Annotated in this window: 61 protein-coding genes and 1 pseudogene (2 of these 62 cut by a window edge); 19 read left to right on the top strand and 43 right to left on the bottom strand. The window is 59.5% G+C overall.

Annotated features, from left to right (window positions below):
• The 4 genes from KHO07_RS07980 to KHO07_RS29365 all read right to left on the bottom strand — a co-directional run.
• Window positions 1-745, bottom strand: partial view of a cation acetate symporter gene (locus KHO07_RS07980; RefSeq protein WP_212626875.1) — the 5' portion only. It extends 914 nt beyond the left edge of the window; only the first 745 of its 1659 coding nucleotides appear in the window; its start codon is at window positions 743-745; its stop codon lies off the left edge, out of view.
• The gene (locus KHO07_RS07975; RefSeq protein ID WP_056721673.1) at window positions 742-1053 is read right to left on the bottom strand and encodes a DUF485 domain-containing protein; all 312 of its coding nucleotides are present in this window, start codon (window positions 1051-1053) and stop codon (window positions 742-744) included. The genes KHO07_RS07980 and KHO07_RS07975 overlap by 4 nt, the downstream gene beginning before the upstream one ends.
• 241 nt (window positions 1054-1294) lie before the next feature.
• A complete protein-coding gene (locus tag KHO07_RS07970) occupies window positions 1295-2146 on the bottom strand; it encodes a glycine betaine ABC transporter substrate-binding protein (RefSeq protein WP_150734842.1) in 852 nt (283 codons plus the stop codon).
• 77 nt (window positions 2147-2223) lie between these two features.
• Window positions 2224-2352 (bottom strand): hypothetical protein, encoded by a 129-nt coding sequence (locus KHO07_RS29365; RefSeq protein WP_263597131.1) that lies wholly within the window; start codon window positions 2350-2352, stop codon window positions 2224-2226.
• 94 nt (window positions 2353-2446) lie between these two features.
• Here KHO07_RS29365 and KHO07_RS07960 point away from each other — a divergent pair, with 94 nt between their 5' ends.
• Entirely contained in the window at window positions 2447-4042 is a 1596-nt protein-coding gene (locus KHO07_RS07960) for a beta (1-6) glucans synthase (RefSeq protein ID WP_212626873.1), read from the top strand.
• Between the two features lie 122 nt (window positions 4043-4164).
• Here the strand turns inward: KHO07_RS07960 and KHO07_RS07955 are convergent, their stop codons facing one another.
• Window positions 4165-4533, bottom strand: coding sequence for a hypothetical protein (locus KHO07_RS07955; protein ID WP_150734845.1), 369 nt, complete (start codon window positions 4531-4533; stop codon window positions 4165-4167).
• A gap of 223 nt (window positions 4534-4756) precedes the next feature.
• On the opposite strand from KHO07_RS07955, the gene KHO07_RS07950 reads away from it, so the two are divergent.
• Together KHO07_RS07950 and KHO07_RS07945 are read left to right on the top strand one after the other, a co-directional pair.
• On the top strand, window positions 4757-6055 hold the full coding sequence (locus KHO07_RS07950; RefSeq protein ID WP_075948478.1) for a serine/threonine protein kinase: 1299 nt from the start codon (window positions 4757-4759) through the stop codon (window positions 6053-6055).
• Window positions 6048-6836 carry a VacJ family lipoprotein gene (locus KHO07_RS07945; RefSeq protein WP_150734846.1) on the top strand — a complete coding sequence of 263 codons (789 nt, stop codon included), beginning with the start codon at window positions 6048-6050 and terminating at the stop codon, window positions 6834-6836. The genes KHO07_RS07950 and KHO07_RS07945 overlap by 8 nt, the downstream gene beginning before the upstream one ends.
• 125 nt (window positions 6837-6961) lie before the next feature.
• Here the strand turns inward: KHO07_RS07945 and KHO07_RS07940 are convergent, their stop codons facing one another.
• Window positions 6962-7876: a DUF808 domain-containing protein gene (locus KHO07_RS07940; protein WP_150734847.1), complete on the bottom strand. Its 915-nt coding sequence runs from the start codon at window positions 7874-7876 to the stop codon at window positions 6962-6964.
• Between the two features lie 134 nt (window positions 7877-8010).
• Here KHO07_RS07940 and KHO07_RS07935 point away from each other — a divergent pair, with 134 nt between their 5' ends.
• A complete protein-coding gene (locus KHO07_RS07935; protein ID WP_212626872.1) occupies window positions 8011-8616 on the top strand; it encodes a TetR/AcrR family transcriptional regulator in 606 nt (201 codons plus the stop codon).
• A gap of 127 nt (window positions 8617-8743) precedes the next feature.
• Here KHO07_RS07935 and KHO07_RS07930 read toward each other — a convergent pair whose 3' ends face one another.
• Entirely contained in the window at window positions 8744-9202 is a 459-nt protein-coding gene (locus tag KHO07_RS07930; RefSeq protein ID WP_212626871.1) for a transposase, read from the bottom strand.
• A gap of 209 nt (window positions 9203-9411) precedes the next feature.
• A complete protein-coding gene (locus KHO07_RS07925) occupies window positions 9412-9852 on the bottom strand; it encodes a heme-binding protein (protein ID WP_212626870.1) in 441 nt (146 codons plus the stop codon).
• 268 nt (window positions 9853-10120) lie between these two features.
• Here KHO07_RS07925 and gcl point away from each other — a divergent pair, with 268 nt between their 5' ends.
• From gcl to KHO07_RS07880, 9 genes are all read left to right on the top strand, one after another.
• Window positions 10121-11896 (top strand): glyoxylate carboligase, encoded by a 1776-nt coding sequence (gene gcl, locus KHO07_RS07920; protein WP_150734850.1) that lies wholly within the window; start codon window positions 10121-10123, stop codon window positions 11894-11896.
• 175 nt (window positions 11897-12071) lie between these two features.
• On the top strand, window positions 12072-12854 hold the full coding sequence (gene hyi, locus KHO07_RS07915) for a hydroxypyruvate isomerase (protein ID WP_150734851.1): 783 nt from the start codon (window positions 12072-12074) through the stop codon (window positions 12852-12854).
• Window positions 12855-13053: 199 nt separating this feature from the next.
• A complete protein-coding gene (locus KHO07_RS07910) occupies window positions 13054-13941 on the top strand; it encodes a 2-hydroxy-3-oxopropionate reductase (protein ID WP_150734852.1) in 888 nt (295 codons plus the stop codon).
• 178 nt (window positions 13942-14119) lie between these two features.
• On the top strand, window positions 14120-15394 hold the full coding sequence (locus KHO07_RS07905) for a glycerate kinase (protein ID WP_150734853.1): 1275 nt from the start codon (window positions 14120-14122) through the stop codon (window positions 15392-15394).
• On the top strand, window positions 15391-16806 hold the full coding sequence (pyk, locus tag KHO07_RS07900) for a pyruvate kinase (protein WP_212626869.1): 1416 nt from the start codon (window positions 15391-15393) through the stop codon (window positions 16804-16806). The genes KHO07_RS07905 and pyk overlap by 4 nt, the downstream gene beginning before the upstream one ends.
• 188 nt (window positions 16807-16994) lie before the next feature.
• Window positions 16995-17909, top strand: coding sequence for an urea transporter (locus tag KHO07_RS07895; RefSeq protein WP_212626868.1), 915 nt, complete (start codon window positions 16995-16997; stop codon window positions 17907-17909).
• 21 nt (window positions 17910-17930) lie between these two features.
• Window positions 17931-18755: an ion transporter gene (locus KHO07_RS07890; RefSeq protein WP_212626867.1), complete on the top strand. Its 825-nt coding sequence runs from the start codon at window positions 17931-17933 to the stop codon at window positions 18753-18755.
• Between the two features lie 93 nt (window positions 18756-18848).
• Window positions 18849-19844: a sulfate ABC transporter substrate-binding protein gene (locus tag KHO07_RS07885; protein WP_150734856.1), complete on the top strand. Its 996-nt coding sequence runs from the start codon at window positions 18849-18851 to the stop codon at window positions 19842-19844.
• 322 nt (window positions 19845-20166) lie between these two features.
• The gene (locus KHO07_RS07880) at window positions 20167-21372 is read left to right on the top strand and encodes an MFS transporter (protein ID WP_212626866.1); all 1206 of its coding nucleotides are present in this window, start codon (window positions 20167-20169) and stop codon (window positions 21370-21372) included.
• Window positions 21373-21463: 91 nt separating this feature from the next.
• Here the strand turns inward: KHO07_RS07880 and KHO07_RS07875 are convergent, their stop codons facing one another.
• Window positions 21464-21868 carry a type II toxin-antitoxin system HicB family antitoxin gene (locus tag KHO07_RS07875; RefSeq protein WP_075948492.1) on the bottom strand — a complete coding sequence of 135 codons (405 nt, stop codon included), beginning with the start codon at window positions 21866-21868 and terminating at the stop codon, window positions 21464-21466.
• Window positions 21868-22080: a type II toxin-antitoxin system HicA family toxin gene (locus tag KHO07_RS07870; RefSeq protein WP_212626865.1), complete on the bottom strand. Its 213-nt coding sequence runs from the start codon at window positions 22078-22080 to the stop codon at window positions 21868-21870. Before KHO07_RS07870 ends, KHO07_RS07875 begins: the two co-directional genes overlap by 1 nt.
• A 180-nt stretch (window positions 22081-22260) precedes the next feature.
• On the opposite strand from KHO07_RS07870, the gene KHO07_RS07865 reads away from it, so the two are divergent.
• The 3 genes from KHO07_RS07865 (at window position 22261) to KHO07_RS07855 (ending at window position 24271) form a co-directional block, all read left to right on the top strand.
• Window positions 22261-23148, top strand: a complete 888-nt coding sequence (locus tag KHO07_RS07865; RefSeq protein ID WP_212627596.1) for a LysR family transcriptional regulator — start codon at window positions 22261-22263, stop codon at window positions 23146-23148.
• Window positions 23149-23231: 83 nt separating this feature from the next.
• Complete coding sequence (locus KHO07_RS07860; RefSeq protein WP_150734860.1) at window positions 23232-23699, top strand: helix-turn-helix domain-containing protein; 468 nt, start codon at window positions 23232-23234, stop codon at window positions 23697-23699.
• Complete coding sequence (locus KHO07_RS07855) at window positions 23696-24271, top strand: PIN domain-containing protein (RefSeq protein ID WP_212626864.1); 576 nt, start codon at window positions 23696-23698, stop codon at window positions 24269-24271. Before KHO07_RS07860 ends, KHO07_RS07855 begins: the two co-directional genes overlap by 4 nt.
• An 18-nt stretch (window positions 24272-24289) precedes the next feature.
• Here KHO07_RS07855 and phnP read toward each other — a convergent pair whose 3' ends face one another.
• The 23 genes from phnP to ccmA form a co-directional block, all read right to left on the bottom strand.
• Window positions 24290-25039 carry a phosphonate metabolism protein PhnP gene (gene phnP / locus KHO07_RS07850; RefSeq protein WP_212626863.1) on the bottom strand — a complete coding sequence of 250 codons (750 nt, stop codon included), beginning with the start codon at window positions 25037-25039 and terminating at the stop codon, window positions 24290-24292.
• Complete coding sequence (phnN, locus tag KHO07_RS07845; RefSeq protein WP_212626862.1) at window positions 25030-25599, bottom strand: phosphonate metabolism protein/1,5-bisphosphokinase (PRPP-forming) PhnN; 570 nt, start codon at window positions 25597-25599, stop codon at window positions 25030-25032. Before phnN ends, phnP begins: the two co-directional genes overlap by 10 nt.
• On the bottom strand, window positions 25599-26744 hold the full coding sequence (locus tag KHO07_RS07840; RefSeq protein ID WP_212626861.1) for an alpha-D-ribose 1-methylphosphonate 5-triphosphate diphosphatase: 1146 nt from the start codon (window positions 26742-26744) through the stop codon (window positions 25599-25601). The genes phnN and KHO07_RS07840 overlap by 1 nt, the downstream gene beginning before the upstream one ends.
• A complete protein-coding gene (gene phnL, locus KHO07_RS07835) occupies window positions 26734-27453 on the bottom strand; it encodes a phosphonate C-P lyase system protein PhnL (protein ID WP_212626860.1) in 720 nt (239 codons plus the stop codon). Before phnL ends, KHO07_RS07840 begins: the two co-directional genes overlap by 11 nt.
• Window positions 27454-27481: 28 nt before the next feature.
• Window positions 27482-28288: a phosphonate C-P lyase system protein PhnK gene (gene phnK / locus KHO07_RS07830; RefSeq protein WP_212626859.1), complete on the bottom strand. Its 807-nt coding sequence runs from the start codon at window positions 28286-28288 to the stop codon at window positions 27482-27484.
• Window positions 28285-29154 carry an alpha-D-ribose 1-methylphosphonate 5-phosphate C-P-lyase PhnJ gene (locus tag KHO07_RS07825; protein ID WP_212626858.1) on the bottom strand — a complete coding sequence of 290 codons (870 nt, stop codon included), beginning with the start codon at window positions 29152-29154 and terminating at the stop codon, window positions 28285-28287. The genes phnK and KHO07_RS07825 overlap by 4 nt, the downstream gene beginning before the upstream one ends.
• On the bottom strand, window positions 29147-30223 hold the full coding sequence (locus tag KHO07_RS07820; RefSeq protein ID WP_212626857.1) for a carbon-phosphorus lyase complex subunit PhnI: 1077 nt from the start codon (window positions 30221-30223) through the stop codon (window positions 29147-29149). The genes KHO07_RS07825 and KHO07_RS07820 overlap by 8 nt, the downstream gene beginning before the upstream one ends.
• Complete coding sequence (gene phnH, locus KHO07_RS07815) at window positions 30223-30813, bottom strand: phosphonate C-P lyase system protein PhnH (RefSeq protein WP_212626856.1); 591 nt, start codon at window positions 30811-30813, stop codon at window positions 30223-30225. The genes KHO07_RS07820 and phnH overlap by 1 nt, the downstream gene beginning before the upstream one ends.
• Window positions 30813-31262 (bottom strand): phosphonate C-P lyase system protein PhnG, encoded by a 450-nt coding sequence (phnG, locus tag KHO07_RS07810; RefSeq protein ID WP_212626855.1) that lies wholly within the window; start codon window positions 31260-31262, stop codon window positions 30813-30815. The genes phnH and phnG overlap by 1 nt, the downstream gene beginning before the upstream one ends.
• A gap of 11 nt (window positions 31263-31273) precedes the next feature.
• Window positions 31274-31978, bottom strand: coding sequence for a phosphonate metabolism transcriptional regulator PhnF (phnF, locus tag KHO07_RS07805; protein WP_212626854.1), 705 nt, complete (start codon window positions 31976-31978; stop codon window positions 31274-31276).
• A 36-nt stretch (window positions 31979-32014) separates the two neighbouring features.
• Window positions 32015-32797, bottom strand: a complete 783-nt coding sequence (phnE, locus tag KHO07_RS07800; protein ID WP_212626853.1) for a phosphonate ABC transporter, permease protein PhnE — start codon at window positions 32795-32797, stop codon at window positions 32015-32017.
• Between the two features lie 102 nt (window positions 32798-32899).
• Window positions 32900-33910, bottom strand: coding sequence for a phosphonate ABC transporter substrate-binding protein (gene phnD / locus KHO07_RS07795; RefSeq protein ID WP_212626852.1), 1011 nt, complete (start codon window positions 33908-33910; stop codon window positions 32900-32902).
• A 43-nt stretch (window positions 33911-33953) separates the two neighbouring features.
• Window positions 33954-34787, bottom strand: coding sequence for a phosphonate ABC transporter ATP-binding protein (gene phnC, locus KHO07_RS07790; RefSeq protein ID WP_212626851.1), 834 nt, complete (start codon window positions 34785-34787; stop codon window positions 33954-33956).
• Window positions 34788-34983: 196 nt separating this feature from the next.
• Window positions 34984-35394: a hypothetical protein gene (locus KHO07_RS07785; RefSeq protein WP_075948508.1), complete on the bottom strand. Its 411-nt coding sequence runs from the start codon at window positions 35392-35394 to the stop codon at window positions 34984-34986.
• A 13-nt stretch (window positions 35395-35407) separates the two neighbouring features.
• On the bottom strand, window positions 35408-36610 hold the full coding sequence (ccmI, locus tag KHO07_RS07780) for a c-type cytochrome biogenesis protein CcmI (protein ID WP_212626850.1): 1203 nt from the start codon (window positions 36608-36610) through the stop codon (window positions 35408-35410).
• Window positions 36607-37077 carry a cytochrome c-type biogenesis protein gene (locus KHO07_RS07775; RefSeq protein WP_075948510.1) on the bottom strand — a complete coding sequence of 157 codons (471 nt, stop codon included), beginning with the start codon at window positions 37075-37077 and terminating at the stop codon, window positions 36607-36609. Before KHO07_RS07775 ends, ccmI begins: the two co-directional genes overlap by 4 nt.
• Entirely contained in the window at window positions 37074-37610 is a 537-nt protein-coding gene (locus KHO07_RS07770; RefSeq protein ID WP_150734876.1) for a DsbE family thiol:disulfide interchange protein, read from the bottom strand. Before KHO07_RS07770 ends, KHO07_RS07775 begins: the two co-directional genes overlap by 4 nt.
• The gene (locus tag KHO07_RS07765; protein ID WP_212626849.1) at window positions 37607-39595 is read right to left on the bottom strand and encodes a heme lyase CcmF/NrfE family subunit; all 1989 of its coding nucleotides are present in this window, start codon (window positions 39593-39595) and stop codon (window positions 37607-37609) included. The genes KHO07_RS07770 and KHO07_RS07765 overlap by 4 nt, the downstream gene beginning before the upstream one ends.
• Window positions 39596-39598: 3 nt before the next feature.
• Window positions 39599-40054, bottom strand: a complete 456-nt coding sequence (ccmE, locus tag KHO07_RS07760) for a cytochrome c maturation protein CcmE (protein ID WP_212626848.1) — start codon at window positions 40052-40054, stop codon at window positions 39599-39601.
• Complete coding sequence (gene ccmD, locus KHO07_RS07755; protein WP_008055370.1) at window positions 40051-40227, bottom strand: heme exporter protein CcmD; 177 nt, start codon at window positions 40225-40227, stop codon at window positions 40051-40053. Before ccmD ends, ccmE begins: the two co-directional genes overlap by 4 nt.
• Window positions 40224-40979, bottom strand: a complete 756-nt coding sequence (locus KHO07_RS07750) for a heme ABC transporter permease (RefSeq protein ID WP_212626847.1) — start codon at window positions 40977-40979, stop codon at window positions 40224-40226. Before KHO07_RS07750 ends, ccmD begins: the two co-directional genes overlap by 4 nt.
• Before the next feature lie 78 nt (window positions 40980-41057).
• A complete protein-coding gene (gene ccmB, locus KHO07_RS07745; RefSeq protein ID WP_150734880.1) occupies window positions 41058-41726 on the bottom strand; it encodes a heme exporter protein CcmB in 669 nt (222 codons plus the stop codon).
• Window positions 41723-42358, bottom strand: a complete 636-nt coding sequence (ccmA, locus tag KHO07_RS07740; RefSeq protein WP_212626846.1) for a cytochrome c biogenesis heme-transporting ATPase CcmA — start codon at window positions 42356-42358, stop codon at window positions 41723-41725. Before ccmA ends, ccmB begins: the two co-directional genes overlap by 4 nt.
• Before the next feature lie 198 nt (window positions 42359-42556).
• Between ccmA and KHO07_RS07735 the strand changes: the two genes are divergently transcribed.
• Complete coding sequence (locus KHO07_RS07735) at window positions 42557-44131, top strand: flagellar hook-length control protein FliK (protein ID WP_212626845.1); 1575 nt, start codon at window positions 42557-42559, stop codon at window positions 44129-44131.
• Entirely contained in the window at window positions 44128-44457 is a 330-nt protein-coding gene (locus KHO07_RS07730; protein ID WP_212626844.1) for an EscU/YscU/HrcU family type III secretion system export apparatus switch protein, read from the top strand. The genes KHO07_RS07735 and KHO07_RS07730 overlap by 4 nt, the downstream gene beginning before the upstream one ends.
• A gap of 44 nt (window positions 44458-44501) precedes the next feature.
• Here KHO07_RS07730 and KHO07_RS07725 read toward each other — a convergent pair whose 3' ends face one another.
• The 7 genes from KHO07_RS07725 to KHO07_RS07695 form a co-directional block, all read right to left on the bottom strand.
• Window positions 44502-45581, bottom strand: a complete 1080-nt coding sequence (locus KHO07_RS07725; protein ID WP_244858270.1) for a sel1 repeat family protein — start codon at window positions 45579-45581, stop codon at window positions 44502-44504.
• Between the two features lie 61 nt (window positions 45582-45642).
• Window positions 45643-46722, bottom strand: a complete 1080-nt coding sequence (locus tag KHO07_RS07720) for a sel1 repeat family protein (protein WP_244858269.1) — start codon at window positions 46720-46722, stop codon at window positions 45643-45645.
• A gap of 61 nt (window positions 46723-46783) precedes the next feature.
• Window positions 46784-47812, bottom strand: coding sequence for a sel1 repeat family protein (locus KHO07_RS07715; RefSeq protein ID WP_244858268.1), 1029 nt, complete (start codon window positions 47810-47812; stop codon window positions 46784-46786).
• Window positions 47813-47815: 3 nt separating this feature from the next.
• Window positions 47816-49777 carry a phosphatidylserine/phosphatidylglycerophosphate/cardiolipin synthase family protein gene (locus KHO07_RS07710; RefSeq protein WP_212626842.1) on the bottom strand — a complete coding sequence of 654 codons (1962 nt, stop codon included), beginning with the start codon at window positions 49775-49777 and terminating at the stop codon, window positions 47816-47818.
• A 2-nt stretch (window positions 49778-49779) separates the two neighbouring features.
• Complete coding sequence (locus KHO07_RS07705; protein ID WP_212626841.1) at window positions 49780-52656, bottom strand: type VI secretion system Vgr family protein; 2877 nt, start codon at window positions 52654-52656, stop codon at window positions 49780-49782.
• Window positions 52657-52691: 35 nt separating this feature from the next.
• Window positions 52692-53771, bottom strand: coding sequence for a hypothetical protein (locus KHO07_RS07700; RefSeq protein WP_212626840.1), 1080 nt, complete (start codon window positions 53769-53771; stop codon window positions 52692-52694).
• 9 nt (window positions 53772-53780) lie between these two features.
• Window positions 53781-54068, bottom strand: coding sequence for a PAAR domain-containing protein (locus KHO07_RS07695; RefSeq protein ID WP_244858267.1), 288 nt, complete (start codon window positions 54066-54068; stop codon window positions 53781-53783).
• A 292-nt stretch (window positions 54069-54360) separates the two neighbouring features.
• On the opposite strand from KHO07_RS07695, the pseudogene KHO07_RS07690 reads away from it, so the two are divergent.
• Window positions 54361-54477, top strand: a pseudogene (locus KHO07_RS07690) (flagellar biosynthesis protein FlhB); the annotation flags it as partial.
• A gap of 133 nt (window positions 54478-54610) precedes the next feature.
• Here KHO07_RS07690 and KHO07_RS07685 read toward each other — a convergent pair.
• The 3 genes in view from KHO07_RS07685 to KHO07_RS07675 are tightly spaced (at most 41 nt apart) and all read right to left on the bottom strand, a layout consistent with a single transcriptional unit that may run on beyond the window.
• On the bottom strand, window positions 54611-55003 hold the full coding sequence (locus KHO07_RS07685; protein WP_150704834.1) for a DUF2802 domain-containing protein: 393 nt from the start codon (window positions 55001-55003) through the stop codon (window positions 54611-54613).
• The gene (locus KHO07_RS07680; RefSeq protein ID WP_007980742.1) at window positions 55004-55489 is read right to left on the bottom strand and encodes a chemotaxis protein CheW; all 486 of its coding nucleotides are present in this window, start codon (window positions 55487-55489) and stop codon (window positions 55004-55006) included.
• Window positions 55490-55530: 41 nt separating this feature from the next.
• A protein-coding gene (locus KHO07_RS07675; protein WP_212626839.1) for a CheW domain-containing protein crosses the window boundary here: on the bottom strand, window positions 55531-55901 show its final stretch. The gene runs 580 nt beyond the window's last position; 371 of the gene's 951 nt are visible here — the last part of the coding sequence; its start codon lies off the right edge, out of view — the gene reads right to left on this strand; its stop codon occupies window positions 55531-55533.

Here is a 55901-nt window from a genome sequence, read left to right as displayed (position 1 = left end):
TCGGGTGAACCTTGATCGCCTCGGAGAACAGCATGTTGAAGTCGAAGTTGACGTGTTTCATCACCATCAGCGCCATGAAGGAAGCGCCAGACAGCAGCAGGACAGCCTTGATGATCTGCACCCAGGTGGTCGCCAGCATGCCGCCGAACAACACGTAGGCGCACATCAGGATACCGACCAGGATCACCGCGACGTGGTAATCGAGACCGAACAGCAGCTGGATCAGCTTGCCGGCACCGACCATTTGCGCGATCAGGTAAAACGCCACCACCACCAGCGAACCGCAAGCGGACAGCGAGCGAATCTGGGTTTGCCCGAGGCGATAGGACGCCACGTCGGCAAAGGTGTATTTACCCAGGTTACGCAGGCGCTCGGCGATCAGGAACAGAATGATCGGCCAGCCCACCAGGAAGCCGATCGAGTAGATCAGACCATCGTAGCCGGAGGTGAACACCAGCGCGGAAATACCCAGGAAGGACGCCGCGGACATGTAGTCACCGGCAATCGCCAGACCATTCTGGAAACCGGTGATCTTGCCACCCGCCGCATAATAGTCGGAGGCCGAGTTGTTTTTCTTGGACGCCCAGTAAGTGATGTACAACGTTGCGCCGACAAACGCCACGAACATGAGGATCGCGGCGACGTTCAGCGGTTGCTTTTGTACGGCACCGGTCAGGGCGTCAGCCGCCCAGGCGCCCGGTGCGAAGGCTGCGATGCTCAAAAGAGCCATTAGACGCCGGATCATTGCTGAGCCTCCTTGAGAATCGCATTGTTCAGGTCGTCGAATTCGCCGTTGGCGCGTCGCACATAAATGCCGGTCAGGATAAAGGCCGAAAGAATCAGCCCGACCCCGATCGGTATGCCCCAGGTAATCGATGACTCAGGACTGATTTTCGCCCCCAGTACATGCGGCCCGTAAGCAATCAAAAGGATGAATCCGGAGTAAAGCCCTAGCATGATCGCCGATAGAATCCAGGCGAATCGTTCCCTCTTGCTAACCAGCTCCTTGAAGCGCGGGCTGTTTTGAATCGAGAGGTAAATGCTGTCGTTCATTGTTTTTATCCTCGCAGCACAGATTTAGTTGGAACGGTATCCACTCTATGCGGCTGCGGGGCAGGTTCCAGACGACCTTAGTATTAGAACGACATGACGTAGTTGCCAAAATCCAGCAAGAATAAATAAATGTGGGAGCGAGCCTGCTCGCGAAGGCGTCAGGTCAGTCGACATCTTGGTCAACTGACAGACCGCTTCGCGAGCAGGCACGCTCCCACAGGGTCAGGCGTGCTCTAGGTAATTACTTGATCCAGTCAGCCACGCGGTCCGGGTGCTTGGCTACCCAATCCTTAGCTGCTGCGTCAGGCTTGGCGCCTTCCTGGATGGCCAGCATGACTTCGCCGATTTCGTCTTTCGAAGCCCACTGGAAGTTCTTCAAGAACTTGGCCACTTCCGGTGCCTTGGTTGCCAGCTCTTTGCTGCCGATGCTGTTTACAGTCTCAGCCGCGCCATACACGCCTTTCGGGTCTTCGAGGAAACGCAACTTCCACTTGGCGAACATCCAGTGCGGCACCCAACCGGTCACGGCAATGGATTCGTTCTTTTTCTCGGCACGGGTCAGCTCGGCAATCATGCCGGCGCCGGAACTGGCCTTGAGCTGGTAACCGGTCAGGTCGTAATCCTTGATGGCCTGCTCGGTCTTGAGCATCACGCCTGAACCGGCGTCGATGCCGACGATGCGTTTTTTGAAACTGTCATCGGTCTTCAGGTCTTCAAGCGATTTGGCCTTGACGTAATCCGGCACGATCAAGCCAATTTTTGCGTCTTTGAAGTTCGGACCGTAGTCGACAACCTGATCCTTGTTCTTGGTCCAGTAATCGCCGTGGGTCACTGGCAGCCAGGCCGACAGCATGGCGTCGAGTTTGCCGGTGGCCACGCCCTGCCACATGATCCCGGTCGCGACGGCTTGCAGCTTCACGTCGTATCCGAGCTTCTGCTTGATTACTTCAGCCGCGACGTGAGTCGTCGCGACGCTGTCGGACCAGCCGTCAACGTAACCGATGCTCAGGGTCTTGCTCTCGGCATTGGCGAATGTAGAGCCAATCGCGAGTACCAGTGCGGCACCGGCGCCTAAAAGTCGTCGCATCTTCATCGTTACTTCCCCGAAAGTGCTGCGCTCGACGGATGCCGAGTCGCGTCAACGTATTGTTATGGTGCACAGCGTCCCCATCACGTCTCACTGCAAACCCGATCGATCATCAGCGCGATATCAACGAGGATACTGACGCCTTCGATAATCAACCTGACGCTATCAGCGACCTGCTCTGCCAGCGACCTCAAGGCATCGAGAAACGACATCAGAACGCCATTAACCCGGAGGGCGACAAACGCACCGGACAATCCGCCCGAACTTTGCATGTCAAAATTATGCGAGCCACCAAGCACGGGACAAATGCAGGTAACATGCGCCGCTTTGCTCCCAGACGGCCTGACCATGCCCGCGACATCCCGCTTTCCTTTTTTTGCCTATCTGTTCGCTTGCCTGCTGGGGCTGTTTGCCCTCGGCGGCTTCTGGTACGGGCTGGGCAAACCGGTGATCCTGCCGGATGCCGCCAGCGCGACGCACAAGCTGCAATGCGCTTCCTACACCCCGTTCGACAAAGACCAGTCACCGTTCGATGTGCCGTTCAAACTGCGCCCCGAGCGCATGGACGCCGACCTCGCGCTGCTGGCCAAAAGTTTCCAATGCATCCGCACCTATTCGATGACCGGCCTCGAAGCCCTGCCCGATCTAGCGCGCAAGCATGGGTTGAAGCTGATGATCGGCGCCTGGATCAACAGCAATCCGGTGGACACTGAAAAAGAAGTGGACCTGCTTATCGCCTCGGCCAATGCCAACGCGGATGTGGTCAGCGCGGTGATCGTCGGCAACGAAACCCTGCTGCGCAAGGAAGTCACCGGCACCCAGCTGGTGAGACTGATCAACAAGGTCAAGCGCCAGGTCAAGCAACCCGTCACCTATGCCGATGTCTGGGAGTTCTGGCTCAAGCACCCGGAAGTCGCGCCAGCCGTGGATTTCCTGACCATCCACTTGCTGCCGTACTGGGAAGATGATCCTTCGAACATCGACGCTGCTCTGCAGCATGTAGCCGAGGTCCGCCAGGTATTCGGCAACAAATTCGCGCCCAAGGACGTGATGATCGGCGAAACAGGCTGGCCGAGCGAAGGCCGCCAACGCGAAACCGCATTGCCGAGCCGGGTCAACGAAGCCAAGTTCATTCGCGGTTTTGTCACCATGGCCGAGCAACAAGGCTGGCATTACAACCTCATCGAAGCTTTCGACCAGCCGTGGAAGCGCGCCAGCGAAGGTGCGGTCGGCGGTTACTGGGGACTGTTTGACGCTGATCGACAGGACAAGGGCGTGCTGGCCGGTCCGGTGACAAACGTGCCGTACTGGTCGCAGTGGCTGGCGGTTGGCGGCCTGATCTTCCTCGGTACGCTTATGCTGGGCGGCCGCGTTCGCAGCACCCGCGCCGCGCTGGTTCTACCGTTGTTTGCCGCAGTGGCGGCGTGCTCCATCGGCGTGTGGGGCGACCTTGCCCGCGTCACCACGCGCTTCACCAGTGAATGGTTGTGGGTGGCATTGCTGACGGTGCTGAACCTGTTGGTGCTGGTGCACGCCGCGCTGACATTGAGCCCTCGCACGGGATGGCGCGCGCAGGCTTTCAATGCATTGGAGCGCCGAGCAGGCTGGCTGGTGGCCGTGATCGGGTTCGCTGCGGCGGTGAGCATGTTGGAACTGGTATTCGATCCACGCTATCGCAGCTTCCCGAGCGTCGCCTTTGTTGTGCCAGCCCTGGTGTATCTGTGCCGCCCCGTGAGCGTGCCACGCCGGGAAATCGCGCTGCTGACCTTCATCATCGGCGCGGGCATTGCGCCGCAGTTGTTCCAGGAAGGGTTGCAGAACCAGCAGGCCTGGGGTTGGGCGTTGGTGAGTGTGTTGATGGTTGTTGCGTTGTGGCGCTGCCTGCGAATTCGCAAGGCTTAACCGTTCAGCGAAGCTAATGGCCTCATCGCGAGCAGGCTCGCTCACAGTAGATCTTCAGTGAACGCAATTCCTGTGCGACGAAGATCCAATGTGGGAGTTAGCCTGCTCGCGAAAGCTGACTATCAGGCGCTACGTGGCGCCCTGACCAAACGCAACCCCGCAATCACCACCGCAAAAACAGCCAGCGTCGTGTTGTACAACGCCAGCGCCGGGAACCCGAGCGCCAGCGCCAGCACCGCCAGCCACCACCCTGCCCGCCCCGGTACAACAAAACCGATGATGGCAGCGGCCAGTGCGCCATAGCCGAGAATCTTGAAGTGAATCATCAGACCCAGGTTCGAACGAACCTGGCATTCCCAGCGGCTTGCCTCATCCACGCAGATACCGACCCACTGCGCATCTTCCATGAAGCCATAACGCGCGCCATAACTGGCGGCCAGCCACAGAGGCAGCAAAACGAGCAGCAGAATCACAGGCAGACGGCGGGACATGAAGCACTCCAATAAACGAAAAACGGCGGCCAGCTTAATCCCCCGCCAGTCTTACGCAAGCGATAACAACTGTTAACTGGTCATTCAATCGCTGCAAAGTGTATCGTCCAGCTACTATTACTTCGAATTAAGCCTGTTTGGTGCCGTTGCGTGGCACTTTGGCGCAAATCCAGTGGTCATAGCCTGCGAACTTCATTCGGCACCTTATCTAAGGGATCTAGTCATGCTCCGTTCCTTGCGCTTCGCCGCCCTGTTTGGCGGCCTTATATTGAGTGCGTCCGCACTGGCGGTCGACATCGACGCCGCCAGTTATGGCTATCCCTTGACCAACCCGTTCGAGGCAACCATTGCCACGACGCCACCGGATTTGCGCCCGGAACTGCCTCTGGACGACGACATCAATCAGTCGGATCGCAGCATCACCTTGCGCCCGGAGCGGGCTTTCGAACTGCCTGACAATTTTTGGGCGGTAAAGAAACTCACCTATCGCATCGCCACTCAGGACAAAGCGGCGCCGCTGATTTTCCTGATCGCGGGCACGGGCGCACGCTATGACAGCAGCCTCAACGAATACCTGAAAAAGCTCTACTACAAAGCCGGCTACCACGTAGTGCAGTTGTCGTCGCCCACCAGCTTCGACTTCATCAGCGCCGCCTCACGTTTTGCGACGCCGGGCATCACCAAGGAAGATGCCGAAGACATGTACCGGGTGATGCAATCCGTGCGGGCACAGAACCCGAACGTGCCGGTCACCGATTACTACCTGACCGGTTACAGCCTCGGCGCACTGGATGCCGCTTTCGTCGCGCACCTGGACGAAACCCGCCGCAGCTTCAACTTCAAGAAAGTGTTGCTGCTCAACCCGCCGGTGAATCTCTACACCTCGATCACCAACCTCGACAAGCTGGTACAAACCGAGGTCAAGGGCATCAACAACTCCACTACGTTCTATGAGCTGGTGCTGAACAAGCTGACGCGCTACTTCCAGCAGAAAGGCTACATCGACCTCAACGATGCACTGCTTTATGACTTCCAGCAGTCCAAGCAGCACCTGACCAACGAACAGATGGCCATGCTGATCGGCACCTCGTTCCGCTTCTCGGCGGCCGACATCGCCTTCACGTCTGATTTGATCAACCGTCGCGGCCTCATTACTCCACCGAAAACCCCGATCACCGAGGGCACCAGCCTCACGCCGTATCTCAAGCGTGCGCTGCAGTGCGATTTCGACTGCTACATCACTGAACAAGTGATCCCGATGTGGCGCGCCCGCACCGACGGCGGCAGCCTGCTGCAACTGATCGACCAGGTAAGTTTGTACGCCCTGAAGGATTATCTGCGCGACAGTCCGAAAATTGCCGTCATGCACAACGCCGACGACGTGATCCTCGGCCCCGGCGACCTCGGTTTCCTGCGCCAGACCTTCGGCGATCGCTTGACCGTTTACCCGCTGGGCGGCCATTGCGGCAACCTTAACTACCGCGTCAACAGCGACGCCATGCTGGAGTTCTTCCGTGGCTAAATACCTCCTGCTTATCGCTGCGTTACTCTGTGCAGGCGTTGCCAATGCCGACAACAGCAAAGCCAACGCCCCGGTGATCGTCGATGATGACGGCTTCAAGGAACCGTTGAGCAAGCTCAAATTCAACCCGGGGCTGGATCAGCGCGAGTTCGAACGCTCAACGCTCAGCGCGCTGAACGTCTATGACCCGCTGGAGGAGTGGAACCGTCGCGTTTATCACTTCAACTACCGGTTCGACCAATGGGTGTTCCTGCCGGTGGTCGATGGCTATCGCTACATCACGCCGAGCTTCTTGCGCACCGGCGTCAGCAACTTTTTCAACAACCTGGGTGACGTGCCGAACCTGCTGAACAGCCTGTTGCAGTTCAAGGGCCAGCGTTCGATGGAAACCACGGCACGGCTGCTGCTGAACACCACGATCGGCATCGCCGGCCTGTGGGACCCGGCTACCGCCATGGGCCTGCCGCGCCAAAACGAAGACTTCGGCCAGACTCTGGGTTTCTACGGCGTTCCGGGCGGCGCCTACTTCGTGCTGCCAATTCTCGGCCCGTCCAACCTGCGTGACACGGGCGGGTTGTTGGTCGACTACAGCGCCGAGAACGCAATCAACTTCCTCAACGTGGCCGAAGTCAGCTCCAACCATCCAGAGGTCTGGATTCTGCGTGGCGTCGACAAGCGCTATCAGACCAGCTTCCGCTACGGCCAGCTGAACTCGCCGTTCGAGTACGAGAAGGTCCGTTACGTGTACACCGAGTCGCGCAAGTTGCAGATTGCCGAGTAATTCGGCTACGCAAAAAACTGTGGGAGCGAGCCTGCTGGCGATGTGGCCATAACATTCAACACCTCTGTTGATTGTTACACCGCTATCGCGAGCAGGCTCGCTCCCACATTGGTTATTAGTGGTTCTTAGCCTTTCAAGGCTTTCCAGATTTTGCTGACGGCCATAACCCCAGCCAGCACCACCGCCCCCGCCACAATCCCCGCCACCCCATTGAGCAACGTCGACACGATAAACCCGGCGCCACCCGCCCCTGCGCTGACACTTTCGACCCAGTGATGCACCACCGGCACGCCGTGGGTCAGGATGCCGCCGCCGACCAGGAACATCGCCGCCGTGCCGATCACCGACAGGCTCTTCATCATGTACGGCGCCGCGCGCAAAATCCCGCTGCCGATGCTGTTGGCCACTTGCCCTGGCTTTTGGGTCAGCCATAACCCCAGGTCATCGAGCTTGACGATGCCTGCCACCAATCCATAGACGCCGATGGTCATGACGATTGCGATACCCGACAGTACGACGACTTGCTGGGTCAACGCCGAGTCCGCCACGACGCCCAGGGTGATGGCGATGATTTCTGCCGAAAGAATGAAATCGGTGCGGATGGCGCCCTTGATCTTGTCCTTCTCGAACGCCACAAGGTCCACCGCCGGGTCCGCTACCGCCTCGACCAGTTCGGCATGCTCGGCCTGATCTTGCGCCTTGCTGTGCAAGAACTTGTGGGCGAGCTTCTCGAACCCTTCGAAACACAGGTAAGCACCACCCAACATCAACAACGGCGTGACCAGCCACGGGATGAACGCGCTGATGGCCAGCGCCGATGGCACCAGAATCAGTTTGTTGATGAACGAGCCCTTGGCTACCGCCCATACCACGGGAATTTCCCGATCGGCACGCACGCCGCTGACCTGTTGGGCATTGAGCGCCAGATCATCGCCCAGCACGCCGGCAGTCTTCTTGGCGGCCATTTTGGTCATCAACGCCACATCGTCCAGCACGGCGGCGATGTCGTCGATCAGCAACAGCAAGCTGCTTCCTGCCATGAATCGGGTTTCCTTCTTGAGTGAATGCGGTGCAGCATAGCGTGGCCGAGCGCCGCATGGAGCATTCTTGAGCGCTGCCGAAGGCCGGTGCTACCATGCGCAACCGCCAGAACAGGCAAGGAACCCCCTGGTTTATGAGCACCATCCGCGAGCGCAACAAACAACTGATCCTGCGTGCCGCCAGTGAAGAATTTGCCGACAAGGGCTTCGCTGCGACCAAAACCAGCGATATCGCAGCCAAGGCGGGATTGCCCAAGCCCAACGTCTACTACTATTTCAAATCCAAGGAAAACCTCTACCGCGAGGTCCTGGAAAGCATCATCGAACCGATTCTGCAGGCCTCGACGCCGTTCAACCCAGACGGTGTACCCAGCGAAGTGCTGAGCGGCTACATCCGCTCGAAAATCCGCATCTCCCGCGACCTGCCGTTTGCCTCCAAGGTGTTCGCCAGCGAAATCATGCACGGCGCCCCGCACCTGAGCGCCGACCTGGTCGAACAACTCAACGACCAGGCCAAGCACAACATCGAGTGCATCCAGAGTTGGATCGACCGCGGCCAAATCGCCCCGATCGACCCCAACCACCTGATGTTCAGCATCTGGGCCGCGACCCAGACCTACGCCGACTTCGACTGGCAAATCACTGCCATCACTGGCAAGGCCAGGCTGGATGAAGAGGATTACGAAGCGGCGGCGCAGACGATTATCCGGTTGGTGCTCAAAGGCTGCGAGCCGGACTGATAGACCGCGGTGGCCCCATCGCTGGCAAGCCAGCTCCCACAGCTTTTTGTGTTGAACCCAATTTTGTGAACGACACACTTCTATGTGGGAGCTGGCTTGCCAGCGATGAAGGCGACTCGATTTTGACTCAAACCCTGATGGCGTCCCACAGCGGGTAATCACCAATTTTCTCGACCAGACCAGCCCGCAAGGGGTTGGCCACTACGTAGCGCGCCATCTTCACCAGATCATCTTCCCGCCTTAACGCACGGTCGTGAAAGCCTTGCTGCCAAAGCGGCCCGTTCCTGTTGCTGAAAAAATTCACTTCTCGAGTAACAAGCGACTTTGTCTCGCGCATTAGTCTGCGCAGTGAGGAGTTTTCCAGTTCGACCAGCCAATGAAAATGATCGGGCATGACCACCCAGGCCAGTGATTTTGCCAATCCAAGATTCTGTGCCCGGCGAAATTGATGAACCACGAACCTGCCCAAAGCGAAGTCGGAAAAAATCGGCTCACGATCCAGCGTGTTGGTTGTCAGCAAATAGATTCGACTGGGCTCGGCATAGCGCCCTGTTCGCAGACGGTTTGATGCGGGGAAATTTGGCATTCCGTTGCCTCTCCAATGATGAACTCATGAAAAGGCTAGACCTGGAAACTCTGAACGGTAATACACACTTTTAGCTGGATGTGTCGGGCAGATTACAATCGCTGGCAAGCCAGCTCCCACAGGTCTGATGGTGTCCGCAAAATATATGAACACCCCAGTCCTTGTGGGAGCTGGCTTGCCAGCGATGACGTTAGTTCAGTCGCCGAAGATCAAGCCACAACCCCAGCATCCGCCACCAACCCCAACACTTCGATCGCGGTGATGGCGCACTGTTCATCCACATCCGACAGATCCCCGCTGATTCCCACCGCCCCCAGCACATTCCCCGCGTGATCGCGGATCAACACGCCACCCGGCGCCGGCACCACGCTGCCCTGGCCCAGGCTATTCAACGCGGCGATGAAGGCCGGGCGTTGTTGAGCATCCAGTGCCAACAGGCGCGAACCCTTGCCCAGGGCGATGGCGCCCCAGGCTTTGCCGATGGCGACCTGCGGACGCAGCAGGCTGGCGCCGTCTTCGCGTTGCAGGCTGATCAGATGCCCGCCGGCATCCAGCACGGCGATGGTCAAGGGCGCTGCGGAGATTGCACGCCCTGCGGTGATGGCCTCGTTGACCAGATTGACTGCGACTTTCAAGGTTAAAGCGCTCATGGTGCCGTCCTCATTTTGTTTTTCGGAAAGTCGTGGAGCTGCGCGTTTGTGCCGCAGCTCGATGCAACAAATAGAACACAATGAATTATTTTTTTGTATACAATAATTCTCGAAAAGCGCCACATGCGACGAAAAGCCACAGTAGATTGGGCTTCCGACGAATGAAACGGTCGCTTGAGAAAATGGATTGACCTGCGCCGTCCGCCGTGAATACACTCTGCACAAAGCCACTTGTATACAATTACAAAACGTAAAGAGGCACAAAACCATGAGCAAAATGAGAGCAATCGAAGCCGCCGTTCTGGTGATGCGCCGTGAAGGGGTTGATACCGCTTTTGGCATCCCGGGTGCAGCCATCAATCCGCTGTACAACGCCCTGCAAAAAGTCGGCGGCATCGATCATGTACTCGCTCGCCACGTTGAAGGCGCCTCGCACATGGCCGAGGGCTACACCCGCACCAAGGCCGGCAACATCGGCGTGTGCATCGGGACTTCCGGCCCTGCCGGCACCGACATGGTCACCGGGCTCTACAGCGCCTCGGCCGACTCGATTCCAATCCTCTGCATTACCGGCCAGGCCCCCCGCGCCCGTATGCACAAGGAAGACTTCCAGGCTGTCGACATCACCAGCATCGTCAAGCCAGTCACCAAGTGGGCAACCACCGTTCTCGAACCGGGCCAGGTGCCTTACGCATTCCAGAAAGCCTTCTATGAAATGCGCTCCGGCCGCCCAGGCCCGGTGCTGATCGACCTGCCGTTCGACGTGCAGATGGCTGAAATCGAATTCGACATCGACGCTTACCAGCCACTGCCGCTGGCCAAGCCGACCGCCAGCCGCGTTCAAGTCGAGAAGGCTCTGGCCTTGCTGGATCAGGCTGAACGCCCACTGCTGGTGGCCGGTGGCGGCATCATCAATGCCGACGCCAGCGACCTGCTGGTTGAGTTCGCCGAGCTGACCGGTATCCCGGTTATCCCGACCCTGATGGGCTGGGGCACCATCCCTGACGATCACCCGCTGATGGTGGGTATGGTCGGCCTGCAAACTTCGCATCGTTATGGCAACGCCACGATGCTGAAATCCGACGTGGTGCTGGGCATCGGTAACCGTTGGGCCAACCGTCACACCGGTTCGGTCGATGTGTACACCGAAGGCCGCAAGTTCATTCACGTCGACATCGAAGGCACGCAGATCGGCCGCGTGTTCACACCGGACCTGGGCATCGTGTCCGACGCCGCTGCCGCGCTGACCGTGTTCATCGAAGTCGCTCGCGAATGGCAAGCCGCCGGCAAGCTGAAAAACCGCAGCGCCTGGCTGCAAGACTGCCAGCAGCGCAAAGCCAGCCTGCAGCGCAAGACTCACTTCGACAACGTGCCGGTCAAGCCGCAGCGCGTTTACGAAGAGATGAACCAGGTGTTCGGCAAAGACACCTGCTACGTCAGCACCATCGGTCTGTCGCAGATTGCCGGCGCGCAGTTCCTGCACGTCTACAAGCCGCGTCACTGGATCAACTGCGGTCAGGCCGGCCCGTTGGGCTGGACCATTCCGGCAGCGCTGGGCGTGGTCAAGGCTGATCCGAACCGTAAAGTGGTAGCCCTGTCGGGGGACTATGACTTCCAGTTCATGATCGAAGAGTTGGCGGTGGGCGCGCAGTTCAAGCTGCCGTACATTCATGTTGTGGTAAACAACTCGTACCTGGGTCTGATCCGTCAGGCACAGCGCGGTTTCGACATGGACTACTGCGTGCAGCTGTCCTTCGATAACCTCAACGCGCCGGAACTCAACGGCTACGGTGTCGACCACGTCGCAGTTGCCGAAGGCCTCGGTTGCAAGGCACTGCGTGTGTTCGAACCGGCTCAGATCCAGCCTGCCCTGCGCAAGGCCCAGGAGCTGATCGAAGAGTTCAAGGTACCCGTCATCGTTGAGATTATTCTGGAACGCGTGACCAACATTTCCATGGGTACCGAGATCAACGCCGTCAACGAATTCGAAGACCTGGCGCTGGTCGGCAACGACGCACCGACCGCGATTTCGTTGCTGGATTAATTGCTTGATCGCTCCCCCTATGGGAGCGAGCCTGTGTGGCGAGGGAGCTTGCTCCCGCGGGGACGCGAAGCGGCCCCTAAAGCTTTGCGACTGCTTCGCACCCGAGCGGGAGCAAGCTCCCTCGCCACACAGGCTCGCTCCCACGGGGGAACACATACACATTCAGGAGACCACCATGCCGCGTTTCGCAGCCAACCTGTCCATGCTGTTCACCGAACAGGACTTTCTTGCCCGTTTCGAAGCGGCCGCCAAGGCCGGTTTCAGTGGTGTCGAATACCTGTTCCCGTACGACTTCAGCTCCGCCGAAATCAAGGCCAAGCTCGACGCCAACGGTCTGACCCAAGTGCTGTTCAACCTGCCGGCCGGTGACTGGGCCAAGGGTGAACGCGGTATCGCGTGCCTGCCGGACCGCGTTGAAGAATTCCGCGCCGGTGTCGATCTGGCCATCGCTTACGCGCAAGTGCTGGGCAACACCCAGGTCAACTGCCTGGCCGGTATTCGCCCGCAGGGTTTTGACGATGCCACCGTCGAGAAAACCTTCGTCGCCAACCTCAAGTACGCGGCCGACAAGCTGCAAGCGGTGGGTATCAAACTGGTGATGGAAGCGATCAACACCCGCGACATTCCAGGCTTCTACCTGAACAACACGGCGCAAGCCCTGTCGATTCGCGAGCAGGTCGGCAGCGCCAACCTGTTCCTGCAATACGACATCTATCACATGCAAATCATGGAAGGCGACCTGGCCCGCACCCTGCAATCGCACCTGGGCGAGATCAACCATGTACAGCTCGCGGACAACCCGGGGCGTAACGAACCAGGCACCGGTGAAATCAACTACCGCTTCCTGTTCGAACACCTGGACCGCATCGGTTACCAGGGCTGGGTCGGTTGCGAATACAAGCCGCTGACCACCACTGAAGCGGGTCTGGGCTGGCTGAAAACCCACAACGCAATCTGAGCACACGGCAAAACCCTTGTGGCGAGGGAGCTTGCTCCCGCTCGGCTGCGAAGCAGTCGTAAACCCTGCAAACCGATTTTGCCTGACACACCACAGTGGCCGGTTTGGGGGTGCTTCGCCCCCCAGCGGGAGCAAGCTCCCTCGCCACAGTAGGTGCCAGGCACATTATTTGGCTACACAAAAACAAGAGGATTTTCTCATGGCTAAAATCGGATTTATCGGCACCGGCATCATGGGCCACCCAATGGCGGCGAACCTGCAGAAAGCCGGTCACAGCCTGTTCCTGTCGGCGCACCACGACGCCGCGCCTGCTGACCTGGTCGCCGCTGGCGCCGTTGCCCTGGCGAACCCGAAAGAAGTCGCCCAGGAAGCCGAATTCATCATCGTCATGGTGCCGGATACCCCACAGGTCGATGACGTGCTGTTCCGCGCCGACGGCATTGCCGCCGGCATCGGCAAAGGCAAAGTGGTGATCGACATGAGCTCGATCTCGCCGACCGCCACCAAGGCCTTCGCCGCCAAGATCAACGAAAAAGGCGCGCAATACCTCGACGCGCCAGTGTCCGGCGGTGAAGTCGGCGCCAAGGCGGCGACCTTGAGCATCATGGTCGGTGGCGATGCCGATGCCTTCGAACGCGCCCTGCCGCTGTTCCAGGCCATGGGCAAGAACATCACCCTGGTCGGCGGCAACGGTGACGGTCAAACCGCGAAAGTGGCGAACCAGATCATCGTGGCGCTGAACATCCAGGCGGTGGCCGAAGCGCTGTTGTTCGCCGCGAAAAACGGTGCCGATCCAGCCAAGGTGCGTGAAGCGCTGATGGGCGGTTTCGCTTCGTCGAAGATCCTCGAAGTGCACGGCGAGCGCATGATCAAGGGCACCTTCGATCCAGGCTTCCGCATCAGCCTGCACCAGAAGGACCTGAACCTGGCCCTGCAAGGTGCCAAGGAGCTGAACATCAATCTGCCGAACACCGCCAACGCCCAGCAAGTGTTCAGCACCTGCGCGGCCATCGGTGGCAGCAACTGGGACCACTCGGCGCTGATCAAGGGCCTGGAACACATGGCGAATTTCTCGATTCGCAAGTAGGAGCAAGCTTGCTCGCGACAAAATCGCCTCGGTGTATCTGAAACACCGAGGCGTCTGGATCGCTGGCAAGCCAGCTCCTACAGATGCTCCCCCATTCCCTGTAGGAGCTGGCTTGCCAGCGATCCATGCACCATCGCTTCAACGTCAATCCCAATAACAAGAACTCCGGGAGCCCGCCATGTCGGTCGATCCGCAACAACTGCTGCGCGAGCTGTTTGCCACAGCCATTGACGCGGCCCATCCGCAGCAAGTCCTCGAAGCCCATCTGCCTGCCGACCGCACAGGTCGTGTAATCGTCATCGGCGCCGGCAAAGCCGCCGCGGCCATGGCCCAGGTGGTCGAGCGCTGCTGGCAGGGTGAAGTATCCGGTCTGGTGGTGACCCGTTACGGGCACGGCGCCCCGTGCGAAAAAATCGAAGTGGTCGAAGCCGCGCATCCGGTGCCTGATGCTGCCGGTCAAGCCGTGGCCAAGCGCGTGTTCGAACTGGTCAGCGACCTGACGGAAAACGACCGCGTGATCTTCCTGCTTTCCGGCGGCGGCTCGGCCCTGCTGGCATTGCCGGCCGAAGGCATCACCCTGGCCGACAAGCAGTCGATCAATAAAGCCCTGCTCAAATCCGGCGCGACCATTGGCGAGATGAACTGCGTGCGCAAGCACCTCTCGGCGATCAAGGGCGGCCGTCTGGGCAAAGCCTGCTGGCCTGCCACTGTTTATACCTATGCGATTTCCGATGTGCCTGGCGACCTGGCCACGGTCATCGCCTCCGGCCCCACCGTGGCCGACCCGAGCACGTCCGCCGAAGCACTGGCGATACTCAAGCGCTACAACATCGACGTGCCGGCCTCGGTGCGCACCTGGCTGCAAAGCCCGCAATCGGAAACGGTCAAACCTGGCGATCCGAGCCTGGCCCGCAGTCATTTCCAGTTGATCGCCCGCCCGCAACAGTCGCTGGAGGCGGCGGCGGTGAAATGCCGTCAGGCTGGCTTCAGCCCGCTGATCCTCGGCGATCTGGAAGGTGAATCCCGGGACGTGGCGAAAGTCCACGCGGGCATCGCCCGACAGATCGTCCTGCACGGCCAGCCACTGGCAGCGCCCTGCGTGATTCTTTCCGGCGGGGAAACCACCGTCACCGTGCGCGGCAATGGCCGTGGCGGACGCAATGCCGAATTCCTGCTCAGCCTGACCGACAGTCTCAAGGGCTTGCCCGGCGTTTATGCACTGGCCGGTGACACCGATGGCATCGACGGCTCCGAAGACAACGCCGGGGCGATCATGACTCCGGACAGCTACGCCCGCGCTGCCGCCCTCGGCCTGAGCGCCAGCGACGAACTGGACAACAATAATGGCTATGGCTATTTCGAGGCGCTCGACGCACTGATCGTCACCGAGCCGACCCGCACCAACGTCAACGACTTCCGCGCCATTCTGATCCTCGAGAGCCCAACATCATGACGCCTGATAAAAAAGTCAAAATCCTCGCCACCCTCGGCCCGGCCACCGACGGCATCGACGACATCCGTGAGCTGGTGCAGGCCGGGGTCAACATCTTCCGCCTGAATTTCAGCCACGGCGATCACGCCGACCATGCCCAGCGCTATCAGTGGATTCGTGAAGTCGAGCGCCAGCTCAATTACCCACTGGGTATTCTGATGGACCTGCAAGGCCCGAAACTACGGGTCGGCAAGTTCGCTGAAGGCAAGGTGCAACTGGTACGTGGCCAGGCCTTGCGCCTGGACCTGGATGCCACACCGGGTGACGAGCGCCGGGTCAACCTGCCGCATCCCGAAATCATTGCCGCGCTGGAGCCCGGCATGGACTTGCTGCTGGACGACGGCAAGCTGCGCCTGCGTGTGGTCACCAAGTACGCCGACGCCATCGACACCACCGTGCTCAACGGCGGCGAACTCTCGGACCGCAAGGGTGTGAACGTGCCTCAAGCGGTGCTCGACCTCAGCCCGCTGACCGCCAAGGATCGTCGCGACCTGAGCTTCGGTCTGGAGCTGGGTGTGGATTGGGTGGCGCTGTCATTTGTGCAGCGCCCGGACGACATCCGCGAAGCCCGCACGTTGATCGGCGACAAGGCGTTTTTGATGGCCAAGATCGAGAAGCCATCGGCCGTCGAGCAACTGCGCGAGATCGCCGAGTTGAGTGACGCCATCATGGTCGCTCGTGGTGACCTGGGTGTGGAAGTGCCGGCCGAAAGCGTGCCGCAGATCCAGAAGAACATCATCAGCACTTGCCGCGAACTCGGCAAACCGGTGGTGGTGGCTACGCAGATGCTGGAGTCCATGCGCTTCTCACCGGCCCCAACCCGCGCCGAGGTCACCGATGTGGCCAATGCCGTGGCCGAAGGTGCGGACGCGGTGATGCTGTCGGCAGAAACCGCGTCCGGCGAATACCCGCTCGAAGCCGTGCAAATGATGAGCAAGATCATCCGCCAGGTGGAAAACGGCCCGGACTATCAGGCGCAACTGGACGTCAGCCGGCCGAAAGCCGAGGCCACCGTTTCCGATGCCATCAGCTGTGCGATTCGTCGTATCAGCAACGTGCTGCCGGTGGCGGTATTGGTGAACTACAGCGAGTCGGGCACCTCGAGTTTGCGCGCCGCACGCGAACGCCCGACGGTGCCGATCCTCAACCTGACGCCGAACCTGCAAACCGCACGCCGCCTGACCGTGGCGTGGGGTGTGCACTCGGTGGTCAACGATCGCCTGCGTCAGGTTGATGAAGTGTGCTCGACGGCGCTGGAGATCGCTCAGGCCCAGGGCATGGCGCAGCGTGGCGATACGTTGTTGATCACCGCGGGTGTGCCGTTTGGGCAACCGGGGTCGACTAACTCACTGCGTATCGAGACGTTGATTTAAGAAACACCATTTGTGGCGAGGGAGCTTGCTCCCGCTCGGCTGCGCAGCAGTCGTCTTTCGGCATGACGGGTTCCACAGAGAGACCGCATTTACCGATTTTGGGGTCGCTTCGCAACCCAGCGGGAGCAAGCTCCCTCGCCACAGAGTTTGCGCAAGACCTTGGTTTTCCCACTGCCCTAGACTTCATCATGCCTGCCAACCACTTCAACACCCACTGCCCCGACTGGGCCACTGCCCTGCTCAACGGCTTCAGTCAGATATTCCTCCAGCGCCATCCGCTGTTCGGTCTTTTGTGCCTGCTCGCCATCCTGTTTACCGCACCGACGCTGCTCGGCGGTGCACTGCTCGGTGGCGTCGCCGGGTTGCTCACCGCTCAACGTCGCGGTTATGCCAAGGCCGATCGCCAGGCTGGACTCTTCAGCTACAACGGCGTACTGCTTGGCTTGTTGCTGAGCCTGTATTTCCCGTGGTCCGCCATGTTGCCGCTGGTAATCATCGCCTGCGGCGGCCTGAGCGCGATGCTCACTCAACAGTGGCTCAAGCGGACCCGGCTTAGCCAATACCTACCGGCTTACACCGCGCCCTTCGTCGGACTGAGCTGGTTGCTTCTGTGCTTCGCCACGCCGTCGACCCAGGCTCACTTGATCGAAGTCAGCGCGCTGAACATGCTCGCGGCACCACTCAAGGGGCTCGGCCAGGTGATGTTCCTCGGCCATCCACTGGCCGGTGCGTTGATTGCCGCCGGTTTGCTGATCGCTGATCGTCGTGCTTTTTGCTGGGCGTTGCTGGCATCTTTGGCGGGCATGGGCTGGAGCATGCTGCACCACGACTTCTATACCGCACTGCTCGGCCTCGGGGGCTATAACGCCGTGCTCACCGCCCTCGCCTTCAGTTCGCAACGCCAGCAGCCGTGGTTGCCACTGGTTGGCATTGCCTTGGCGCTGCTGTTGACGCCGATGTTTGCCGCTATCGGCCTGCCGACGCTGACCACGCCGTTCATCCTTGCCTGCTGGCTGATCCGTGCGACGACTCAAGTGCTCGGCAAAGCCACGAATGCCTCTGCGCCTTGCGCTCCCGGGGAGAATCAACCTAGGCTGCGCTGATTCCCGGTTCAGGCGTTTTCCATGGACAGCAGCAAAAACTGGCGTGAAGACCTTTACGTCATGATTTTCCAGAGCGACACCAAGGCCGGCAGGCGTTTCGACGGCATTCTGCTGTTGATCATCCTCGCCAGCCTGGTGATCGTGATGCTCGACAGCATCGACAGCATTCACAAAAACTACGCCGATGTGCTCGCCTACATCGAGTGGGGTTTTACTGTCATCTTCCTCGGCGAATACCTCCTGCGCCTGTACTGCTCGCCCAAGCCTTTGCGCTATGCCTTCAGTTTTTATGGACTGGTGGACTTGCTGGCGATCGTGCCCGGGATCCTCGCGCTGTATTACGCCGATGCGCAGTACTTGCTGATCATCCGGATCATTCGGATGCTGCGGATTTTCCGCGTGCTCAAGCTCAGCCCTTATCTCAAGCAAGCCAATTATTTGATGTCGGCGCTGCGGGGCAGCAAGCAGAAGATCGTGGTGTTTCTGGTTAGCGTCTGCACCCTGGTGACAGTGTTCGGCACGCTGATGTATGTGATCGAAGGCCCGGAGCACGGCTTCACCAGCATTCCCAAAGGCATCTATTGGGCTATCGTGACCCTGACCACCGTGGGCTTCGGCGACATCGTGCCGAAGACGCCGCTGGGCCAGGTGATTTCGTCGCTGGTGATGATCACCGGTTACTCGATCATCGCTGTGCCCACCGGGATTTTCACCGCCGAACTGGCCAACGCCATGCGCGGTGAACAGCTGCAACACGACTGCCCGGTGTGCCGGAAAAACAGCCACGAACACGGCGCCGCTTTCTGTTCCCGGTGCGGCAATGCACTGTTCAAAAAACTGGAATAAGCAAAGTGCTTTTTAATCTTTAAAGGCCTATGCAAGCCCGGCTATAGTCGCTGGAAAATTGCCTCATTTTTTAAATAGAACAAGGAATTCGCAGTGAAAAAACTCTTTGGCGCCTCACTTCTGGCCGCTGGGCTGGCCCTGACCAGCGTTGCTCACGCTGCACCGACCCTGCTCAACGTTTCCTACGACGTGATGCGCGATTTCTACAAGGATTACAACACTGCGTTCCAGAAGCATTGGCAAGCCGAGCACAACGAAAACATCACCCTGCAGATGTCCTTCGGCGGCTCCAGCAAACAGGCGCGTTCGGTCATCGACGGCCTGCCGGCTGACGTGATCACCATGAACATGGCCACCGACATCAACGCCCTGGCGGACAACGGCAAGCTGATCCCCGACAACTGGGTCACCCGCCTGCCGAACAACAGCGCGCCGTTCACGTCGGCCACCGTGTTCATCGTCCGCAAAGGCAACCCGAAAGCCCTGAAAGACTGGCCGGATTTGCTCAAGGATGGCGTGCAAGTCATCGTGCCGAACCCGAAAACCTCGGGTAACGGTCGCTACACCTACCTGTCGGCCTGGGGCTATGTGCTGAAAAACGGCGGTGACGAAAACAAGGCTAAAGACTTCGTCGGCAAGCTGTTCAAACAAGCGCCGGTGCTGGACACCGGTGGCCGCGCCGCGACCACTACGTTCATGACCAACCAGATCGGCGACGTGCTGGTGACCTTTGAAAACGAAGCGGAAATGATCGCTCGCGAATTTGGCCGCGACCAGTTCGAAGTCATCTACCCAAGCGTCTCCGCCGAAGCAGAGCCACCGGTATCGGTCGTCGACAAAACCGTCGACAAGAAAGGCACCCGCGCCGCCGCCGAGGAATACCTGAAATACCTGTGGTCGCCGCAAGGCCAGGAAATCGCTGCCGCCAACTACCTGCGCCCGCGTGACCCGGCCGTACTCGCCAAGTACACCGACCGCTTCCCGAAAGTGGACTTCCTGTCGGTGGAGAAAACCTTCGGTGACTGGCGCACCGTGCAGAAAACCCACTTCAATGATGGCGGGATTTTCGACCAGATTTATACGAACTAAGTAAAACGCTTAATTGCCTGCAGGAACCAGCTTGCTGGCGATTCGTACGCCAGGACGACACCGTTGTCGCCCAACGCACCGCAATCGCCAGCAAGCCGGCTCCTACAGATTTAAACGTCTGTTTCGCCGCACGCTATCGAACAAGCTGTAAGTGAATGTATCATCGGCCTCGCTTTTTCTGACATTACACCGATCGGCTGACGCCACGCACGTTCGCCACTCATTCCGCAATGGAATGACTGCTATCACTCCAATCTCTCTTCCGCCGTTACGGCCAGGCCATTAGCCTGCGCGCATTCCATTCTGTACAGCGAGACACGTTATGAACCCAGCGACTCAGGTGCCCCACGGCACCGCGACAATGACCCGAGGCATGGTGCTGCTGTTCGCCTTTTGCTGCGGCGCCATTGTTGCCAACATCTACTATGCGCAACCGATCATCGGCCTGATCGCGCCTGACATCGGCCTGACCAACACCATGGCCAGCCTGATCGTTTCGCTGACCCAGATCGGCTATGCGCTGGGCCTGTTTTTCCTGGTGCCGCTGGGTGATCTGCTGGAGAACCGCCGGCTGATGATCATCACCACCGTGGTGGCGATTGCCAGCCTGCTCGGCGCGGCTTTCACCGACCAGCCGAATGTGTTCTTGCTGATTTCGCTGTTGGTGGGGTTCAGTTCGGTGTCGGTGCAGATATTGATTCCATTGGCTGCGCACCTGGCGCCGGAGGAATCCCGTGGCCGGGTCGTCGGCGGGATCATGGGCGGATTGTTGCTGGGGATTTTGCTGGCGCGTCCGGTGTCCAGTGTCGTCGCCGACCATTTCGGCTGGCGCGCAATGTTTGTGATCGCTGCCGTGTTGATGGCAGCCATCAGCATCGTCCTGGCGGTGACCATCCCCAAGCGTCAGCCTGATCACAGTGCGTCGTATAGCCAATTGCTGGGCTCGTTGTGGACGCTGTTGCGCAAGCAACCGGTGTTGCGCCAACGGGCGTTCTATCAGGGTTGCATGTTCGCTACGTTCAGCCTGTTCTGGACCGCCGTACCGCTGGAACTGGCGCGCAATCACGGCTTGTCGCAAAGCCAGATTGCGATCTTCGCCTTGGTGGGAGCGATCGGCGCCATCGCCGCACCCATCGCCGGTCGCCTGGCCGACGCCGGCCATACCCGTGTCGCCTCGCTGCTGGCGCTGCTGTTCGCCAGCCTGAGCTTTTTGCCCGCCTTCATCCACCCGGTCTACAGCGTGATCGGCCTGGCCGTGACCGGCGTGGTGCTCGACTTCTGCGTGCAGATGAACATGGTCCTCGGCCAACGCGCGGTCTACGCCCTCGACGCCAAAAGCCGCAGCCGCCTTAATGCGCTGTACATGACCAGCATCTTCATCGGCGGCGCATTCGGCTCTTCGGTGGCCAGCCCGGTGTACGAACACGGAGGCTGGTTGTGGATCGTGATTGTCGGCAGCGCATTTCCGCTGTTGGCGTTGCTGCGGTTCCTGAGTGTTTCGCACAAGGCTTCACTGGCGACAGCCTGACTGGAAAAGCTTCGCGAGCAGGCTCGCTCCCACAGGGTTCAAGAAGGACCTGTGGCAGCGAGCCTGCTCGCGATTGCGCTGACAGTAACATTTACTGCCGAACCAGCTTCTCCATGGCCGCATCCGCCAGAAAGGACGAGCGGCTTTTGACGTTGTGTTCACGCACATATCGATCGATGCGCTGGATCACATAGCCGGGCAGCGTGACATTAACCTTCTCGGTCTTGCCCATGTACGGCGAGATGTCCAATTCCAGCATCCCCCAGCCCATGTCGGCAAATTCCGGATTACCACGATGCACCGCCGCTGAAGTCGGCATCGGAATCGTATCGCCGTCCGCCGCGATCTCCTGGAGCATGATGTGAGCGATCTCGACCGCTGCGTTGTAAGCATCTTCAAAGGTATCCCCGGCCGTCACCGCACCAGGAATATCGGGGATCTGGATACCGATGGCAGTGTTCTCGTCGCCCCATTCGATACAGATTGGATATTGCATTATGGATCTCCTGCGTAACTGGCTGTCGGGCAGTACAGCCCGGCTCGCCTCCTGATGCTGTTGACCGTCCCGATGGGTAAATCCTTTTTCGGATGAGGAACGGGAATCGTGTACGGGTTGTAACGGTGAGTGAAGATGTGATGACTGCCAGTGACCCGATCCAGGGTCCAACCCGCCTCTATCAATTCCTTGATCAATACCCTGCTCTGCACCACCCGCCTCCTTGCTTCGGCTCAAACAAAAATAACTCTAGAGTTATCTTTACTCAAGCACAAAAATCCATAGCACGACGTTCGGTTGTATTGCAGCGTGTGATGAAGCGATGCTGAAGGCGATCTGCGGCTTGATCTGAGAACATCTCTTCCACACTGGATTTTTACTTGGGACTGCAAATGGACCGCCTCGGCGCAATGGAAACCTTCGTCTACGTAGTGGAAACCGGTTCGTTTTCCGCGGCGGCGCGACGCCTGAATATCGGCCAGCCGGCCGTGTCGAAAACCATCGCGCAACTCGAATCGCGGCTGGCGGTGCGACTACTGTTGCGCTCAACACGCGGCCTGACGCCCACCGAGGCCGGGCTGGCGTTTTTCGAGCGGGCCAAACGCGCCCTCGAAGAAGCCGACGAGGCCGACAACGCCGCTCGCGGAGCGGCCGGCGGACTTACCGGCAACCTGCGCATCTGCGCTGCCGTGACCTTCGGGCGGATGCATATCGTGCCGCACCTTGGGCCATTTCTTGAGCAGAACCCGGCGCTGAACATCGACCTGATGCTCGATGATCGCAACGTCAATCTGGTGGAAGAAGGCGTCGATATCGCCCTGCGCATGGGCACCCTGAGCGATTCTGGACTCACCGCCCGCAAGATTTCCGAATGCCGGCGCGTGGTATTGGGTACGCCGGCATACTTCGAAAAATACGGTGAACCCACCTGCCCCGCAGACCTGAGCAAGCATCATGCGATCGTCTACACCCTGGGCGGCCATGCCAACTGGCTGTTCAACAAGGCTGGAGAAGAGCAATCAGTGAACATCAACGGCCGGATCCGCATCAGCGCTGCTGAAGGACTGCGTGCCGCCGTGCTGTCCCACCAAGGCCTGACCATGGCCTCGGAATGGATGTTCGCCCCGGAACTCGCCAACGGTGCGGTCCGGGAAGTCATGAGCGAATGGACCCTGCCGAATCAGGACCTGTGGGCCGTGTTCCCCACCGGCAGAATGGCCAGCGCCAAGGCACGGGCGTTTGTGGAGTATGTGCAGGGGTTGTTGGTGAAGGAGGCGTGAGCGCCTGGCGTTTCGTTTATTGCGAATTTCGATTAATTCGCATAGCCTGATGGCATCGATTATTCAGAATATTGGAAACCGCCATGTCGACAGTCATTCATCCACCGATCCATTTGCCTGCAGAACACGAGGTACAAATTGCCAAGGCAGGACAGCACGCGCTCGCAGCTTATCTCTGCACCCAAATCGAAACCCAGCGCATCCAGATTTTCGACGAGCAAAATGAAGCTCACAACGTTGAACTACCGACCTCGGCACTGCGGCTGCTGGTCGATATCCTCGCTGAGTTAGCGGCGGGCAATGCCGTCAAAGTGGTTCCGGTCCACGCAGAACTGACCACACAGGAAGCGGCGGACTTGCTCAACGTCTCACGCCCGCACCTGATCAAACTGCTAGAGTCCGGCGAACTCTCCTACCACAAAACCGGCAAGCACCGACGTGTGCGTTTCGCCGATTTGATGGATTATAAAACCCGGCGCAATGCAGCCAGCGAGCAGGCAATGATGCTACTCGCGGAGCAGGCACAGGCGTTAAGGAAAGGATACGAGTGAGGCACTCCGCTTTTACCGCTGTATATGACGCTTGCGTGCTTTACCCTGCGCCCTTGAGAGACTTTCTTATTTGGCTTGCGCTCTCCGGTCGGTTTCGGGCGAAATGGTCGATGGAGATACACAACGAATGGAAACGCAATCTGCTGAAAAACCGACCGGACCTGACGATAGAGCAACTGAATCGAACATCTGAACTGATGGATGTGGCCGTTCCAGATGCATGTGTCAAAGGTTATGAAGAACTGATTGCAGGACTTACGCTACCCGATGCCGATGACCGACATGTTCTGGCGGCCGCCATCCGCTGCGACGCGAGCGTTATCGTCACGTTCAATCGCAAAGATTTTCCCTGCTCGGCTTTGGGAGTTTATGACATCGAAGCCCAGCACCCCGATGAGTTCGTTAGCAACCTCTTTGACCTGGATCCCGCCGCAGTGGTCTCTGCGGCTCAACGCCAACGAAAACAGCTGAAGATGCCGCCCATGGATATCAGCACTTACCTCGACCTTATGTTTCGACAAGGTTTGGTTCAGTCAGCCAAAGCGCTGAACGATTACCGAACGATGCTTTAAGAAGAGACACCGAGGCCGCTACAACACACATCCATCAAACCCGACACTGACATTCCCCGGCAACGCCCCCCGATGCGCCATCAACCACGCATCGAATGTGTGCCCCACATGGGTCAACACCGCCGATTCCGGCTTGAGCTCTTCAATGCACTGCAAGGCCAGGTTCAGGTCGTTGTGGTTACGCGGTGCCTGGGGTTGTGGTGGCATTGAGCAGTCGAGCACCAGCAGGTCCAGCGCTTGACGTTGCAACCACGCCGTAGTGTCCGGTGGCAGGCCCACGGTGTCTGTCAGGTAGGCGATGCGTCGCCCGTCGCCTTCCAGCAGATAGCCGAAGGTGGGTTTGGAATGCTGTAACGGCAGCGCGGTGACATTGAGTGTGCCGAAGGAGCGGGTTTCGAAGCTGTCGAACGGTTGGCTGAAATCAAGTATGCCAGGGTGTTTGTAGAGGTCGGCCAGGCCTTCCGGATCGGCCGGCCCGTGCACCGGTATCACCAGCCCCTGCCCCCAACGCAAGTGCAGCAGGCCTTGGGCATGATCGGCGTGGTAGTGCGTCTGCAAGATGCCGTTGAAGCTGCGCGGCGCAAAGCGTTCGGTCAAGTCTGGCAGGCCGCTGTCGATCAACCAGCGCTGATCGCCGCACTCGACCAGCGCGCAGCACGGTTGACGTCGCCAGCGCTCGTCGATGCGTGAGCGCGTACAGGCAGCGCACTCACAGCCATAGACCGGGACCTGCCGCGCATCACCGGTACCCAACAACGTCAGGCGCATGCCGACTGCTCGTCGATGCTGGCAAGCAAGCGTTGCACCGTATTCTCCAATGCACCGGAGTTGTCGAGCACCAACAGCGTCGGGTCGTTGTCGGCAAGGACGCGTTTGTTGAAACGGTCATTGCGCGCCAGCCGCGCATCGATTTCCGCCACGGATTCCCGTCCTCGCGCCAGCAAGCGCTCGCATAACACAGCCTGGTCCACGGTCAACAACACCACCAGCATGTGCGGATAGCGCTCGCGGGCATTGGGCAAATGCCCGCGCGAGCCATTGACCAGCACGTCATTGCCAGCGGCCAGCCAATCGTCGATTTCCCGCGGGATGCCATAGGACAGGCCATTGGCATGCCAGCTCAGGGCAAACGCGCCCTGAGCGTCCATCTCGGCGAACTGCTGCGTGCTGACACCCAGCGCCGCCTCGCCGACCGCTTCCGCCGATCGGGTGATGACCCGTCGCACGATGCGGCAGCCACGCTCGGCCAAGCGCCCGCGCGCAGCATCCAGCAGGCTGTCCTTGCCCGAACCGGAAGGCCCGATGAGATAGATCAACCTGCCTGACATCAAAACACCCTCGTCGCTTGTCGCCATACTTGTTGGACCACTGGCAAACCATCCTGACTGCGGGCCTGTACCAGATCGGCGCGCATCCCCGGGGCAATCTCGCCGCGGTCAGTCAAACCAGCCGCCCGGGCCGGGTTCAGACTGACCATGCGCACCGCCTCGGCCAAACCGGTCCGCTCGCTCTGCGCAGCCAGCGTAAATGCCGATTGCAACAGGCTCGCCGGGTAGTAGTCGCTGGACAGAATATCCAGCAAGCCCAAGGCAGCCAGGTCAGCGGCGGCCACGTTACCCGAGTGCGAACCACCGCGCACGATGTTCGGTGCGCCCATCAACACTTTCATGCCGTGCTCGCGACAACCCTTCGCCGCTTCGACCGTCGTCGGAAACTCGGCGATGGTCATGCCGTAGCGCGCCGACTCTTCGACGTGCGCCAGCGTCGCGTCATCATGACTGGCCACCGACAGGCCAAGCGCCAGGCAGTGCTCGACAATCGCCGCGCGATACCGGTCGCTGTAAGTGCGCGAGTTGGTCATCTGCAACGTGATGAACTCATCCATTTGCGTCGTCGTCAGGTGGTATTTGCCCATGTAGTACTCACGGTACTTGGATTCGAGCACGAACTGGCGCTGACCCGGCGAGTGGTCCATCACCGACACCAGTTGCACCAGCGGGTTTTCCACCAGATCGCGGAACACGGTCAGGGTGTCCGGGTGGCACAACTCGCAGCGCAGGTGCAGACGGTGTTCAGCACGGGTCAATTCGGCGCTGGAGGCTTTGGTAATGGCGTCGAGCATCGCCGGCAGTTTCTGCATGCGATTGCCCTTGGGGTTGACGTCGCCAATGGACACCGCGTCGAACACCGTGGTGATGCCCGCCGCGATGATCTGGGCGTCATGGCTGAGCACTGCCGGCACCGACGGCCAATCGACGCCGGGACGCGGGGTCATGTGGCGTTCCAGGTTGTCGGTGTGCAATTCCACCAGACCGGGTAGCAGGTAATCGCCGTTGAGGTCCAACGCCTGGGGCAAACGGCTCGGGCCTTCGTTGACCTCGGCGATCACACCGTCGCGCAGCAACACGGTGCCGTAGAACACCCGGTCAGCGGTGACCAGTTGCGCATTGCTGAGGATCTGTTCAACGGGCATCGGCGTATTCCTCTTGGCTGACTGCAGCAGGGGTCATGTCGAGATGGCGATCGGCAACCGCTTCGCGGGCGATGCGGTCGTGGAAGATGCCGATCAGCGCGGCACCGGCGGCTTTGGCTTCGTTCATCAGTTCCAGCACCACCTGACGATTGTTGTCGTCCAGCGAAGCGGTCGGTTCGTCGAGCAACATCACCGGCCACGCGACCATGAAGCCGCGGGCGATATTGACCCGTTGCTGCTCGCCCCCGGAGAACGTGCCGGGCGCCAGCTGCCAAAGTCGTTGCGGAATGTTCAGACGGCCGAGCAGCCATTCGGCGCGCGATTGCGCGAGCTGTTTCGACCAGCCACGGGCCAGGGCAGGCTCCATCACCACGTCCAGGCACGCCACGCGCGGGATCACCCGCAGGAACTGGCTGACGTAACCGAGGGTGCGTTGGCGCACCTGCAGAATGTCTCGAGACTCGGCGCCCACCAGTTCCAGCCACTGACCGTCATGCTGTACGCGGATGCTGCCGCCGGCCGGTAGATAGTTGCCATACAAGGTGCGCAGCAACGTGCTTTTGCCGGCGCCGGACTGGCCGTGCAGCACCAGGCATTCACCGCCCGCCACACTGAAATCCACCCCGCGCAGCACGTTGAGGACCACGCCGTTCTGCTGATGCAGGGTGAAGGTTTTCGAGAGGTCACGGACCTCGATCAAGGTATTCATCGCTCGATTTCCACAGTTGGACGGGGCTTCACGGCTGCAACACCGAAGACACCAGCAGTTGCGAATAAGGGTGTTGCGGATCGTCGAGGATCTGATCCGTCAGCCCGGTTTCCACCACCCGCGAGCGGCGCATCACCATCAAGCGATCGGCCAGCAAACGCGCCACCGCCAGGTCGTGGGTGACGATCACCACCGCCAGATCGAGCTCCCGCACCAGGCCGCGCAACAGGTCGAGCAAGCGCGCCTGCACCGACACATCGAGGCCGCCGGTCGGCTCGTCCATGAACACCAGACGCGGGCTCGACACCAGGTTGCGGGCAATTTGCAGGCGCTGCTGCATGCCGCCAGAAAAGGTCCGGGGCAAGTCGTCGATGCGCTGCGGATCGATTTCCACCTGACTCAGCCAGTCGAGTCCGGCACCGCGCAATTGCTGGTAATTGCGTACGCCTTGGGCCATCAAGCGCTCGCCGATGTTGGCCCCGGCGGACACGCCCATGCGCAAACCGTCACGCGGGTTCTGTTCGACGAAGCCCCACTCGGTGCGCAGCAAGGTGCGGCGTTCGGCTTCGCTGGCGCTGTAGAGGTCCAGCCATTGGTCTTGTTTGTCGCGGTAGCCAATGCGACCGCGTTGCGGAGGCAGGCGCCCGCTGAGCAGCGAGAGCAACGTGGATTTGCCCGAACCGGACTCGCCGACAATCCCCAGGACTTCACCCGGGTACAAATCAAAACTGACGTCCTGGCAGCCCTTCTCCGGACCGTACAACAGCGACAGGTCGCGCACTTGCAGCAAGGGTTCGGTGGACACGGACAAATCGTTTTTCAGCGCCTGGTTCATTGGCCCTGCTCCTGCTGGCTGACGCGCTGGGCGCAGTAATACGTGTCGGAACAAACGAAGCTCTGGGTGCCGGCATCGTCGAGAATCAGCTCGTCGAGGAATGATTCACGGCTGCCACAAATGGCGCAGCACTCGTCCCACTTCTGCGCTTCGAAGGGGTGATCCTCGAAGTCGAGGCTGGTGACTTTGGTGTACGGCGGCACCGCGTACAGACGCTTCTCGCGACCGGCGCCAAACAGCATCAATGCCGGGCTCATGTCGAGTTTCGGGTTGTCGAATTTGGGGATCGGTGACGGATCCATCACGTAGCGCTCATCGACCATCACCGGGTAGGCATAGGCCGTGGCGATGTGACCGAAGGTGGCGATGTCTTCGTACAATTTGACGTGCATGACCCCGTAATCGTTGAGGGCGTGCATGGTCCGGGTCTCGGTTTCCGACGGTTCGATGAAGCGCAGCGGCTCGGGAATCGGCACTTGATAAACCATGATCTGATCGGCGTGCAGCGGCGTTTCCGGGATGCGATGACGGGTCTGGATCACTGTCGCGTCCGGCGTGCTTTCGGTGGTGGCGACGCCTGCGGTGCGGGCGAAGAAGCGGCGGATCGACACGGCGTTGGTGGTGTCGTCCGCGCCTTGGTCGATGACCTTGAGCACGTCGTCATCGCCAAGAATCGCGGCGGTCAATTGCATGCCGCCGGTGCCCCAGCCGTAAGGCAGCGGCATCTCGCGACCGCCGAACGGCACCTGATAACCGGGGATCGCCACGGCCTTGAGCAAGGCGCGACGGATCATGCGTTTGGTCTGTTCGTCGAGGTAGGCGAAGTTGTACGCCGCGTCGCGAACGGGGGCCTCAAGGTCATTCATGGCTTTGGCCCTCGGCAGGTTTGCGCAGTTTGCGGATCAGTTCCAGTTCAGCCTGGAAGTCCACGTAGTGAGGTAATTTGAGGTGCGAGACGAAACCGGAGGCTTCGACGTTGTCGCAATGCATCAGCACGAATTCTTCCTGCTGCGCCGGCGAGACGATTTCTTCGTTGTACTCATCGGCACGTAGCGCACGGTCGACCAGCGCCATGCCCATGGCCTTGCGCTCGGCATGCCCAAAGGCCAGGCCATAACCGCGAGTGAATTGCGCCAGCTCAGTGGCCGAGCCGACGAACTGGTTGACCATCTCGCACTCGGTGACTTCGATGCTGCCCAGATTGATCGGAAAACCCAGCTCTTCAGGCTCGATCCAGACCTCGACTTCGCCGATACGAATCTCCCCGGCAAACGGGTGATTGCGGCCATAGCCACGCTGGGTCGAGTAACCCAACGCCAACAGGAAACCCTCGTCGCCGCGGGCCAACGCTTGCAAGCGCTGGGCACGGCTGGCAGGGAACTCCAATGGGTCGCGAGTGATGTCCGCGACCGATTCGCCGTTGTCGGACTCGTTCTTGATCAGGCCTTCCCTGGCCAGCAAACCGAGCACTCGAGGGCACGGTTCAAGGCTGGCATTCGCCGTCGTTTGCGGCCCCGGGTACTCACCTTCGGCGAGCAGCGCAAAGTCCAGCAGGCGATGGGTGTAGTCGAAGGTCGGCCCCAGCAGTTGCCCGCCCGGTACGTCCTTGAACGTGGCAGAGAGGCGGCGGCTGAGCTGCATGTCTTGCGTGTCGATCGGCAGGCTCGGGCTGAAGCGCGGCAACGTGGTGCGATAAGCGCGCAACAGGAAAATCGCCTCCACCATGTCCCCCGCCGCTTGTTTGATCGCCAGCGCGGCCAGCTCTTCGTCGTACAGCGAGCCTTCGCTCATCACCCGCGCCACTGCCAGCGGCAGTTGCTGACGAATCTGCTCGACGCTCAGCTCAGTGACCGACGGATCGCCCCGACGTTTTTTCGCCAGCAAACGATGGGCATTGTCGATGGCCTGTTCGCCACCCTTGACGGCTACGTACATCAGGCACGCTCCTCTGCGATGCGGGTGCTGCGCGGCAAACCGATCAGGTCATGGCCGGCAGCGAAAAACAGGTCCAGGCCCCGGGGGAATTCGTTGCGACGTTCACGCTCGGCCCAGAAGCCATCGGCCACCGGCAGCGCCACGCCGTGTTCGGTTTCGATCCCCGGTCCGCGCCACAGCAGCCCTGCCCCGCCGTCGAGCGTTGGCAGCTGAACCAGCAGGGTGCAGGACTGATCGGGGTAACGGTCGTTGCCATGATCGAAGCCGCTCAGGTCGAGCAGATCGTCGGCGCCAAGCAAGGCGAACCGTGCGTCTTCGCGCCTGGCGGTCAGCGGGCAACCACAGTGAAAAGCCAGGTTGGCGCGGATCAACGGGGTGTCGAAGGTCGGCGCCAGCCACAGCGGCGTGTCGACATCCAGCAGCGCCAGGCACAAAGCGTAGGTCGCGGGTTCCAGCCCTTCGAGGCTCGGCGAGGCTTGCAGCGTCCGGATCAAACCGGGGCCGGCCAGGGCTTTCAGTGCCGCGCGAAAACCGCGTTGGGCATCCAGCACCGGGTCGGCGAACGCCGGTTGCAACAGCTGTGCGCTCATCAGTTTTCTCCTCGCACGAGGGTGAAGAATTCGACTTTGGTGGCAGCGGTTTCCGCCTCTTTTTGTGCCCGGCGCTCGGCCTGGATGGCCGCCAGTGGTGTAATCATTTGCGCCAACCAGTGACGCTGTTGCGCGCCCTGCAAATGCGCGTCGGCCAGGGCGGCGAGTTCGGCGTGGACCTTGTCGCGTCCCGCCAGGTAGCTGTAGCCGGTACGGCCATCGGCCAGGCGCACCACGCAACGGGTCACGCTCATTTCGCCAACGTTGAACGGCGCACCGTTGCCGCCCATGCGCCCACGCACCAGGGTCATGCCGATTTCCGGGGCGCGAATCAGTTGGTACTCGATGTCGCGCAGTGCAGCTTCATGGGGCTGCAATTCATCGCGACGGGCGCGGGCCAGCACGCCGATCCAGTGCTGGCGTTCGGTGTGAGGAATAGGGTTTTGCATGGTGCTCTCCATCAGGTCACGACCTGGTACTGGAAGCGATCCGAACGGCTGGTGGACTGGGCAAGCTCCACCGCTCGGCCGTCGCGATCACGGGAAAGGGTGAACACACTCAGCGCCGGCAAATGCCGGGGCATCATCAAAAGCGCGGCTTCTTCGCGGTTGGGCAGGCGGGCGCCGATCAGACTTTGGGTGCGGGTCAGGGGCATGTCCCGATCGCTCAGGTACTGGCGCAGCGAACCACCGGTGTAGTCCGCCAGCAGCGGCGCGTGGCTGGCGCAGTAGCGATGGCGGATCAGGCTGACCGGTTGGCCGTCGAGCTTGCGCAAGGTCTGCAGCTCGATCATCGGCGCCATATCAGCGATGCCCAGCTGCTGCGCCTCTTCACGGCTGGCGAAGCAGTAACGGCGCTTGAGCAGCACGGCCTCGACGCCCAAACCCTGGGCTGAGAGCGACTGGCTGTAGGCACTGTCAGCGGCCATCGGATAAATCAGTGGCCGTTCCAGGACTTGCGTGCCTTTGCCCTGGCGGCGTAACAGGCTGCCTTCGAACACCAGTTCATCGATGGCACGGCGCAGGGTGTGGCGGTTGACGCCGAAGCGTTCGGCCAACTGCACCTCGGCCGGCAGGAAGTCTCCGGCGCGGTAATCACCCAGTTCACGCCGCAGGATGTCGGCGAGTTCGCGGTACACCGGCTCATCTTGTCTAGACAACTGCATGCTTTAAAAAAGCGCCCGCAGGCACCCCTCCCAAAATCAGATGAACTGCTTGCGCAGGCGTTGCGACAGGATGTCGATCAGGCTGACAACGACGATGATCACCAGCAGCACCGCACAGGTCTGAACAAACTGGAAGGCGCGGATGTTCTCCCACAGGATCACGCCGATCCCGCCGGCACCGACCATGCCCACCACCGTCGCCGAGCGCACGTTGGCCTCGAAGCGGTACAACGCGTACGAAACCCACAGCGGCATCACTTGCGGAATCACGCCGTAGATCACCTCTTGCAGCGCGCTGGCACCGGTAGCGCGAACGCCTTCGACCGGACCTGGATCGATGGCTTCGACCGCTTCGGCGAACAACTTGGCGAGTACGCCGGTGGTGCTGATCCACAGCGCGAGCACGCCGGCAAACGGGCCGAGGCCGACCGCCACCACGAACAACATGGCGAACACCATTTCGTTGATCGAGCGGAACGCGTCCATCACCCGGCGCAGCGGTTGGTGAATCCACCAAGGGGTGATGTTTTCCGAGCAGAGGATGCCCAGCGGCACCGAGCAGACAATCGCCAGCACCGTGCCCCACAGGGCGATTTGTACGGTGACGATCATTTCCTTGAGGTACGAGCGCCATTCGTGGAAGTCAGGCGGGAAAAAATCGGCGGCGAACGTCGCCATGTTTCCCGAATCGCGGTACAGCGCCATCGGATTCATTTCAGCGCCGTGCCAGGCCCAGGCCAGCAGGACCAGGAACAGGCCCCAACCGGCGTACTGCGGCCAGGTACGTTTGCCGACGGCTTCAGCGTGGAGAGTGGTCATTGGGGGTCTCTTAAGAAGCGTTCGAGGAGGCAATGCACATAGTTATGGCGAGTACAAAAATCTGTAGGAGCAAGCTTGCTCCTACAGTCACTTCGGCATGAATCAACCGGCGTTGGCGGTCTTCTTTTCGCTCTTCTCGAGCAAGGTGATGCGCTCTTGCAGCTTGGCCAGTTCGGCATCGATGTCGGCCAGTTTCTTGGCCTTGTCCGCCGCTTCAAGCTTGGTGTCGGCACTGAGGGTGGTGCGCTGCTTGAACAGCTCCAGCTGACGGATCGGCAGCAACTGGTCGTCGCTCGATTTCAGGAACTTGCCCAGCTGCATGCCGGCGAGCACGGCCTTCTCGGCGTCGGTGTCGCCGTAGCTGAAGATGAAATCGCGGATCTTCTGCTTCTCGCTGTCGCTCAGCGCCTTGCTCCACACCAGCGGGTCGGCGGGGATCAGCGGCGACTTCCAGATCACTTTCAGCAGCGCGGCCTTATCCGGCTGAGTGACTTCCAGACGATCCCAGCTTTCGGTGTTAAAGGTCGCCACATCCAGTTGCCCTTTGGCCACGCTCAAGGCGTTCACTTCATGACTGGAATTGAGGGTGCGTTTGAACGCCGTGGCGGCATCGATGTTGTTCTTGGCGAACACGTAATAGCCCGGCACCAGATAGCCGGAAGTGGAGTTCGGATCACCGTTGCCGAAGGTCAGGTTCTTGGCGTTCTTCAGCATGTCGTCAACGGAGTTGATCGGGCTGTCCTTGCGCGCGATCAATACGCTCCAGTAACCGGCGGCGCCACTGGCGGCTGCGGTCTGGGCGAAGATTTCGCCGTTGGAGCGGTCCACCGCTTCAATGGCAGCCTTGTTGCCCAACCAGGCAACGTCGACCTTGTTGAAGCGCATGCCCTGGATCAGGCCGGCATAGTCGGAGGCGAACGTGGCGTTGATCTTCAGGCCGGTTTTCTTGTGCATGTCATCCAGAAACGGCTGCCAGATGCTCTTCAGATTCTGCGAGGACTCGGTGGACATGATGCCGAAGTTGATGGCTTTTTCTTCAGCCTGGGCGGTGCCCATCACACAGCTGGCGAGCAGTGCTGCGCCTACAAAAACACGACCGATACGGTTCAACATGGAAGGATTTCCTGAGGGTGAACGGTTGGAAATTGAGGGATGTTTATGCGCGGGCCAGTACCAGCCGGGGCGTGGTTTCGTTGGCGCGGATGTGGTCAGAGCACATCAGGCTGGTGTCGATGTCGGCACCATACAAATCGTTGAGGAACTGACCGCTCAGTTCGCAGGCGCGACCATCGAAATGGATGCGTCCGCCCTTGAGCGCCACGGCACGCGGGCAATAGCGGGTGGCGTAGTCCACTTGATGCAGGGTCACCACCACGGTCTTGCCGTCACGGCGGTTGATGTCGGCAAGGATTTCCATGACCTTGCGCGCTGACTCGGGGTCGAGGGAGGCGATCGGCTCATCCGCCAGAATCACTTCGGCGTGCTGGGTCAGCGCTCGGGCAATGGCCACGCGTTGCTGTTGACCACCGGACAGCGTCGAAGCGCGCTGCGCCGCCAGATCAGCCAGGCCGACCCGATCCAGGGACTCCAGGGCGAACCGTTTTTCTTCGGCATTGAACAGGCCCAAATTGCCACGCCAGCGCGGCATGCGGCCCAGGCAGCCGAGCAGCACGTTGTCGAGCACACTCAATCGGTTGACCAGGTTGAACTGCTGGAAGATGTAGCCGATGTCAGCACGCAAGCGGCGCACCTTGCCGTTCAAACGGCCGGACGCCTGCACTTCGCGGCCCAGTACCTTGACGCTGCCGCCGTTGCTTTTGTCGCAACAGGCCAGGCCCGCGAGATGGCGCAGCAACGTGGACTTGCCGGAGCCGGACGCGCCGATCAGCGCGACCATCTCACCGGCCGCGATGGTCAGTTCGAGGTCGACCAGTGCGGTTTTACGCGCAAAGGTCTTGTTCAGATGATCGACATGGATAGCTGCGTTCATGGGCTTCTCTGTCTGGTTGAACAGCCGTCCATGGCTGCATTTGAGTTCAACCGACTTTAGGCACCGGGCATGTCAGCCCTATGACTCGCACAAGTCGCTGGAATAACTATTTGATGAAGGTTTTGTGAAAGGTTGAGCGGTGGAGCCAATAAGTCAGCACCCACAAAAAAGGCGACCCCGAAGGTCGCCTTTTGCATCACTGCCCGAACTGCCGCCCCAAACCACCCGGCACGCCATGAATATCCGTCTCCTCCCAAGGCCCCTTCGGACTGATCGACCGGCTCCAGCCATTATCCCAACGGTAATAGGTACGCTGGCGGTAGAACGTGTTCGGTTGATCGTCGAGCACATAGACACCCATTTTAGGGTCCCAGTGACTATTGCCCCCCGGCGGCGGCGCAAAACTCGCAGAAGTCCGTGGCAGCGGTTTGGCAGGCTTGGCCGGAGTGGTCGGTTTGCTCGGCGCAGTCGAGGGAGCAGGCTTGGTGCTCGGCTGTGACGGCGGAATCGGTGGCCGCGTCGGCTGCTCCACCGGAGGCCGTTGGACCGCACAAGCGCTCAGCCCTAAAACAACGCTGAGCAAGGTGATACGAGCGATGGCGGTCATGATGGCGTTCCTGTTATTTATCCGGGCTGTCGATGGTCAGATTTTGCGGCGCGGTGGTGCTGCTGGGCAAAGGTTGGCTGCGACCGATCCACTCGCCAGCCGTCGGTTGGCCAGCGCGGGAGATGCGCGCAACCAGTTGGACTTCAGGGAAGTTCGACAGTTTCAACTGCGGCATCATTGCGTCGGCATCGCCCAGCTCGACGGTTGCCGGCAGGTCAGCCACCGTCAGGCGCTTGACCGCCAGCGGCGCGGGTGGGCCGGAGGTGGCGCGGGCGAAGATGAAGACACTGTCACCGGGCTGGACCTTGGCTTTCAGATCGGCCGCCAGATCAACCCGCACCTTGAGCAACGCGGCAACCTTGGTCGCAGGCGCCTCGGCCACCCTGCCGCCACTGGCCACCAACTTCTCGGTGGCGCGGGTAATCCCGCCTTGCAGCGCGATCCGCGATTTATCGTCCGCTGGCAGTTGGTCCAGCAGGCGATTCCAATAATCGATCGCTTGCTGATAACGCTCGCTCTCGAAAGCGGCGATGCCCAACAACCCGAGGCTGGTGACTTCTTTCGGATCGGCTTTCAACGCTTCGTCAGTCAGCGCCTGAATCTTGTCCGACCACTTCTTGTCATCCGCGAAATACAACGCCTGCGCCCACTGCCCCAACAACTCAGGCTGACGCCCGGCCAGGTTCACGGTGCGCTCGAAAATCTTCGCCGCCTCCGCCGGGCGGTCCTGAGTCATATAGGTGCGGCCCAGGAAATACAACGCCTCTGCGGAGTCCGGCTGTGCCGCCACCGCGCGTTCCAGGCGCTGGGTCATTTCTTCCATCGACTTCGGCGCCTGGGAGAACTCCCGGGTCAGCTCGACTTTGTCGCTGGCACCGAAATGCAGGTACAACCCCAACCCCAAGACCGGCACCAGGATCGCCGCCAGCAGTGGTGCCGCTTTGCCCAGGCGGGTCACACGCGGCGCGGCAACGCCTTCGGTGTCGGCGAGCAATTCACGGGCCGCTTCAGCGCGGCCGGTGTCCATTTGCGCGGTGTCGAGTACGCCCTCTTCCTGCTGAGTCTGCAACTCAGCCACGCGCTCTTGATACAGCGCCACGTTCAGGGCAGTACGATCCTCTTCGAGCTGGGCGCGACGGCTGCGCAGAACGGGGATCAGCAGAAAACTCAGGGCCACCAGGAGGAGCAGACCTGCAGCGAGCCAGAAATCAATCATTCTTGGTTTTTATCCAACAGTTGATCGAGGCGCTTGCGCTCCTCGGCAGAAAGCGTGTCCGGGGTGTCAGCGCGTTGCACGCGACGACGGCGGACGATCACCGCGATGATCACAAAACCACCCAGCAGCAGGCCGGCAGGACCGAACCAGAGCAAAGCGGTCTTGGCATTGAGGGCGGGCTTGTAGCGGACGAAATCACCGTAGCGATCGACCATGAAGTCGATGATCTGCTGATTGTCCTTGCCCTCGCCGAGCATGCGGAAAATCTCTTTGCGCAGGTCGGCGGCGATCGGTGCGTTGGAATCGGCGATGTCCTGGTTCTGACACTTGGGGCAGCGCAGTTCCTTGGTCAGTTCGCGAAAGCGCTCGCGATCACCTTCCTTGGCGAACTCATAGGTGTCGATGGCCGCGTGCGCCACGCCAACCATGCTCAAGCCCAGAACAACAGCAGCTAACCAGCGCTTCATGGCTTGGCCTCGTCGACCAGTGCCTGATACTTGGCTGCCAGTTTTTCGCGCCAGACCTGCTCGTCGATCACGCCGACGAACTTGTCGCGGATGATGCCCTTGGCGTCGATGAAGAAGGTTTCCGGCGCGCCGTAGACACCGAGGTTCAAGCCCAGGGTGCCGGCGTCGTCGCGGATGTCCAGTTGATACGGGTTGTGAAATTCCGCCAGCCACTTCAAGGCATCGGCGTTGACGTCCTTGTAGTTGATGCCGTAGATCACCACGCCCTTCTCGGCCAGTTTGTTCAGCACCGGGTGCTCGACCCGGCAGGAAATGCACCAGGTGCCCCAGACGTTGACCAGCGCCGGTTTACCGACGATGTCAGCGCGGGTCAGGGTCTTGTCGCCCTGCACGGCTGGCAGCGAAAACTCCGGGAACGGCTTGCCGATCATCGCCGAAGGCAGCTCGGCCGGGTCCAGGTACAAACCGCGATAGAGGAACACGGCAACCACCAGAAAAATCGCCAGTGGCAACACCATCAACCAACGTCTCATGCAGTGGCTCCCGACATGCCCAGTGCTTCGCGCACGCGGCTTTTCACCTTGACTCGATATCGGCCATCAAATGCCGCCAACAACCCGCCAAGGCCAGTGAGCAACCCGCCGAACCAGATCCAGCGCACGAACGGTTTGACGTGCACGCGCACCGCCCAGGCGCCATCCCCCAGCGGTTCACCCAGTGCGACGTAGAGGTCGCGGGTGAAACCGGCGTCGATCCCGGCTTCAGTCATCACCGAGTTCTGCACGGTGTAGAGGCGTTTTTCCGGGTGCAGCACGCTGATTTCCTTGCCGTCGCGAATCACCCGTACGGTGCCCTTGTCGGAGGTGAAGTTGGGGCCTTCGAAGTGCTTGGCGCCTTCGAAGACGAACTGGTAACCGCCCAGGTCCATGGATTCGCCGGGCGCCAGGCGCAGGTCGCGTTCGGCACTGTTCTGGCTCGACAAAACGACACCCAGCGCGCACACGGCAATCCCCAAGTGCGCCACCTGCATGCCCCAGTAGCTGCGGGTCAGGGTCGGCAAGCCCTTGATCAGGCCTTTGTGGCGCGTCTTGTCGAAGAGGTCACGCACACCGGCCAGCAACACCCAGGCCGCGAGCATGAAGGTCGCCAGCACCGCCCAGTTGAAATCGCCGTAGGCAACACCCGCCACCACGGCCAACGCGGCGCTGCCCAGCAGCACCGGGGTCAGCATGCCCAGCAGCCATTTCACCGGGGTGTCTTTCCAGCGCACGATCACACCGACCGCCATCACCAGCATCAGCAACGCCATCAACGGAATGAACAGCGCATTGAAGTACGGCGGGCCGACCGACAGCTTGGCGCCGGTCATCGCATCGAGAATCAACGGGTACAGGGTGCCGAGCAGGATCATCGACGCGGCCACCACCAGCACCAGGTTGTTACCCAGTAGCAGGGTTTCCCGGGACCAGAGGTTGAAGCCGACTTGACTCTTGACCACCGGTGCGCGCAAGGCGAACAGCGTCAGCGAACCACCGACCACGAACAGCAGGAAGATCAGGATGAACACGCCACGCTCCGGGTCGGAGGCGAAGGCGTGCACCGAGGTCAGCACGCCCGAACGCACGAGGAAGGTGCCCAGCAGGCTCAACGAGAAGGCGGCAATCGCCAGCAACACGGTCCAGCTCTTGAACACGCCACGTTTTTCCGTGACCGCCAGCGAGTGGATCAGCGCCGTGCCCACCAGCCATGGCATGAACGAGGCGTTTTCCACCGGGTCCCAGAACCACCAGCCGCCCCAGCCGAGTTCGTAGTAGGCCCACCAGGAACCGAGCGTGATACCGATGCCGAGGAAGGCCCAGGCAACGATGGTCCACGGACGCGACCAACGCGCCCACGCGGCATCGAGACGACCGCCCATCAACGCGGCAATAGCGAAGGCGAACGCCACGGAGAAGCCAACGTAGCCCATGTACAGCATCGGCGGGTGGACAATCAGGCCGATGTCTTGCAGCAACGGGTTAAGGTCAGCGCCATCGCCAGGCACTTGCGGCAGGATGCGTTTGAACGGGTTCGACGTGAGGATCAGGAACAGCAGGAAACCGATACTGATCATGCCCATCACTGCCAGCACGCGGGCAAGCATGACTTGCGGCAACTGCCGGGAGAACACCGCCACCGCGAAGGTCCAGCCGCCGAGAATCAGTGCCCACAACAGCAACGAACCTTCGTGGGCGCCCCACACCGCGCTGAACTTGTAGTACCACGGCAACGCGCTGTTGGAGTTGTTGGCGACATAGGCCACGGAGAAGTCGTCGACCATGAAGGCGTAGGTCAGGCAACCGAAGGCGAACAGCAGGAACGCGAATTGCCCCCATGCGGCCGGCTGGGCCAGGCTCATCCAGAAACGGTCACCGCGCCAGGCACCGACCAATGGCACCACGGCCTGAACCAGCGCAAAACAAAGCGCCAGGATCATGGCCAAATGGCCCAGTTCGGGAATAAAGATGCCGGATGTCATGGATCAACCCTCCTTCGCGGGCGTTGGAGCCGATTGACCGCTGTCTTTCAACGCCTTGGTCACTTCCGGCGGCATGTACTTTTCGTCGTGCTTGGCCAGCACTTCATCGGCCACCACCACGCCATCGGCGTTGAGTTTGCCCAGGGCAACGATGCCCTGCCCTTCGCGGAACAGATCCGGGAGGATGCCACGATAGGCGATGGTCACGGATTTGTTGAAATCGGTGACGACAAACTTCACGTCCAGCGAGTCGCCGGAACGTTTCAGGGAACCTGCCTCAACCATGCCGCCGGCGCGGATGCGCGTGTCTTGCGGGGCTTCGCCATTGGCGATCTGGGTCGGTGTGTAAAACAGATTGATGTTCTGCTGCAGGGCGCTCAGGGCCAGGCCGACGGCAGCGCCGACCCCGACCAGAATCGCCAGAATGATGATAAGACGCTTTCTACGCAGCGGATTCACTTGCCATTCTCCCGGCGCAGACGACGCGCCTCTTGTTGCAGATACCGCTTGCGGGCCAGGATCGGCGCCGCCACGTTGAGGGCCAGCACCGCCAGGCAAATGCCGTAGGCCGACCAGACATACAGGCCGTGATGGCCCATGGCGAGGAAATCGCCGAATGACGCAAAACTCATCGAACGACCTCCAGGCTGTTTTCAACTTCGGCTTTCACCCAACTGGCCCGCGCTTCGCGCTTGAGCACTTCGAGGCGCATGCGCAGCAGCAGGACCGCGCCGAAGAAACAGTAGAAACCCAGCGCCGTCAGCAGCAACGGCAGCCACATCTCGGCGGGCATTGCCGGTTTTTCGGTGAGGGTGAAGGTCGCGCCCTGGTGCAGGGTGTTCCACCACTCCACCGAGTACTTGATGATCGGGATGTTGATCACGCCGACAATCGCCAACACCGCGCAAGCCTTGGCCGCGCTGTCACGATTGCTGATGGCGTTGCCGAGCGCAATGAGACCGAAGTACAGGAACAGCAGAATCAGCATCGACGTGAGGCGTGCATCCCAGACCCACCACGAGCCCCAGGTCGGTTTGCCCCAGATCGCCCCGGTGACCAGCGCCACGGCGGTCATCCAGGCGCCGATGGGCGCCGCGCATTGCAGGGCGACGTCAGCCAGTTTCATTTTCCAGACCAGCCCGACGACGCCGCACACGGCCAGCATCACGTAGATGGACTGCGCCAGCATGGCGGCCGGAACGTGAATGTAGATGATGCGAAAGCTGTTGCCTTGCTGGTAGTCCGGCGGCGCGAATGCGAGGCCCCAGACCACGCCAACACCGATCAGCAGCAACGCCGCTACGCTCAGCCATGGCAGCATTTTACCGCTGATGCCGTAAAACCATTTGGGCGAGCCGAGCTTGTGAAACCACGTCCAGTTCATACTGTTTCCATCACGGTTGCTGTTCGTCATTACGAAACAGCCAAGGGTCTTTACTGATCAATTTTTGATCAGACCTCATTATTCGCCGACGCTGATCTTCAGGCCAGCAGCTATTGCAAAAGGTGTAAGCGTTATCGCCAGGGCGGCCAGGCTACCCAGCCACAGCAAATAACCGGTCGCCGGCATGCCTTGCAAGGCTGCCTGCAAGGCGCCACTGCCAAGGATCAACACCGGGATGTACAACGGCAGAATCAGCAACGCCAGCAACAGACCGCCGCGTTTCAAACCCACCGTAAGGGCTGCGCCCACCGCACCGAGCAGGCTCAGCACCGGTGTACCCAGCAACAACGAAAGCAGCAACACCGGCAGACAGGCGGCTGGCAAACCGAGCATCAACGCCAGCAAGGGCGCGAGTAAAACCAGCGCCAGGCCGGAAAAGGCCCAGTGTGCCAGCACCTTGGCCAAAACCAGAAGAGCCAGGGGGTGCGGCGAAAGGACCCACTGTTCAAGGGATCCGTCTTCGAAATCACTGCGGAAAAGCCCGTCCAGCGAGAGCAAAACCGATAAAAGCGCTGCCACCCACACCAGTCCCGGGGACAAGGTTTGCAACAATTGAGACTCCGGACCGACCGCCAACGGGAACAGCGAAACCACAATTGCAAAAAACACCAGCGGATTAGCCAGTTCCGCAGGACGGCGGAACAGCAGACGGGCCTCACGGGCGACCAACAGGCCGAAAACACTCATACGGCCCATTTCCCCAGATCAATGTCGCGATAACCGGCGGGCATCCGGCTCAGCGTGTGGTGAGTGGTCAACACCACCATGCCACCGCGTTCGCAGTGCCCCGCCAGGTGTTCTTCCAGTTGCGCCACGCCTTGCTTGTCGAGGGCCGTGAACGGCTCATCGAGAATCCACAGCGGCGGGCTGTCCAGATATAAACGGGCCAGAGCAACACGGCGTTGTTGGCCAGCGGACAGTGTATGGCAGGGAACGTCTTCGAAACCGCGCAAACCGACCGCCGCCAGGGCCTCCCTGATAGCCTCCATGGTCGCCGGTTGATGCAGGGCGCAAAGCCAGCTCAGGTTCTCTTCCGGGGTCAACAGGTCCTTGATGCCAGCGGCGTGACCGATCCACAGCAGGTTGAGCGCCAGCTCCGTGCGTTGCTCGTTCAAAGGCTGGCCGTTGAGCAACACTTGGCCGGCGGTCGGCTGCATCAGGCCGGACAGCAGACGCAACAGGCTTGTCTTGCCACTGCCGTTAGGGCCGCTGATCTGCACCATTTCGCCACTGGCCAGTCTCAAATCGAGATTTTCGAAAAGCAGCCGAAGGTCTCGCTCACAGGCAAGGGCAACGGTTTGCAGGACAGGACTGGTCAAGGGTTCACGGGCCTTATGCGGTTCAAGTCGGCTCTGGCGCGGCCGTTAAAGAGATGCAGAATAAATGTATTGGCGACCCGAACTAGCGAGCTGCGTCAAATAATTGCAATGTTTCCGGCACTCTGTATACAACTGCGCGGCATTATACATGCCAGCTCCTACTCTAAAGAGTGCATTTTCCCAAGGTTGTGACCGCGTATGACAGGCGAAATGAACATCCTCCCGCTACCGCAGACCACCCCGACCTCTGCGCGCCCGCAGGTAGTAAGCGGCGAGTTGCTCAAGCTGTTGACGCCCATTGAAGGCCTGATCACGGCAGGCCAGACCGCCAAGGCCGAAGTGCTGTCGCTCAAACAGGCGGACCAGACCTTTCAACTGTTGCTCAAGGTCACCCTCGACAGCGGTCGCCAGACCACGGTCCAGGCCACCAGTAACCAACCGCTGCCCCAGGGCACCAGCGTAGCCGTCACCCAGCCATCGGCCGGCAACCTGGCGATCACCGTGCAGCAGGCCATCGCCTCCAGTGTCGCCACCCTCACCCGCCTCGACACCGCGCAATTGCCGGTCGGGACGCTGTTGCAGGGCAAAGTGCTGACCTCCCAGGTATTGCCGCAAGTTCCGGGGCAACCGACGGTGTTTCGCTCGATGGTCAGCCTGCTCAACACCGCGCTCAGCGGCAGCACAATGAGCGTCGACAGCCCGCAGCCGCTGCGCATTGGCACCTTGCTCAGTGCGCAAGTGCAGGACACGCAAACGCTGAAGTTCGTACCGTTGAGCAGCCGTCAGGAGCAATTGGCGGTGACCCAGCAATTGCTCAGCCAGACCAGCCGCCAAGGCTCGCTGGAGGGTTTGCTCAAGCTTCTGCAAAACCTGCCGCCCTCGAACCAGACCTCCAGCGACCTGCGCGCGGCCGTGGACAAACTGCTTGCCGGCCTGCCGGACGTCCACCAACTGAGCACACCCAAAGGCCTGGCGTTGGCGCTGGCCGGCAGCGGTGCGTTCCTCGAATCGAAACTGTTGACCGGCCAGAACCCTGCGCTGGCCCCCGACATGAAAGGCGACCTGCTGAAGCTGATCGCGCAACTGACGCCCGGCCTGCCGGCCAGCACCAATCTCGGAGCAATCATCGCCGCCAACACGCTGGCCCAGGCGATGCCGAGTTTCGTGCGCAATGCGCTCGGCATGCTCGGCCAGGTCAGTGCCAAGCCGCCACCCACCGGTTTTCCGCTGCCCGAGCGGATGCTGCAAAGCGCAGACGGCGAAGACGACCTCGAGCACTTGCTGCGCCTGGCTGCCGCAGCGGTTTCCCGCCTGCAAAGCCATCAGTTGTCGAGCCTTGAACAAACCGGCGTCACCAGCGACGGTCGCCTGATGAGCACCTGGCAGCTGGAAGTGCCGATGCGCAACCTGCAAGACATCGTGCCATTGCAAATCAAGTTCCAGCGCGAAGACGCGCCGGATAAAGAACACCCCCAGGAACGCCGCGACGAGCGCGAACCGAAACAACCATTGTGGCGGGTCGAACTGGCTTTCGACATGGAGCCGCTGGGGCCGATGCAGGTCCAGGCGCAGTTGATCAAAGGCAGCCTTTCCAGTCAGCTGTGGGCCGAACGGCCGTACACCGCCAGCCTGATCGAGAGCAATCTGGCGGCATTGCGCGCGCGCATGCTCGATTGCGGGCTGAACGTCGGCGATCTCGATTGCCATCACGGCAAACCACCCCAAGGCCCACAAACCCGCCTCGAACAACGCTGGGTCGACGAAACCGCATGAAAAACCCCGACACCCCACGCCAGGCCATCGCCCTCAAATACGACGGCACCCACGCCCCGACCCTCACCGCCAAGGGCGACGAAGAGCTGGCGGAAGAAATCCTGCGGATCGCCCGCGACTATGAAGTGCCGATCTACGAAAACGCCGAGCTGGTGAGATTGCTCGCACGCATGGAACTGGGCGACAGCATCCCGGAGGACCTGTACCGGACGATTGCCGAGATCATCGCGTTTGCGTGGAATCTCAAAGGCAAATTTCCGGCAGGGCAAGATCCGGATGCGCCGATGGTCGAGAAGGATGTGACTGAACGCGGGGATGATTACTGAAGTTCGAATGGCTTGTCGCCATGCGTTGATTCAGAAAGCAGGCGTTAAAAACTCCTGGCGGTTTTCGGCAGCGGCAAGCCGGTGGCCGGATCCAGTCCCTTTTCGGCGCTGAGTTTTTCGATCAACTCTGCTGATGGAATGATGGGTAAAGCGGAGTCACGCTCTCGCTTCCATTGGAAGGTGCCGTCCCACTCGGGGAGGGTTGCGGGTGGGAGTGGGACGATGTCATCCAGGTCGGGGACTTTTGCTCCGAGGTGTTCGTGACGCGAGAGGAAATCGCTGATTTTATTGTATCGATCGACGCGTTCGTCATCTTGCTGTAAAGCCAAATAATGTAACTCATTAGAAACAGGTGGTCCTTTGAATGCATTAGCGAGACTGTATGCACTAAGATCGTCGCCATTTCGGGTAGCAACCTGATAGCCGTGAAGTGCCTGTTGATAATGCCCGGTGACTTTCAAGTAGCTTGAGTAATTTCTAGCCGCCAATCGATTACCTTGTTCCATCGCACACTTGTACATTGCCGACATAATTCCGGCCGTATTGGGCACAGAGGACAAAAGCCTACCAATATAATACTGAGCACCCGGATTCCCCAGGTCGGCCGCCCGCCGAAAGTAGACCCTGGAGGTCGCGACATCCTGTTTGACGCCATATCCCAATTCCAAGTAGTGCGCCATGTCGTAATAAGCCCCTGGGATACCTTTGGAGATAAAATATTCGGCCAAATCGATGACCTCTTTACTGGCATCAGGAGAGCGTGCTTGTCCGGTCGACAGCAGGAACTGCAGATTGGTCGCGGCCTTGTAGTGATCGTGAGCTGCCGCTATACGATAATAGCGGGCGATCGCGTCGTAATCTTTCTGTCCTTTTCGCTTCTCCAAGTAAATTCCATACCGATAGAAGGTGTCCGCATCCGGGTTCAATGCAGGCAACGAATCGCGCTCATATACACAATTAAATTCCAACCTACTGTAGGCAACGTCCGCCGACGCAACATCAGACATCTGCTCGTCTTTTTTCGAACAGGCCATGACCGTCAAGAGACTGAACAATGTCAGAAGTAGCCTGATTGCCCTCACCCAAATCCTTATTAGATTTTCCGGAATATTTTCATTCGACAATTAAAGGCATCCCTATCATCAACTCGATCTGACCTGCCAAATCGAGTATCACGGCGGTAAATCATGTGTTCTCGGTGTTTTTTGGCAGCGGCAAGCCAGTGGCGGGATCCAGTCCTTTTTCGGCACTGAGTTTTTCGATCAACTCTGCTGATGGAATGACGGGGACGACGGAGTCACGCTCTCGCTTCCATTGGAAGGTGCCGTCCCACTCGGGGAGGGTTGCGGGTGGGAGTGGGACGATGTCATCCAGGTCGGGGACTTTTGCCCCGAGGTGTTCGTGACGCGAGAGGAAATCGCTGATTTTATTGTATCGATCGACGCGTTCTTTATCTTGCTCTACAGCCAGGTAGTACAGTTTGTCGGTCACTGGCGGCCCTTCGAAGGCACTCGCCAACTGACTAGCACTGATGCCATCGCCATTACGAATTGCTATTTGGAAGCCTCGTAGGGCTTCTTGGTATAACTCTGAACCTTGCGAATAAACTGCGTATCTTCCACCCGCCGAGCGATTACCCTGCTCCATGGAGCACTTATACATCTCCAGCATGATATCGGCCGTATTGGGTACATAAGATAAAAGCCTACCGATGTAGTATTGGGCGTCTGGATTCCCCAAGTCGGCCGCCCGCCGAAAATAGGCTCTTGAGGCTGCAACATCCTGTTTGACACCATAACCCAACTCCAGATAATGCCCCATGTTGTAAAACGCACCAGGGATACCTATGGAGATAAAATATTCGGCCAGATCGATGACTTCTTTACTGGCATCAGGAGAGCCTGCTTGTCCGGTTGACAGCAGGAACTGCAGATTGGTCGCGGCCTTATAGTGATCGTGTGCAGCCGCGACACGATAATAGCGGGCGATGGCGTCGTAATCTTTCTGCCCCTTACGTTTCTCCAAATAAAGTCCATACCGATAGAAGATGTCCGCATCCGGGTTCAATGCAGGCAACGAATCGCGCTCATATACACACTTAAATTCCAACCTACTGTAGGCAAAGTCCGCCGACGCAATACCAGACATCTGCTCGTCTTTTTTTGAACAGGCCATGATCGTCAAGATACTGAACAATGTCAGAAGTAGCCTGATTGCCCTTACCCAAATCCTTATTAGATTTTCCGGAATATTTTCATTCGACAATTAAAGGCATCCCTATCATCAACTCGCTCTGACCTGCCGAATCGAGTATCACGGCGGTAAATCATGTGTTCTCGGTGTTTTTTGGCAGCGGCAAGCCGGTGGCCGGATCCAGTCCCTTTTCGGCGCTGAGTTTTTCGATCAACTCTGCTGATGGAATGACGGGGACAGCGGAGTCACGCTCTCGCTTCCATTGGAAGGTGCCGTCCCACTCGGGAAGGGTCGCGGGTGGGAGTGGGACGATGTCATCCAGGTCGGGGACTTTTGCTCCGAGGTGTTCGTGACGCGAGAGGAAATCGCTGATTTTATTGTATCGATCGACGCGTTCGTCATCTTGCTGTAAAGCCAAATAATGTAACTCATTAGAAACAGGTGGTCCTTTGAATGCATTAGCGAGACTGTATGCACTAAGATCGTCGCCATTTCGGGTAGCTGTCTGGTAGCCGTGTAGAGCCTCTTGATAAAGCCCTGAGTCTTGCAAATAACTCGAGTAGTCTCTTGCTGCGAATCGATTACCTTGTTCCATCGCACACTTGTACATTGCCAATAAAATATCAGCCGTATTAGGTACGTAGGATAATAGTCTACCTATGTAGTACTGAGCAGCTGGATTCCCCAAATCTGCCGCCCGGCGGAAGTATGCTCTGGAGGTCGCAACATCCTGTTTGACGCCATAACCCAACTCCAGGTAATGCGCCATATCGTAATAAGCCCCAGGGATTCCTTGAGCAATGTAATACTCGGCCAGATCAATGACCTCTTTACTGGCATCAGGGGAGCGTGTTTGTCCGATAGAAAGCAGGAATTGCAAATTGGTCGCGGCCTTATAGTGATCGTGAGCTGCCGCTATACGGTAATAACGGGCAATCTTGTCGTAATCCTTCTGCCCCGTACGCTTCTCCAAGAAAAGACTGTACCGATATAGCATGTCCGCATCCTGATTCAACGGCGGTAAAAAATCACGCTCATATACGCACTTAAACTCCAACCTACTGTAGGCAAAATCGATCTGCGAGGTATCGGGCATGCTTTCTTCCTTTTTTGAACAAGCCAACATGAAAAAACACAACAACAAAATAGCTATGTCCCTCATAACTTAGTCCCAATTCTTCTGAACAGGACTCTCTTGCAGAAACTCAACCAATGATGCAACCGGCGACGTAGGAGTCATCACACCTTTTCTTTGAACGCTGCGTATTCTTCGCGTGTTGTTTTTTCCAATAATCTCCTTCCATTTTTTGAACGTTTCAGCCATGTGAGCCCCGATCATTTCGTCTCCCGTATGCACCCCAAACAAATGCTCCCTTAACGGCCTGGTCACCGCAGGATCCTCAATGCAAATATTCAACTCACTGTCCACCTGCATACTGCGCGTGTTGATGTTCGCGGAACCCAGCGTGGTAAACACATCGTCGACGATCATCAACTTGCTGTGCACATACACATCCATCCAGTTATCGGGTGGGGAATCGGGGGCTACCAAGGTACAAATGTGGACTTTCAAGCCGGGGATTTCTGAGGGGGAGATCACGGCCTGAATCTTCTCTGGCAGCTCTTTTTCAAGCTGCGCGACCTTGGCGCGAGCTCGCTGATGATTTTCTTCCAAGGTCTCGTAGTACTGAGCCGCCGGTTCGTCATGGCCCGTGTCGTGTTTCTCTTTGAAAAGGCGGGCATTCACCGCGGCCACGCGTTCGGCTTGTTTGGCCTGGGCGATGTCGGCCAGCAATTCGTCATGCCGTTCAGCCCTGGCGATGCCCGGCATCAGTTCCGGGCGGCCCAACTGTTTCAGCATGCGAAATGTATTGACCGAGCCATCACCGATGGCCTCGCTGTTGGAGTTCGTCACAACGAACAGATACACCGGCCCGTCCTTTTCGAGATCGCGCCCCCAGTCCAAAAGATTTTTCACGACGCTTTTGATTTTTTCAGCCAGCGGCGGCCAGCGGAAATACTGGTTCTCGATGTAGATGAATTGAGTCGTGTTGTTGACGGCCTGCAGGTAGAGCTTCTCGATGTCTCTCTTGTTGTCCTGACTCTGGGTCCTGAGTACCTGCGCCATGACCGGTGTGCCATGCCCGGGACGCAGGCGCAGTTGCCGGGCGATGTGTCGACGAGGCCCCAGCAGGTCAATGCGCGTTTCTTTTTTCCAGGCAGTACAAAAATTGTGATTCAGAAATTCCAGCACCGGGCCGGACACACGGCTGGAAATGTCCTGCCTGGGTGTCTCGCCGTTGCGCCCGAATTGCGGATGATGCCGCTCATGGCTGTGATGATCGTCGTCCCAATAGGCATCCAGCGTGTTGTGCCCCATCACGAACCCGACGGCATCCTCCGGCTTTTCGTAGTCCACCAGCACCATCTTCTGGTGATGGCTCGGCTCGGCAAACATCGCCACCGAGCTCATGACTTTGTTGGTCATGTCGCGATTTTCATCCAGGGCATTCACCGCCAGGCGCCAGGCAATTTCTGCCCGGTCCAGCAAGCCAAAGTCGCGCGTGACGAATTCGATATTCTTGATGCCCAGGCCAGGATCGTTCCCCCACCTCAGCATGCGAAAGAAGCGTTGCCCCAGTTCGATCGGCCCGGTTTCAGCGCCGGTATAGGCGAGCCGGATCTGGCGATACCACAACTTGTCATACTCGACTTGCGCGTCGTTTCGGTTTTGCCTGAACTTGCCAAACCAATTGGAAACGTTGTCACCCGGGGTCGAGTTTTCCGAAGTCTGGGCGACACGCAACGTGTCGTACCAGCACAGGATCCGCACCTGAACGCCTTCGTTGGCTTTCTGGATCAGCAAATCACCAATGCACAGCGAGCGGGTATCGCCCCGTTTGAAATACATCGAAGGCTGAAAGCCCCAGCAAATGATTTCCACGCTGCTTTTAGCGGCGAGGATGGCGTCATAGACCGCGCCGAATGCACGCTCGCCATTCACCAGAGGTTCGAATGTCGCGGGCACCGGATGGTATTCGGTGTTCTGCACGAACCACGGCAGGTTGAGCTGGCATGACATGGTTTTGCTGGTGGCGATCGGGACAGTGATCGTGGGGATGGTCATCTTCAAGCCTCCGGCTTCGGCGAGTTCAGTTGGGTATAGGCATGGCGGAACTGACTGGCGTCGTCCGGGGGCGTGATCTCGGGATGTGTCTGGCTCGAATGGCGTTGAAAACCCTGATTCGCCCGTTCGGCGTTGTCCGGATCATCCGTGTAGTCGCCGGCCACCGGCACTTCGTACTTGACCCCGTTAGCCAGCTCGATGCGGTAACGGCCGGTGGTGACATGATGATCAACGGCGATTTGGCCGCTGGCATCCATGACGCCGTTCCCCGCCGGTGCGCCATCGGCGAACACCTTGTAAGGCATGCCTGCCCAAGGCTGATAACCTGCGACACTGCTTTGACCCGCCATCAATGCGAGCGATTGCCTGAGCGAGGCCGTGGGCCACGCCGGGCTGTCGCGATTGAGTTGCGCCGGACCGCTGAAGGTTTTTTTCACGCCCTTGACGTCCACGCTGCCGGGCGCATGGATTTCGATGTTGCCCTCCTTGATACGGATGTAGGCACCACCGCTGGTGAGAAGAATTTCATCCTGCGCGGCGATCTCGACGCTACGGGCCGTGGACGTAATGCGCACGCTGTCCTGGGCGGTGAGTTCGATGGATTCGCTCTGCGCCTGTATTTCGATTTTTCCTTTGGCCGCAAACAGTTTGGCGCCCGCGGCCTGGGCGAACAGGCTGATGCTGTGTGCCACGCTGGCCAGTAACGATTGACCACTGGCGAGGTTGATGTCTTCGCCGGTCGAGAGCGTCAACTGCTTGCCGCTGTGCAGGTGGGTATTTTGGGGTGTCGCTGTGACGATGTCGGCAGGGGCCGAGGCGATCAACAGCGGCTTGTGGTAGCCAGCCGTCTGGCCCCGCCCGCCGCTACTGATTGCTGCAGCCGTGTCGCCGCCGTTGCGCGGTTGCCGGTCGTAGCTCGCCAGGCCCCTGTCTGCGCTGCCGTAGCGCATTTGCGTGTCAGCGTTCAGTTGATCAAGGCTGTCGATGCCTCCCGGCATCGCCAAGGCATTGTGTTGCTGAGCCAAGCCGGAGAGTGCCTTGACTCGCTCTTGTGCGTCAGTCAGCTGCTTGCGGACTTCCTGAATATCAAGCTGACCACCCTGAGCGTTGTTGCGTGGCCAGGTGCTGAGATACAACCCCTGTTGTGCACGCAAGGCCCCGTAGGCATCCGTACGCAACTCAAAACCGCTGCCGCGCAAGGCGCCACGCTGATTACCTTGCTGATCGATCAGGTAACCAAGGTTCAACTGGCTGTGCCCATGACTGCTGTGAATCTGGGTCCGAACCTGTTCGGTGGAGTCGTCCATCACCCACTGGTTGTACCCACGCCCCTGGATTTCCTGGCTTCTGTAGCCACTCATCAAACCACTGGAGTGCCAGGCGGGCTTATGTCCTCCGTAGACCTGGCCCATCACCAAGGGTCGGTCGATGTCATTGTCGAGAAAGGTGATCACGACCTCCTCCCCCGAACGAGGTACGTTCACACTGCCCCAGCCCTCGCCACTGCTGGCCTGCATCATGCGCAACCAGCATGAGCCCAGTTCGCCATCCTTGACCAGCCGGTCCCAATGGAAGCGCACACATATCCGGTTAAGGCTGTCGGTAAAGACTTCGCGACCGCTCGGGGTCACGACGACAGCGGTCTGCGGGCCGGGATTGGCAGGTTTCGCATGATCGAACGGGCTGCGATAGGCAACGTCCAGACGCTGGGCCTCAAACCGGTTCAGGTAAAAACCCTCGCTATCCAGGGAAAGCGGTGTCCGCACGTCCTCAGGTTCGAAAGGAGATTTCAGGCTACCGGGCGGCCGGGGTCGATTTTTGCCTACTGGCAGGTTGCTTTGGGCATAGAACTCGACGGCGATGATCAGGAACTGGCAGTCCTTACCTGTCTTGTATGCGTACAACGGGTGTTGTGTCAGCTCGAAGCCTCGGCCCGGTTGCATGTGTCGCACGCCACCTTGTCCATGGATGCGTCTGGCCGCTGATTCGTCCTGCTCAATCTGCACCCGGCCGAGCCAGTCGCCTCGATCATGATTCTGCCAGGCGTATTGCCCCCGATATTGATAACGCTGGAGATCGGGCGGCGCCGATGCCGCAGGCAGAGCGCGGACTTGCGTGAACTGTGCTCGGGCATGAGAGAAATAGTCGTTGCTGCTGGATTGCACCGTTCCATTGAGCAGTCGGGCACCGGGGCTCCACTGAGTCACGCTGTCCAGCCGGTCTGCTGCCTGTTGCGTGTGGAACCGCAGGGTCGCAGGGGCAAGCGTCGGCAGGTGCAAGTTATTGTCGGTAAATACGATGCAGTGCCTGTCCACCTCATGTTCCACATACCAGAACAAACCTTCTTGCTCGCACCAGCGCTGCACGAAACTGGCATCGCTTTCGTTGAACTGGGTGACATAGGACAGCAGCGGATATTCCTGTGACAGCTCAAAGCGATAAGCATCACGCGCTTGGCTGTAGTGTTGGAACACCTGAGCGAAAATGTCGGGAAGGCTCACTTCCTGCCAAATCCTGCAATCCATCCGATGCTCCAGCAGACTGAACCAGGGAGCAAAGACCAGTTGCCAGTCCTCGAGGGCGCCGTCGCTGCCAAGGTAACGGACGCTTTCTATCCAGCCATGCCGGGGACTCAGACTGCCGTCATCCAGCTTGATGCTCAATTGCACCGCTTGACCGATGAGTTGCTCCGGATCGAATGCCGTGGATTGGTTGATCACGTCGACCGTGTAACGAGGCACACGCCCCAATCGTTCCTGAGCATGGGCACGCAGTGCATACAACTCTTGTCCCTGCGGCGTCGTGATGTGCAACAGGCGCTCGGCCTGGCTCAGCGACGAATCAACCGAAGCCAGTGCGATGTCAGTAATGGAATTCACTCTTGAAACTCCCTGTTTCAACTGTCCTTGAAGTTTCAGCCAATCAGCCAACCTTGCGGCTGGTTGAGCTGAGTACGGTCCAGCAACCAGACAACGCAATCAGCGTCCGCACTGGCGATAAGTCCGGCGAAGCCTATTTGCACCCATTGCTGTGTCACAGTCCCAAACCGGGCGCCAATCGGGTTGATGCAAGTCGGCTGATTGAGATCCAAACGAGGCAAGCAATCCCCGGCGTATTGACGCAACTGGCCGATGCCTTGGCGAACAAGCGCATCCTCACCGATCAGCACGTTTACCCGCGTCGGATCGATGCCTGTTCGCTCACCCAGTTTCACCATCATTTGTTCAAATGCCTGAGTGTCGTTGCATGCCCGGGAGCTGTGCGAGCCGTGATCCAGACTGATAGGAGCGAACAGTTTTGGGTGGCCCACGGTCGTTCGTTGCAGCTGTTGCGGCTGACGACGCAACAACACCGCGCAAACCGCTTCGCCCGCCACCTCATCTGCCGCATAGGCTGCTACTCGTTCTTCACAGGCCCAGGAATCGACGCTCAGGCACAGGAGAAATTGCGCTGCGGCACTGCTTCCAGGTAACTCTGCCAGCCACTGCGCTGGGGCTTGCATCTGTAGGTCAAAACCACGTGTGGGCGACAGTTCAGGCGGCCAGAGATACACAACTCGGTCAAACCAGTCGAGGGCACTCACTGCATCAGGAACAAACAACACGACCCGGGTGTTGGACCAGTCGATAGACGCCCGAAAGGCTGTTGACCATTGACTCAAAGCTGCGTGGAGAACCTCGCTGCAGCGATTGAAAGCCCCGACTTCTGGCCTACCCGAAGCGGGGGTCGCAAGACGGCTGATGGGTTGACGCAGTCCGCACGCATTGATGAGGCGTGAATCGTGAGTGAAGCCGCCAAACATGCCAGACAGCTCACTGGCGGGTAACGGTGCATCAAATACCCCACAGGGCAACCAGATCCAGGCCCGGACTATGCTGGCGCAGGCGGCGTTGAAATCGGCCGTTGGAAACACTGCCTCAAACTGGCGCAGTCTGTTCTCCCTGGCCAATCGCCGCTCGGAGATGCGATCGTAAATACTTGTGCGGGTTGTCATCTCTAGTCCTTAGAGAACACCGGTGTCCTTTTGCGTAGCAACCAGCGTCGCACCACAGGCGGTTGAATCACCTTCGCGAGCGACCGCTCTGTTGTCGACCTGCAGGGTTTCGTCACCACTGACAATGGTGCATTCCCCGTGGGCACAGGAAACGCGATCGCCGAGCCTCGCCACGGCAAGATCATTGATGAAAGTCGATGGAGAACCTTCAAGCACTTGCCCTCCTTCAGAGGTCGGGTCGTTGATCACAATGATGGGGCGCAAGAAGGACGTCCGTGTTTGAAGCTGGGCGGCCATGAGACGCGCCAGGATTGAATGAAGTCGTGGCAGATCGAGAATTCCCCGGATCGATTCCACCCACGTCATCGCATCAGCTCAAAACAGTTAGCCATTGCGAGCGCCGAACGTTACTGATGGCCGTAAAGTGTCACAAGTCGGCCCATTCCTTGATTCATGTAGCCCGCGTCCTAGGACGTGTAGCCTGCGTCCTAGGACCGAGTCTGGATGAGGGTTTGGAGTGAGGCGTCACTAAAACGCCGAGAATCAGAAAACGGCAAACGAGGCGGGTTTTGTGATGAGTCGCCACTTGACGATTGCCGAGATCATCGCGTTTGCGTGGAATCTCAAAGGCAAATTTCCGGCGGGGCAAGATCCGGATGCGTCGATGGTCGAGAAGGATGTGACTGAGCGCGGGGATGATTACTGAGGTTTCAAAGGCCTCATCGCGAGCAGGCTCGCTCCCACAATGGATCTTCAGTGGACACGAATATTGTGTCTGTCCTCGAATGCCTGTGGGAGCGAGCCTGCTCGCGAATGCGATTTCAGCCAGTACGCCAACTTCAGTTCTTGTGAAGCTTGCTCATCAACTCCGCCTCAGCCTGGGTCAAGCCGCAGGACTGGGTCAGTTCGTCGACGCTTGCGCCCATGCCAACCAGTCGTGCCGCCTGGGCGAACGACAGGCTGGTGGGATCGCGTTGTTCCAGCTGGACCAGTTTGTCCGGCAATGGCGCGACGATCGCGCGAAGCTCATGCAGGTCTTCACCCATGCGCACATTGCCATTCTGATAGTCGTCAACACGCTTGCCCAGGTCCTTGATGCGCTGATCGCGCAGCGCATCACCCTGGGCCTGTTGTGCGGCGATTTGCTTCTGAGCGCGAATGTACGCCAGGAACATTGCCAACGTGCCTGCCCAAAACAGGAACAGGACAATGACCGCAACCTCAAGAATCAATCAGATACTCTCCAGTTCCGACCATTCTTCTTCGCTCATCATCTTGTCCAGTTCGACCAGGATCAGCAGTTCGTTGTTCTTGTTGCACACGCCTTGAATGAACTTGGCGGATTCTTCGTTACCGACGTTCGGCGCGGTTTCGATTTCCGACTGACGCAGGTAAACCACTTCGGCCACGCTGTCGACCATGATCCCGACGACTTGCTTGTCGGCTTCGATGATGACGATACGGGTGTTGTCGCTGATCTCGGCATTCATCAAGCCGAAGCGCTGGCGGGTGTCGATCACGGTGACCACGTTACCGCGCAGGTTGATGATGCCCAGCACGTAGCTCGGGGCACCCGGGACCGGGGCGATTTCGGTGTAGCGCAGGACTTCCTGAACGCGCATCACGTTGATGCCGTAGGTCTCGTTATCCAGCTTGAAGGTGACCCATTGCAGGATCGGATCTTCGGAACCTTTTGCCGCCGTTGCCTTGTCATTCATACCCTGACCCCTCAAGAAACCGCCCTGGCGGTGTTGTTCTGTTATGTAGTTTTGTGGGACGGCTTGCTGCCGCCCATGTGTTTTGCCCCACCGCTGGCGATCAACTCGGCCAGCGCGGAAACGTCGAGCAACGCACACATGTGTTCAATCACCGTGCCCGCCAGCCATGGCCGCTGGCCACGGTGACTGCGCCACTTGATTTCGTTCGGATCCAGACGCAACGAGCGGCTGACCTGATGCACCGCCAGCCCCCATTCATAGCCCTGGACGGAAATGACGTATTGCAGGCCCTGCTTGAAATCGTCGCGATAACGGTCGGGCATGACCCACCGTGCGGTATCGAGCACTTTCAGGTTGCCGGCCTGGCTCGGCAGGATGCCGAGGAACCACTCCGGTTGACCGAACAACGGCG

Origin of the sequence: Pseudomonas sp. PP3, from assembly GCF_905336995.1 — a bacterium.
Lineage (GTDB): Bacteria > Pseudomonadota > Gammaproteobacteria > Pseudomonadales > Pseudomonadaceae > Aquipseudomonas > Aquipseudomonas reinekei.
The sequence above is the reverse complement of the archived record's forward strand: the minus strand, read 5'-3'. Positions and strand labels throughout refer to the sequence as shown.

Excerpts from the sequence above, each read along its gene's own strand:
- KHO07_RS07975 (WP_056721673.1), bottom strand. The coding sequence starts at position 1,053 with ATGAACGACAGCATTTACCTCTCGATTCAAAACAGCCCGCGCTTCAAG.
- KHO07_RS07970 (WP_150734842.1), bottom strand. The coding sequence starts at position 2,146 with ATGAAGATGCGACGACTTTTAGGCGCCGGTGCCGCACTGGTACTCGCG.
- KHO07_RS29365 (WP_263597131.1), bottom strand. The coding sequence starts at position 2,352 with ATGTCGTTTCTCGATGCCTTGAGGTCGCTGGCAGAGCAGGTCGCTGAT.
- KHO07_RS07960 (WP_212626873.1), top strand. The coding sequence starts at position 2,447 with ATGCAGGTAACATGCGCCGCTTTGCTCCCAGACGGCCTGACCATGCCC.
- KHO07_RS07955 (WP_150734845.1), bottom strand. The coding sequence starts at position 4,533 with ATGTCCCGCCGTCTGCCTGTGATTCTGCTGCTCGTTTTGCTGCCTCTG.
- KHO07_RS07950 (WP_075948478.1), top strand. The coding sequence starts at position 4,757 with ATGCTCCGTTCCTTGCGCTTCGCCGCCCTGTTTGGCGGCCTTATATTG.
- KHO07_RS07940 (WP_150734847.1), bottom strand. The coding sequence starts at position 7,876 with ATGGCAGGAAGCAGCTTGCTGTTGCTGATCGACGACATCGCCGCCGTG.
- KHO07_RS07935 (WP_212626872.1), top strand. The coding sequence starts at position 8,011 with ATGAGCACCATCCGCGAGCGCAACAAACAACTGATCCTGCGTGCCGCC.
- KHO07_RS07930 (WP_212626871.1), bottom strand. The coding sequence starts at position 9,202 with ATGCCAAATTTCCCCGCATCAAACCGTCTGCGAACAGGGCGCTATGCC.
- KHO07_RS07925 (WP_212626870.1), bottom strand. The coding sequence starts at position 9,852 with ATGAGCGCTTTAACCTTGAAAGTCGCAGTCAATCTGGTCAACGAGGCC.
- gcl (WP_150734850.1), top strand. The coding sequence starts at position 10,121 with ATGAGCAAAATGAGAGCAATCGAAGCCGCCGTTCTGGTGATGCGCCGT.
- hyi (WP_150734851.1), top strand. The coding sequence starts at position 12,072 with ATGCCGCGTTTCGCAGCCAACCTGTCCATGCTGTTCACCGAACAGGAC.
- KHO07_RS07910 (WP_150734852.1), top strand. The coding sequence starts at position 13,054 with ATGGCTAAAATCGGATTTATCGGCACCGGCATCATGGGCCACCCAATG.
- KHO07_RS07905 (WP_150734853.1), top strand. The coding sequence starts at position 14,120 with ATGTCGGTCGATCCGCAACAACTGCTGCGCGAGCTGTTTGCCACAGCC.
- pyk (WP_212626869.1), top strand. The coding sequence starts at position 15,391 with ATGACGCCTGATAAAAAAGTCAAAATCCTCGCCACCCTCGGCCCGGCC.
- KHO07_RS07895 (WP_212626868.1), top strand. The coding sequence starts at position 16,995 with ATGCCTGCCAACCACTTCAACACCCACTGCCCCGACTGGGCCACTGCC.
- KHO07_RS07890 (WP_212626867.1), top strand. The coding sequence starts at position 17,931 with ATGGACAGCAGCAAAAACTGGCGTGAAGACCTTTACGTCATGATTTTC.
- KHO07_RS07880 (WP_212626866.1), top strand. The coding sequence starts at position 20,167 with ATGAACCCAGCGACTCAGGTGCCCCACGGCACCGCGACAATGACCCGA.
- KHO07_RS07875 (WP_075948492.1), bottom strand. The coding sequence starts at position 21,868 with ATGCAATATCCAATCTGTATCGAATGGGGCGACGAGAACACTGCCATC.
- KHO07_RS07865 (WP_212627596.1), top strand. The coding sequence starts at position 22,261 with ATGGACCGCCTCGGCGCAATGGAAACCTTCGTCTACGTAGTGGAAACC.
- KHO07_RS07860 (WP_150734860.1), top strand. The coding sequence starts at position 23,232 with ATGTCGACAGTCATTCATCCACCGATCCATTTGCCTGCAGAACACGAG.
- phnP (WP_212626863.1), bottom strand. The coding sequence starts at position 25,039 with ATGCGCCTGACGTTGTTGGGTACCGGTGATGCGCGGCAGGTCCCGGTC.
- phnN (WP_212626862.1), bottom strand. The coding sequence starts at position 25,599 with ATGTCAGGCAGGTTGATCTATCTCATCGGGCCTTCCGGTTCGGGCAAG.
- KHO07_RS07840 (WP_212626861.1), bottom strand. The coding sequence starts at position 26,744 with ATGCCCGTTGAACAGATCCTCAGCAATGCGCAACTGGTCACCGCTGAC.
- phnL (WP_212626860.1), bottom strand. The coding sequence starts at position 27,453 with ATGAATACCTTGATCGAGGTCCGTGACCTCTCGAAAACCTTCACCCTG.
- phnK (WP_212626859.1), bottom strand. The coding sequence starts at position 28,288 with ATGAACCAGGCGCTGAAAAACGATTTGTCCGTGTCCACCGAACCCTTG.
- KHO07_RS07825 (WP_212626858.1), bottom strand. The coding sequence starts at position 29,154 with ATGAATGACCTTGAGGCCCCCGTTCGCGACGCGGCGTACAACTTCGCC.
- KHO07_RS07820 (WP_212626857.1), bottom strand. The coding sequence starts at position 30,223 with ATGTACGTAGCCGTCAAGGGTGGCGAACAGGCCATCGACAATGCCCAT.
- phnH (WP_212626856.1), bottom strand. The coding sequence starts at position 30,813 with ATGAGCGCACAGCTGTTGCAACCGGCGTTCGCCGACCCGGTGCTGGAT.
- phnG (WP_212626855.1), bottom strand. The coding sequence starts at position 31,262 with ATGCAAAACCCTATTCCTCACACCGAACGCCAGCACTGGATCGGCGTG.
- phnF (WP_212626854.1), bottom strand. The coding sequence starts at position 31,978 with ATGCAGTTGTCTAGACAAGATGAGCCGGTGTACCGCGAACTCGCCGAC.
- phnE (WP_212626853.1), bottom strand. The coding sequence starts at position 32,797 with ATGACCACTCTCCACGCTGAAGCCGTCGGCAAACGTACCTGGCCGCAG.
- phnD (WP_212626852.1), bottom strand. The coding sequence starts at position 33,910 with ATGTTGAACCGTATCGGTCGTGTTTTTGTAGGCGCAGCACTGCTCGCC.
- phnC (WP_212626851.1), bottom strand. The coding sequence starts at position 34,787 with ATGAACGCAGCTATCCATGTCGATCATCTGAACAAGACCTTTGCGCGT.
- KHO07_RS07785 (WP_075948508.1), bottom strand. The coding sequence starts at position 35,394 with ATGACCGCCATCGCTCGTATCACCTTGCTCAGCGTTGTTTTAGGGCTG.
- ccmI (WP_212626850.1), bottom strand. The coding sequence starts at position 36,610 with ATGATTGATTTCTGGCTCGCTGCAGGTCTGCTCCTCCTGGTGGCCCTG.
- KHO07_RS07775 (WP_075948510.1), bottom strand. The coding sequence starts at position 37,077 with ATGAAGCGCTGGTTAGCTGCTGTTGTTCTGGGCTTGAGCATGGTTGGC.
- KHO07_RS07770 (WP_150734876.1), bottom strand. The coding sequence starts at position 37,610 with ATGAGACGTTGGTTGATGGTGTTGCCACTGGCGATTTTTCTGGTGGTT.
- KHO07_RS07765 (WP_212626849.1), bottom strand. The coding sequence starts at position 39,595 with ATGACATCCGGCATCTTTATTCCCGAACTGGGCCATTTGGCCATGATC.
- ccmD (WP_008055370.1), bottom strand. The coding sequence starts at position 40,227 with ATGAGTTTTGCGTCATTCGGCGATTTCCTCGCCATGGGCCATCACGGC.
- KHO07_RS07750 (WP_212626847.1), bottom strand. The coding sequence starts at position 40,979 with ATGAACTGGACGTGGTTTCACAAGCTCGGCTCGCCCAAATGGTTTTAC.
- ccmB (WP_150734880.1), bottom strand. The coding sequence starts at position 41,726 with ATGAGTGTTTTCGGCCTGTTGGTCGCCCGTGAGGCCCGTCTGCTGTTC.
- KHO07_RS07735 (WP_212626845.1), top strand. The coding sequence starts at position 42,557 with ATGACAGGCGAAATGAACATCCTCCCGCTACCGCAGACCACCCCGACC.
- KHO07_RS07730 (WP_212626844.1), top strand. The coding sequence starts at position 44,128 with ATGAAAAACCCCGACACCCCACGCCAGGCCATCGCCCTCAAATACGAC.
- KHO07_RS07715 (WP_244858268.1), bottom strand. The coding sequence starts at position 47,812 with ATGAGGGACATAGCTATTTTGTTGTTGTGTTTTTTCATGTTGGCTTGT.
- KHO07_RS07710 (WP_212626842.1), bottom strand. The coding sequence starts at position 49,777 with ATGACCATCCCCACGATCACTGTCCCGATCGCCACCAGCAAAACCATG.
- KHO07_RS07700 (WP_212626840.1), bottom strand. The coding sequence starts at position 53,771 with ATGACAACCCGCACAAGTATTTACGATCGCATCTCCGAGCGGCGATTG.
- KHO07_RS07695 (WP_244858267.1), bottom strand. The coding sequence starts at position 54,068 with ATGGCCGCCCAGCTTCAAACACGGACGTCCTTCTTGCGCCCCATCATT.
- KHO07_RS07680 (WP_007980742.1), bottom strand. The coding sequence starts at position 55,489 with ATGAATGACAAGGCAACGGCGGCAAAAGGTTCCGAAGATCCGATCCTG.